The 55776-nt window shown below is 57.7% G+C and carries 54 protein-coding genes and 9 pseudogenes (1 of these 63 running past the window's edge); 23 read left to right on the top strand and 40 right to left on the bottom strand.

Going from position 1 to position 55776, the window contains the following annotated elements:
- From RTCIAT899_RS22035 to pmtA, 5 genes are all read right to left on the bottom strand, one after another.
- A protein-coding gene (locus RTCIAT899_RS22035; protein ID WP_004119790.1) for an NYN domain-containing protein crosses the window boundary here: on the bottom strand, positions 1-163 show its 5' portion. 581 nt of this gene lie to the left of the window's left edge; 163 of the gene's 744 nt are visible here — the first part of the coding sequence; it begins with the start codon at positions 161-163; its stop codon lies off the left edge, out of view.
- A 384-nt stretch (positions 164-547) separates the two neighbouring features.
- A complete protein-coding gene (locus tag RTCIAT899_RS33980) occupies positions 548-742 on the bottom strand; it encodes a hypothetical protein (protein WP_028755183.1) in 195 nt (64 codons plus the stop codon).
- Complete coding sequence (locus RTCIAT899_RS22025) at positions 739-1251, bottom strand: DUF1419 domain-containing protein (protein ID WP_210305302.1); 513 nt, start codon at positions 1249-1251, stop codon at positions 739-741. The genes RTCIAT899_RS33980 and RTCIAT899_RS22025 overlap by 4 nt, the downstream gene beginning before the upstream one ends.
- Before the next feature lie 111 nt (positions 1252-1362).
- Positions 1363-2466, bottom strand: a complete 1104-nt coding sequence (locus RTCIAT899_RS22020; protein ID WP_240535449.1) for a DUF3991 and toprim domain-containing protein — start codon at positions 2464-2466, stop codon at positions 1363-1365.
- A gap of 1188 nt (positions 2467-3654) precedes the next feature.
- A complete protein-coding gene (gene pmtA, locus RTCIAT899_RS22015; protein ID WP_004119780.1) occupies positions 3655-4245 on the bottom strand; it encodes a phospholipid N-methyltransferase PmtA in 591 nt (196 codons plus the stop codon).
- Between the two features lie 634 nt (positions 4246-4879).
- Between pmtA and RTCIAT899_RS22010 the strand changes: the two genes are divergently transcribed.
- From RTCIAT899_RS22010 to RTCIAT899_RS22000, 3 genes are all read left to right on the top strand, one after another.
- Positions 4880-5965 carry an extracellular catalytic domain type 2 short-chain-length polyhydroxyalkanoate depolymerase gene (locus RTCIAT899_RS22010; protein WP_004119777.1) on the top strand — a complete coding sequence of 362 codons (1086 nt, stop codon included), beginning with the start codon at positions 4880-4882 and terminating at the stop codon, positions 5963-5965.
- Positions 5966-6543: 578 nt separating this feature from the next.
- A complete protein-coding gene (locus RTCIAT899_RS22005) occupies positions 6544-7002 on the top strand; it encodes an Hsp20 family protein (RefSeq protein ID WP_004119775.1) in 459 nt (152 codons plus the stop codon).
- Positions 7003-7096: 94 nt separating this feature from the next.
- Positions 7097-7606 (top strand): Hsp20/alpha crystallin family protein, encoded by a 510-nt coding sequence (locus RTCIAT899_RS22000; protein ID WP_004119772.1) that lies wholly within the window; start codon positions 7097-7099, stop codon positions 7604-7606.
- A gap of 130 nt (positions 7607-7736) precedes the next feature.
- Here RTCIAT899_RS22000 and RTCIAT899_RS21995 read toward each other — a convergent pair whose 3' ends face one another.
- Complete coding sequence (locus RTCIAT899_RS21995) at positions 7737-8453, bottom strand: hypothetical protein (protein ID WP_004119769.1); 717 nt, start codon at positions 8451-8453, stop codon at positions 7737-7739.
- A 493-nt stretch (positions 8454-8946) separates the two neighbouring features.
- Here RTCIAT899_RS21995 and glmS point away from each other — a divergent pair, with 493 nt between their 5' ends.
- From glmS to RTCIAT899_RS31725, 9 genes and pseudogenes are all read left to right on the top strand, one after another.
- Positions 8947-10773, top strand: a complete 1827-nt coding sequence (gene glmS, locus RTCIAT899_RS21990; protein ID WP_004119766.1) for a glutamine--fructose-6-phosphate transaminase (isomerizing) — start codon at positions 8947-8949, stop codon at positions 10771-10773.
- Between the two features lie 71 nt (positions 10774-10844).
- Positions 10845-11375, top strand: coding sequence for an FMN reductase (msuE, locus tag RTCIAT899_RS21985; protein ID WP_004119752.1), 531 nt, complete (start codon positions 10845-10847; stop codon positions 11373-11375).
- Between the two features lie 424 nt (positions 11376-11799).
- Positions 11800-12873 (top strand): efflux RND transporter periplasmic adaptor subunit, encoded by a 1074-nt coding sequence (locus tag RTCIAT899_RS21980; protein WP_004119747.1) that lies wholly within the window; start codon positions 11800-11802, stop codon positions 12871-12873.
- Positions 12873-16043 (top strand): efflux RND transporter permease subunit, encoded by a 3171-nt coding sequence (locus RTCIAT899_RS21975; RefSeq protein WP_004119743.1) that lies wholly within the window; start codon positions 12873-12875, stop codon positions 16041-16043. The genes RTCIAT899_RS21980 and RTCIAT899_RS21975 overlap by 1 nt, the downstream gene beginning before the upstream one ends.
- Positions 16044-16209: 166 nt before the next feature.
- A pseudogene (locus tag RTCIAT899_RS21970) lies at positions 16210-16544 on the top strand (type II toxin-antitoxin system RelE/ParE family toxin).
- A gap of 150 nt (positions 16545-16694) precedes the next feature.
- Entirely contained in the window at positions 16695-16904 is a 210-nt protein-coding gene (locus RTCIAT899_RS33280) for a hypothetical protein (RefSeq protein WP_135488292.1), read from the top strand.
- 143 nt (positions 16905-17047) lie between these two features.
- Entirely contained in the window at positions 17048-17644 is a 597-nt protein-coding gene (locus RTCIAT899_RS34250) for an aminotransferase class I/II-fold pyridoxal phosphate-dependent enzyme (protein ID WP_092576572.1), read from the top strand.
- Positions 17547-18155 carry an aminotransferase class I/II-fold pyridoxal phosphate-dependent enzyme gene (locus RTCIAT899_RS34655; protein ID WP_376766902.1) on the top strand — a complete coding sequence of 203 codons (609 nt, stop codon included), beginning with the start codon at positions 17547-17549 and terminating at the stop codon, positions 18153-18155. Before RTCIAT899_RS34250 ends, RTCIAT899_RS34655 begins: the two co-directional genes overlap by 98 nt.
- 78 nt (positions 18156-18233) lie before the next feature.
- Positions 18234-18617, top strand: a pseudogene (locus RTCIAT899_RS31725) (ATP-dependent DNA ligase); the annotation flags it as partial.
- Positions 18618-18694: 77 nt separating this feature from the next.
- On the opposite strand, the gene RTCIAT899_RS21955 reads toward RTCIAT899_RS31725, so the two are convergent.
- From RTCIAT899_RS21955 to RTCIAT899_RS34245, 6 genes and pseudogenes are all read right to left on the bottom strand, one after another.
- Positions 18695-19018 carry a type II toxin-antitoxin system PemK/MazF family toxin gene (locus RTCIAT899_RS21955; protein WP_004119734.1) on the bottom strand — a complete coding sequence of 108 codons (324 nt, stop codon included), beginning with the start codon at positions 19016-19018 and terminating at the stop codon, positions 18695-18697.
- Complete coding sequence (locus RTCIAT899_RS21950; RefSeq protein WP_004119731.1) at positions 19015-19239, bottom strand: antitoxin MazE family protein; 225 nt, start codon at positions 19237-19239, stop codon at positions 19015-19017. Before RTCIAT899_RS21950 ends, RTCIAT899_RS21955 begins: the two co-directional genes overlap by 4 nt.
- Before the next feature lie 396 nt (positions 19240-19635).
- Entirely contained in the window at positions 19636-20460 is an 825-nt protein-coding gene (locus RTCIAT899_RS21945) for an SH3 domain-containing protein (protein ID WP_240535448.1), read from the bottom strand.
- A gap of 329 nt (positions 20461-20789) precedes the next feature.
- Entirely contained in the window at positions 20790-22040 is a 1251-nt protein-coding gene (locus RTCIAT899_RS21940) for an MFS transporter (RefSeq protein ID WP_004119727.1), read from the bottom strand.
- A gap of 954 nt (positions 22041-22994) precedes the next feature.
- A pseudogene (locus tag RTCIAT899_RS33275) lies at positions 22995-23166 on the bottom strand (IS5/IS1182 family transposase); the annotation flags it as partial.
- A 318-nt stretch (positions 23167-23484) separates the two neighbouring features.
- The gene (locus RTCIAT899_RS34245) at positions 23485-23979 is read right to left on the bottom strand and encodes a hypothetical protein (protein WP_240535447.1); all 495 of its coding nucleotides are present in this window, start codon (positions 23977-23979) and stop codon (positions 23485-23487) included.
- 91 nt (positions 23980-24070) lie between these two features.
- On the opposite strand from RTCIAT899_RS34245, the gene RTCIAT899_RS33550 reads away from it, so the two are divergent.
- Positions 24071-24247, top strand: coding sequence for a hypothetical protein (locus tag RTCIAT899_RS33550; protein WP_154660805.1), 177 nt, complete (start codon positions 24071-24073; stop codon positions 24245-24247).
- 16 nt (positions 24248-24263) lie between these two features.
- Here the strand turns inward: RTCIAT899_RS33550 and RTCIAT899_RS33270 are convergent.
- Positions 24264-24461 (bottom strand): annotated as a pseudogene (locus RTCIAT899_RS33270) (IS630 family transposase); the annotation flags it as partial.
- A gap of 93 nt (positions 24462-24554) precedes the next feature.
- Between RTCIAT899_RS33270 and tnpA (RTCIAT899_RS21920) the strand changes: the two are divergent.
- The 3 genes from tnpA (RTCIAT899_RS21920) to tnpC (RTCIAT899_RS21910) all read left to right on the top strand — a co-directional run bounded on the left by tnpA (RTCIAT899_RS21920) (position 24555) and on the right by tnpC (RTCIAT899_RS21910) (position 27003).
- Positions 24555-24932 carry an IS66-like element accessory protein TnpA gene (gene tnpA / locus RTCIAT899_RS21920; RefSeq protein ID WP_004126183.1) on the top strand — a complete coding sequence of 126 codons (378 nt, stop codon included), beginning with the start codon at positions 24555-24557 and terminating at the stop codon, positions 24930-24932.
- Positions 24929-25276, top strand: a complete 348-nt coding sequence (gene tnpB, locus RTCIAT899_RS21915) for an IS66 family insertion sequence element accessory protein TnpB (protein WP_004129022.1) — start codon at positions 24929-24931, stop codon at positions 25274-25276. The genes tnpA (RTCIAT899_RS21920) and tnpB (RTCIAT899_RS21915) overlap by 4 nt, the downstream gene beginning before the upstream one ends.
- A gap of 68 nt (positions 25277-25344) precedes the next feature.
- A complete protein-coding gene (gene tnpC, locus RTCIAT899_RS21910; protein WP_004129019.1) occupies positions 25345-27003 on the top strand; it encodes an IS66 family transposase in 1659 nt (552 codons plus the stop codon).
- Here the strand turns inward: tnpC (RTCIAT899_RS21910) and RTCIAT899_RS21905 are convergent.
- Both RTCIAT899_RS21905 and RTCIAT899_RS21900 read right to left on the bottom strand, forming a co-directional pair.
- On the bottom strand, positions 26984-27217 hold the full coding sequence (locus RTCIAT899_RS21905) for a DUF6429 family protein (protein WP_004129017.1): 234 nt from the start codon (positions 27215-27217) through the stop codon (positions 26984-26986). The two genes, tnpC (RTCIAT899_RS21910) and RTCIAT899_RS21905, sit on opposite strands and share 20 nt — an antisense overlap.
- Positions 27218-27276: 59 nt before the next feature.
- Positions 27277-28206: pseudogene (locus tag RTCIAT899_RS21900) on the bottom strand (IS630 family transposase); the annotation flags it as partial.
- A 404-nt stretch (positions 28207-28610) separates the two neighbouring features.
- Here RTCIAT899_RS21900 and RTCIAT899_RS21890 point away from each other — a divergent pair.
- The gene (locus tag RTCIAT899_RS21890) at positions 28611-28862 is read left to right on the top strand and encodes a hypothetical protein (protein WP_004121984.1); all 252 of its coding nucleotides are present in this window, start codon (positions 28611-28613) and stop codon (positions 28860-28862) included.
- Between the two features lie 79 nt (positions 28863-28941).
- On the opposite strand, the pseudogene tnpC (RTCIAT899_RS21885) reads toward RTCIAT899_RS21890, so the two are convergent.
- Positions 28942-30084 (bottom strand): annotated as a pseudogene (tnpC, locus tag RTCIAT899_RS21885) (IS66 family transposase); the annotation flags it as partial.
- Positions 30085-30219: 135 nt separating this feature from the next.
- Here tnpC (RTCIAT899_RS21885) and RTCIAT899_RS21880 point away from each other — a divergent pair.
- Positions 30220-31251, top strand: a complete 1032-nt coding sequence (locus RTCIAT899_RS21880; RefSeq protein ID WP_015342012.1) for an IS110 family RNA-guided transposase — start codon at positions 30220-30222, stop codon at positions 31249-31251.
- Positions 31252-31588: 337 nt separating this feature from the next.
- On the opposite strand, the pseudogene RTCIAT899_RS21875 reads toward RTCIAT899_RS21880, so the two are convergent.
- The 3 genes and pseudogenes from RTCIAT899_RS21875 to tnpA (RTCIAT899_RS21865) form a co-directional block, all read right to left on the bottom strand.
- Positions 31589-32038 (bottom strand): annotated as a pseudogene (locus RTCIAT899_RS21875) (IS66 family transposase); the annotation flags it as partial.
- Positions 32039-32092: 54 nt separating this feature from the next.
- On the bottom strand, positions 32093-32446 hold the full coding sequence (gene tnpB / locus RTCIAT899_RS21870; protein WP_004121998.1) for an IS66 family insertion sequence element accessory protein TnpB: 354 nt from the start codon (positions 32444-32446) through the stop codon (positions 32093-32095).
- Entirely contained in the window at positions 32427-32882 is a 456-nt protein-coding gene (tnpA, locus tag RTCIAT899_RS21865) for an IS66-like element accessory protein TnpA (RefSeq protein ID WP_004121997.1), read from the bottom strand. The genes tnpB (RTCIAT899_RS21870) and tnpA (RTCIAT899_RS21865) overlap by 20 nt, the downstream gene beginning before the upstream one ends.
- A gap of 165 nt (positions 32883-33047) precedes the next feature.
- Here tnpA (RTCIAT899_RS21865) and RTCIAT899_RS21860 point away from each other — a divergent pair, with 165 nt between their 5' ends.
- Positions 33048-33422, top strand: a complete 375-nt coding sequence (locus tag RTCIAT899_RS21860) for a hypothetical protein (protein WP_004118259.1) — start codon at positions 33048-33050, stop codon at positions 33420-33422.
- Between the two features lie 148 nt (positions 33423-33570).
- Here RTCIAT899_RS21860 and RTCIAT899_RS21855 read toward each other — a convergent pair whose 3' ends face one another.
- The 17 genes and pseudogenes from RTCIAT899_RS21855 to RTCIAT899_RS21785 all read right to left on the bottom strand — a co-directional run bounded on the left by RTCIAT899_RS21855 (position 33571) and on the right by RTCIAT899_RS21785 (position 48979).
- A complete protein-coding gene (locus RTCIAT899_RS21855; RefSeq protein WP_004118260.1) occupies positions 33571-33966 on the bottom strand; it encodes a DUF6941 family protein in 396 nt (131 codons plus the stop codon).
- 396 nt (positions 33967-34362) lie between these two features.
- Positions 34363-34887 carry a hypothetical protein gene (locus tag RTCIAT899_RS33975; protein WP_172831086.1) on the bottom strand — a complete coding sequence of 175 codons (525 nt, stop codon included), beginning with the start codon at positions 34885-34887 and terminating at the stop codon, positions 34363-34365.
- A gap of 383 nt (positions 34888-35270) precedes the next feature.
- Positions 35271-36026, bottom strand: a complete 756-nt coding sequence (gene istB / locus RTCIAT899_RS21850) for an IS21-like element helper ATPase IstB (protein WP_015342034.1) — start codon at positions 36024-36026, stop codon at positions 35271-35273.
- Between the two features lie 14 nt (positions 36027-36040).
- Positions 36041-36931, bottom strand: a complete 891-nt coding sequence (locus RTCIAT899_RS21845) for a transposase (RefSeq protein WP_200863263.1) — start codon at positions 36929-36931, stop codon at positions 36041-36043.
- Positions 36932-37016: 85 nt separating this feature from the next.
- Positions 37017-37766: a tyrosine-type recombinase/integrase gene (locus RTCIAT899_RS21840; protein ID WP_240535426.1), complete on the bottom strand. Its 750-nt coding sequence runs from the start codon at positions 37764-37766 to the stop codon at positions 37017-37019.
- A 2-nt stretch (positions 37767-37768) separates the two neighbouring features.
- Positions 37769-38020 (bottom strand): site-specific integrase, encoded by a 252-nt coding sequence (locus tag RTCIAT899_RS34240; protein WP_240535427.1) that lies wholly within the window; start codon positions 38018-38020, stop codon positions 37769-37771.
- Positions 38017-39006, bottom strand: coding sequence for a tyrosine-type recombinase/integrase (locus tag RTCIAT899_RS21835; protein WP_004118271.1), 990 nt, complete (start codon positions 39004-39006; stop codon positions 38017-38019). Before RTCIAT899_RS21835 ends, RTCIAT899_RS34240 begins: the two co-directional genes overlap by 4 nt.
- Positions 39003-40265: a tyrosine-type recombinase/integrase gene (locus tag RTCIAT899_RS21830; protein WP_004118273.1), complete on the bottom strand. Its 1263-nt coding sequence runs from the start codon at positions 40263-40265 to the stop codon at positions 39003-39005. Before RTCIAT899_RS21830 ends, RTCIAT899_RS21835 begins: the two co-directional genes overlap by 4 nt.
- A gap of 18 nt (positions 40266-40283) precedes the next feature.
- Complete coding sequence (locus tag RTCIAT899_RS21825) at positions 40284-41069, bottom strand: transposase (protein WP_183932622.1); 786 nt, start codon at positions 41067-41069, stop codon at positions 40284-40286.
- A 171-nt stretch (positions 41070-41240) separates the two neighbouring features.
- Positions 41241-42107: an IS3 family transposase gene (locus tag RTCIAT899_RS21820; RefSeq protein ID WP_015342033.1), complete on the bottom strand. Its 867-nt coding sequence runs from the start codon at positions 42105-42107 to the stop codon at positions 41241-41243.
- Positions 42107-42526: a helix-turn-helix domain-containing protein gene (locus tag RTCIAT899_RS21815; RefSeq protein ID WP_041678080.1), complete on the bottom strand. Its 420-nt coding sequence runs from the start codon at positions 42524-42526 to the stop codon at positions 42107-42109. The genes RTCIAT899_RS21820 and RTCIAT899_RS21815 overlap by 1 nt, the downstream gene beginning before the upstream one ends.
- 418 nt (positions 42527-42944) lie before the next feature.
- Complete coding sequence (locus tag RTCIAT899_RS21810; RefSeq protein WP_210305352.1) at positions 42945-43286, bottom strand: hypothetical protein; 342 nt, start codon at positions 43284-43286, stop codon at positions 42945-42947.
- A gap of 404 nt (positions 43287-43690) precedes the next feature.
- Positions 43691-43930, bottom strand: a pseudogene (locus tag RTCIAT899_RS32460) (helix-turn-helix domain-containing protein); the annotation flags it as partial.
- 125 nt (positions 43931-44055) lie between these two features.
- Positions 44056-45693, bottom strand: coding sequence for an MFS transporter (locus RTCIAT899_RS21800; RefSeq protein WP_004118281.1), 1638 nt, complete (start codon positions 45691-45693; stop codon positions 44056-44058).
- A gap of 380 nt (positions 45694-46073) precedes the next feature.
- On the bottom strand, positions 46074-47717 hold the full coding sequence (locus RTCIAT899_RS21795; protein WP_004118282.1) for an MFS transporter: 1644 nt from the start codon (positions 47715-47717) through the stop codon (positions 46074-46076).
- A gap of 195 nt (positions 47718-47912) precedes the next feature.
- Entirely contained in the window at positions 47913-48329 is a 417-nt protein-coding gene (locus RTCIAT899_RS33645; protein ID WP_004118284.1) for a hypothetical protein, read from the bottom strand.
- On the bottom strand, positions 48326-48979 hold the full coding sequence (locus RTCIAT899_RS21785) for a DUF433 domain-containing protein (protein ID WP_004118290.1): 654 nt from the start codon (positions 48977-48979) through the stop codon (positions 48326-48328). The genes RTCIAT899_RS33645 and RTCIAT899_RS21785 overlap by 4 nt, the downstream gene beginning before the upstream one ends.
- Positions 48980-49251: 272 nt before the next feature.
- Between RTCIAT899_RS21785 and RTCIAT899_RS21780 the strand changes: the two genes are divergently transcribed.
- The 3 genes from RTCIAT899_RS21780 to RTCIAT899_RS21770 all read left to right on the top strand — a co-directional run bounded on the left by RTCIAT899_RS21780 (position 49252) and on the right by RTCIAT899_RS21770 (position 51560).
- A complete protein-coding gene (locus RTCIAT899_RS21780) occupies positions 49252-49599 on the top strand; it encodes a helix-turn-helix domain-containing protein (protein ID WP_004118293.1) in 348 nt (115 codons plus the stop codon).
- Positions 49599-50888: a type II toxin-antitoxin system HipA family toxin gene (locus RTCIAT899_RS21775; protein WP_004118296.1), complete on the top strand. Its 1290-nt coding sequence runs from the start codon at positions 49599-49601 to the stop codon at positions 50886-50888. The genes RTCIAT899_RS21780 and RTCIAT899_RS21775 overlap by 1 nt, the downstream gene beginning before the upstream one ends.
- A gap of 81 nt (positions 50889-50969) precedes the next feature.
- Positions 50970-51560 carry a DUF433 domain-containing protein gene (locus tag RTCIAT899_RS21770; protein ID WP_004118299.1) on the top strand — a complete coding sequence of 197 codons (591 nt, stop codon included), beginning with the start codon at positions 50970-50972 and terminating at the stop codon, positions 51558-51560.
- Between the two features lie 392 nt (positions 51561-51952).
- On the opposite strand, the gene RTCIAT899_RS21765 is transcribed toward RTCIAT899_RS21770, so the two are convergent.
- The 4 genes and pseudogenes from RTCIAT899_RS21765 to RTCIAT899_RS21750 form a co-directional block, all read right to left on the bottom strand.
- A complete protein-coding gene (locus RTCIAT899_RS21765) occupies positions 51953-52276 on the bottom strand; it encodes a hypothetical protein (RefSeq protein WP_004118301.1) in 324 nt (107 codons plus the stop codon).
- Positions 52277-52308: 32 nt separating this feature from the next.
- A complete protein-coding gene (locus tag RTCIAT899_RS21760; protein WP_004118303.1) occupies positions 52309-52629 on the bottom strand; it encodes a hypothetical protein in 321 nt (106 codons plus the stop codon).
- A gap of 36 nt (positions 52630-52665) precedes the next feature.
- On the bottom strand, positions 52666-54027 hold the full coding sequence (locus RTCIAT899_RS21755) for a hypothetical protein (RefSeq protein ID WP_240535429.1): 1362 nt from the start codon (positions 54025-54027) through the stop codon (positions 52666-52668).
- Positions 53943-54470 (bottom strand): annotated as a pseudogene (locus RTCIAT899_RS21750) (IS630 family transposase); the annotation flags it as partial. The pseudogene RTCIAT899_RS21750 and the gene RTCIAT899_RS21755, both read right to left, overlap by 85 nt.
- A 114-nt stretch (positions 54471-54584) precedes the next feature.
- Between RTCIAT899_RS21750 and RTCIAT899_RS21745 the strand changes: the two are divergent.
- Positions 54585-55619 carry an IS110 family RNA-guided transposase gene (locus RTCIAT899_RS21745; protein WP_004118306.1) on the top strand — a complete coding sequence of 345 codons (1035 nt, stop codon included), beginning with the start codon at positions 54585-54587 and terminating at the stop codon, positions 55617-55619.
- Positions 55620-55776: the final 157 nt, after the last annotated feature.

Raw genomic sequence — 55776 nt, 5'->3', positions numbered from 1 at the left:
CGATCCAGGCTTTCGAGCGAGCGTTTGCGAAGTCACCGTATATGCGTCGGACGCTCGCCTCGCCGATTTTGGCTATTTCCTCGAATAAGCCGTCAACGATCTTGGCCGACGCATTGTCAGCGTCAATTAGTACAGCAAGTCGCGGTGAACGTGTTTCAGGCATTCGATAGCTCCAATCTGTCCTAATGGACCGAAGACCACAAGATGGACAAGGGGCCCATGCCTCACAAGCCCGAAAGTGTCAGATGCTATCGGACCACGCGCAGTTTGCTGGCAAGGGGAGTCGCGTCAGGATCGTGCGCGGATAAATCGTCGGATGACCTGAACAAAAAAAATGGGCCAGCGAAAACCGCGGCCCATGAAGCGTGAAGGTCAATAAACCTCCAGAGGGGAACAGCTGCTGCGGCGGCACTGGGAGGAAATCCGCCATGTGCATCAGCTGTGTGCACTATGATTAATTTTTGATCGGAAGGAAAACATTTATTGTGCAATGCAGCTATGCGCGTGCTGCACCGCCACGGACGACCCATCGAGACGGGCTTGATCGTCAAGCGGCGTCAGACGTCCCCGCCGTTTCCCCGCGCGCCGCGGTCGCCAGGACCTCATCGACCTCCCGAACCTGTTGGCGCTTGTCGGAAAGGTCGTCCGCGAACGCGAACATGCCGCCGTCGCGCGAGCGATAGGAGACAAGACCGCCGCTCGGCCTCGTGCAAGCGATACCGATAGCGCTCCTGCGCCTCATCGACACCGTCGAGCGCATGCTCGAGCCGTGAAACCGCGCCGAGCGGCGTCATGGTGACGGCAAGATCGAGCTCCTGGGTTGCGCCGGTGCGCTGCAGCAGGGTTGTGTAGTGATAGCCGTCGATTGCGGTAACCGCCATACGTCGCGGCATCGGCGCTGCCGCGCGCAACCAGGTCGCGCACAGATGCGATCGGCGCGGGGAGGTGGCGCAGTTGGACCGGCAGCTTGGCGGCGACTTCGTCGTACACCTTGTCGGAGAGGTCGCAGTAACCGTGGAAGTAACGGATCGCCTCGTCGATGCGCAGCGCGAAGAACACGTATGTCACCGAGCCGGTGAGGAATTCCCGCATCGCGAACAGCGAGCCGCGGATCCAGAGCGGCGGCAGGATCTCGAACATGTAATCGTGCTCGGCCTCGGGGATTTCGAACCATTCGCCTGCATAGAGCGGAGTTGCGTCACGGTCCCGACGATCGGGTCGCTGGACGTGGCGGTCGAACGTGGGAAACATCTGCTGGCGGCTTGCGACGCCCTGAAACACTTGCGGAGGGAAGAGGCCATTTGCGGCTCCTTGCGCGGGCGGACCAAGCGCGGCTCAGTCCTCTCGACCCTGCCATCTTCTTCAGTCCTTCGTGATCCGTTTCCTGCCGCCGGCATCGCGACCTCCCGCATCCAGGGCTGGCTTTAGCCGGGAGAAGCCTCCCTTGACGCGGCCGGCTCGCCTGCGGCACGCCTCTTCCTCTTTCGCTTCTTCCTCCAATTTCTGTTTCTCGCTGCCCCGCTTCGGGCGTAGCTTCTGAACTTCGTTCCAGTCTTCTTGTGACGGGCGAAGTCGCATCCAGTCGCATCCCGCCTCCTCGGCAAGTGCGCGTAGTCGCTCGGCAAACATCTCGCCTTGTGGGTTGGCGTCGGTGGCAGCGACAAGCTGGACGTTGGGGCCCGACGCAAGCCTGCGGAGTGCCGCGGCCGTGGTCGGCGACCAGCCGCCGCCGGTGCTGAGGTAGAGTGTGCCGTCTCGCAGGCCCTCGATTGCCGCAAGGCTCATCGCGTCGATCGCAGCTTCCGTGACGGCCAGTCGCACCGCTGCACGCGACCCCAGACGAAAGAGAACCTTCGTTCCTCCCGAGGCGAACCCGCGGTATTGCGGACCGCGCGCCTCCCAGCCTGTGACACCGCCTGCCTCGTTCGTATGGGCGGCCCACATGGTGCCTTGCGGACCTTCGCGAAGAAGGTTGCGTTTGATCGCCGAGCATAAAAGAACCGTCGGCAGGCAACGCACGTCCTGCAGGTACCGCCATGTTGATGAACCCCGCCAGGGGCGGCGGCGCGCCTGCCAGCGATCGCCAAGCGGAAGGTCGGATTGGCCGTCCGGAATGCCAGGCTGCCACTCAGCCTTGGAAATATGGAAGCCTATGAGGTCCGCGACCTTTGCGACGCATGCCGAAAAGCCAACACGGTCAAGGTGCTCGACCAATCCAAAGATATCGCCTTTCGCATCGCTGAGCGGATCGAACCATCCACGCCCTCCATGCGTCACGATGATGATCTCACTGCCGCGGCGGTACTTGACCGCCCGCCGGGTGCTTTCCTTGACGTCAATGGCAAACCCGTTCTTATCCAGCACGGCGGCGCAGCTTACCTTGTCGCGAAGCGATTCTATTTCTCTTCTCTCCATTTTCCTTCCGATCGCGAAAGCGATCGCCTCCTGCTCGTCAGTTCTATTCATCGGCCACTTCAGCGGCCGCGAAGAGCAAAGGACGCAAGGGCGCGGCTGGCAATTTGGTGAATCGTGCAAGGTCGACCGCGGCGAAGCCTCCCTTGCGGCCTGCCGCTCGCTAGCGGCACGCCGCAGGCCATGCCGCCGGCTCAATGCCAAGGCGTGTATTCATGGACGATCTCAAGATCGTTCATCGGCGTCGATTGCGTCGGACGGCAGGACGCCGTTATCCGCCGTCGACGGAGAAGAGGGTGACCGGGACCATCAGGTTGCGGGAGAGCTGGAAAGCGTGGGACTGGGCGAGTGAGAGATTCGTGCGACATGTGAGTGGTTCCTTCGGAGCGGCCCAATTCCCGCTCGATCACTCCACAAAAGGCCCGCCCGGGGAGGGCGCGATCACCGCTGCGCGACGCGGAAGCGGCCGCAGCATGGCTAGCGGACCGCTCGCGGGTGGAAGATCCGGAACCGGGCCAGGACTCCATCAACAGAGAGCGGGATTGGACTGGTTAGGGAGGTGCCTCACGCAACGACGCTCGACTGCATCGACCAGGTCACGATCTGCGGCCTGCGGTCTCGAAATGCCGGGCGGATTTCATCGGCCGCCTGCCTGCGCGATGCCATCGTATCGACCGGCTTATGGCATATTTGAACTCGGTGATTCCCCTGATGAGAGAGGATTGAGATAGCCAACGATATCAGCATCGGAATGTCTTTGTTCTTAGCTTAGAGGATGGCCGGGAACAGAGGTTGCCGACTTCTATGAGGCCGCTTTTGGTGCCCAACAGATCGACTTTTGCAATCTGGATGGCGCTTTGGCGGGCTTTGCAATGCGCTTTGGCGCAATGCCCGTTGCAGTCGCTGGATCCAATCCCCGGCGCGAGCAACACCCTTCTTACGGCGGCCCTTTTTCCCGAAAGCGCTGGGCAGTCAGCGCCATTTTCACGATCAACGTGATGACATTGAGCAAACCGCCGGCGCGGTGTGACTGCCGGAGCGATTGTCCGCGATGAGATAGAGACGGACATTTCTTGGCCGCCGCGAGGCCTCGATCTTCGATCGTTCGGCCCGCTCTGGGCGCTGGTCGAACGAAGGGCAGCGCGCGTCTGGAAAGCCGCCCAAGCGCTTTCCACATCGGTCGCGTTCGTCATCAGCCCAGCGATCAAAACTTTTCGATCAATGTTTATGAGATGGCCGAGGTCATCTCGTCTTTCGGTAGGTCCAAAGTTGTGCCGGCGGAATGTTGCGCATCATGAAAGCCAGATGACGGACCTCGTATCCGGCGGGAAGCGCGACGACTGGAGAGAGCAATCCATAGGTGATTTGGACGACGGGCCGCCCTGTCGGAATCCGTTCGAGAAGATCGAGGATCAGCGACAATCGCTTTGAAGGCGGCAAATGAAGGAGGGGCACAGCGGAGATGACGCAGTCGAACTTTGCACCTCGCTGAGCGCCCAGAACGAGATCCAGCGCAAAGGCGTCTCCACATCGAACGTCGACCTCGGGAAACTCCTGCTGAAGATGCCGACAGAACTCGGGCGAATACTCGATGGACAAGAGCTCCTTGGGCCCAACGCCGCGCGCCAGGATCTGTTTTGTGATTACGCCGGTTGCCGGACCCAGTTCAAGGACAGGAAGGCTGGAGAAAGGATCGATAACGCTTGCCATCTTCTTTGCCGTCGCAACGGAAGTGGGCGTTATGGCGCCTACCGCTGTGCGGTCGCGCTTCCAGCCCTTCAGGAACGCGATCTCATCCTTGAACTTCAACCCCAGCCGCTGCCGCACGCCCATTTTGCCTCCGCTTTGACACCCGATCAGAATCATGGGAGCGACAAACACCGTCAAAATGCGACAAATGCAAGCCCGGCGGCGGCATTTTCAGCTCAACATCGCCTTTTGCTCATAAAAGAAACCCGCGGCGAGCACCATTCACTACCAAGCCACGCCCTTTGGGCGCCTTGGTTCTCCGGTTCAGACCGGCATACTTCGAAAGAAATGCCAGCTTTACCATATTCTCGGGAGTTCCATCACAGTTAAAGCACACTCACAATGATCGCTGAGGGCTCCCCGATCAGGCTGTCAACGAACCAATCAATTCGTCACGTCTCCAAAAGCGAGCGACATACGATTTTGTCGGAATACGTCGACGCGGCGCACGGGCGAGGAGCCATGCCCCGACATTTTGATGATATGCCGTTTTTGGTGGCATGAAATTTGTACGAAATCAGTCGTGGAGGAATGCACCACGACATTCGATCCGAGGTTGGGCATCTTCTATGTTTAGCAGCGCGGCAACAATTGCAATCGAATCTGTGGCTTTCGGCAGGGGCAGTGAACCGCATGCGGCACGAAAAGCCTCCTCTGACAATCTGGTCGCAAATTTAAGGGCGCGACCAAAGCTATTCCCGCAAAGGGGTATGAGGGTATGAGCGCAAAGATTTTTCCGGATTGGAAGAAAACCAGGTTTTGTAGCCTGGTTAAACGAATTGTCACCGCAAGTTTCAGCCTGCTGCTGCTGACCGGGGTGGCACAAACCCAAGCGCTGCCAAAACTGAAGATCGATCGCAACGCGATCTCGGTGTCGGGCCTATCATCGGGAGCGTTCATGGCCTCGCAGTTGCAGGTCGCGTATTCATCAAGTTTCATGGGAGCCGGCATTGTCGCTGGTGGACCTTATTTTTGCGCTATGGGCAATCTCACCTATACGGGAATCTGCATGGGCCAAGTGCCGCGCGTTCCTCCAAATCCTGCGATGTTGTTCGCTGCGGCGGAAACGTCTTCGCGGATCGGCGCCATCGACCCGCTTTCCAACCTTGGATCAAAGAAGATTTACATTTTCAGCGGTACGGCCGATACGATCGTCAAGCAAAGTGCCGTCGATGCTAGCGTCCAGTTTTTCAAATTGGCCCGAGTTCCCGATTCAAACCTCGCCTATGTCAGCAATTACCCTGCCGGTCACTCGTTTGTTTCGAAGGTCTTCGGGAATTTGTGCCCGACCAACGCAACGCCGTACATCAACGAATGTGTGAACGATCCCCCAAATACTGCCAACGACAACAATTACGACCAGGCTGGCGCGATTTTGCAGTTCATCTATGGCAAGCTTAACCAGCCGGCCGCCAAACCAACTGGGAAGTTGAGGGCGTTCGACCAGAAACTCTACGGGGCCGCCAACCCGGTGTCGAGCATGGCGGATGTGGGGCATGTCTTTATCCCCGACAGCTGCGGCAAGCCTAGGGCCAACTGCAAACTGCATGTTTCCATCCATGGCTGCCGCCAATCGCAGCAATCGATTGGGGACGATTGGTATACCAAGCTCTATCTGAATAACTGGGCGGATACCAACGGTATCATAGTGCTGTATCCGCAAGTCAATAAGTCACTCCGGAGGCCGTATAATCCCCGGGGTTGTTGGGACTGGTGGGGCTTTACAGGCAGCAACTATGCGATCAAGGGTGCTGTCCAAATGGACGCCATTATGAAGATGATCGCTGCTCTGGGCGCCCTCTGACGGCGAAGCGCCAAGACACCTGCAGTTATCGCCGTGGCGACATCCGTTCTCCTTGGGTGGACCGAGTGTTACCACACGCGGGCATCATAACCGCGTTGCGCCTTGGGGCCGAGCTTAACCTTGACCATATTGGCGAGATTCGACGCCCTACGGCATCTTCTCCCGAGCGTTCGAAAGGAATTTCACTTCAGATTACCATCGTTCGAGAGATCGAACGTGACGACCTTCTGCGCATGGACAAAGAGGTTCTTATGAGTTTCTACGCGCGGCATCGGAATGAAAATGACGCGCGAACTGTAATCCATTTGGCATCGCGCCAACCTATCTCGGTTTTGATTTTTGCGGTTTTAACACGATGGTGAGATTCCAAAGCTCTCGAACGTCTAGATTTCTAACCGTATGAACTTATAGTGATTGTTTGAGTCACTCCCGCTCGAAAAGTCTTGCGCGCCCTCTTGACCCTACCTCGCTAGCTACCCATTTCATCTGTCGTCGACGCCAAAAAGAGTCGACTACGTCAGGGGCGCCGAGCTTCTTGGCGTTCCTCGTATCTATGTTGCTCCGTGGAGGATGTAGCTATGAGAACAAACCTCGATCTTACCCCTTTCTATAGGTCCAGCATCGGCTTCGACCGCATATTCGATCTTCTCGAAAATGCCAGCGTTAACGCCGACAAGTGGCCGCCTTTCAACATCCTAAAACTCGGCGAAGACACGTATCGCATCGCGATCGCGGTGGCAGGTTTTGCCGAAAGCGAACTGACGATCACCCACGAGGCAAAAATGCTCGTGGTGAACGGCGCGAAGTCCGAGGACGACGAAGCACTGTATCTGCATCAAGGCCTTCCCGTAAGGTCGTTTGTGCGCAGATTTGAGCTGGCTGATCACGTGATCGTCGAAGGAGCAAAGCTCGAAAACGGGCTACTCCTCATCAATCTCAAGAAGGAAACACCTGTGGAGATGAAGTCGCGTCGGATTGCCATCCAAGCCGAGACTGCCAAAGCCGCTTCAAAGCAGATTGAGGGCGCCAAAGCCTAGCGTGATGCGCACCTGCTTACTCCTCGGCTGTTCCCGAACCGCCAAGGACGTCATCGCACGACAGGAGAAAAAAACCGAAGAAAGGATGATAGTCATGAGTGTACGTGACCTGATCCCATGGAGCCGTGGCAACAGCCAGGTTCCGAACGTCTATCGTGGCGACGACATAGACCCGTTCCTGTCGCTTCACCGCAATGTCAACCGTCTGTTCGACGAAGTCTTCCGCAGTTTCGGTCCGCCATCGTTGTTTGGTGGCACATCGCCGATTGGCGCCGAGTGGCCGCACGTAGAGATCAAGGAGAATGACGACGAAATCCGAGTGATAGCGGAAATTCCGGGCATCGATCCAGAGGATATCGAGTTGCTGCTGAAAGACGGCGTGCTTACGCTTCGTGGTGAAAACAAGTCCGATACCGAGGACAAGGATCGCGGGTTCAGCGAGCGTTATTACGGACGCTTCGAACGGCGACTGGCTTTGGGTCGCCAGCTTGATGAGAGTAAGGTCGCCGCAACGTTCAAGAACGGCCTTCTTACGGTGACGCTGCCGAAGACCGAGAAGGAGCGAGCCAACGTCAAGCGGATCGCCATCGACAACACCGAATAATACCGACAGCTGCAAGCTCGCCGGGTACAAACGCACCCGACGAGCTTCGGCAACGGCGACGCTGTCTTACGGTCGCGATCGAAAATACCATCCCGGGCGCTGCGCTTTTGGTCGCAGCGCCAATGGGCACTTAGTGGGTAAGCAGAGGTGGAGGCGGGAAGTCCAATACATTGCTCGTATAGCTTTCGACCAGCGCACTGAACGGAGTGCCGTCCTGAAGCTTCAGCACTGCATGATGTTCGAGAAGAAAGGGCGGTAGTATAAGAGATCCCGTTGCGGGTGTCGGTAGTTCCTTTTCCACGTCCCATCCTTCTGGAAGAGGGGACCACAGCAAATTGGAAGATAGATTTGTGCGGGTGAATTTAAGAGATTGGACGGCTCTGCCAAAGGCAACGTCGCTCGTATTCAACGCTTTATTCATGTCCATTGTCAGCCTTGCCGGAACATACCAATTGTCAGCCTCAGAAAGGACGCGATTGCCGCAAACGAGGCGGACATGTCGGTAGGCGATGGGCTCGTCGGGGCCGACCGCCAGAAGTTCTCGGATGCGGCTATTGACGGGCTTGTCTCTCCCGCGTACCCGCTGTGCAACGATCTTAGAACCTTGCGGTGCGAGATTGTGTCCGGCACACCACCGGTCGAGCGTCAAAGTGGCACTAGCATTACTCAGGAGAGTTGCATTCAAGGTCTGGAGAATCGCAAGCGCCTCAATCCGTGCCGTTGGCGTGTTTGGCCATTGCACCGTGGTGAACGATTCCTGCGCCGATATGCTATGCGCGGCCAGCATGATCGCAGCAGCAGGTGCAAATGCGATAACCCGTATAAACTTCCAACAGTAAATTGACACGAAAAGTCATCCTTTGTGCGAGTTTGATGAGCGGTCGAGACGATATTTATTGCCAGGGAGGCTTTCCCACAAGAACGCTCGAAGGTGACTTCTAAAAGGCTGTGTGAGCGGACCTACCGTCCCGCTTTCAAGGTTTCCGTAGATACCTGGCACCAATGATGGCTGCTGAGCGCATCATGACGGACGTTACCTCTGCCTTGGGAAACCGGCCGGTTTATGTCCGAGGCGGCACCCGTCGTCCCAGCGTGAAAACCGATGCGGCGATAATCCATGACGTAAATGGGTGCGATCCAAAGAATCGATTTTTCCAATAAGTCGAGTGCCGTTAGAACGCGCTGAATTTGGCTTAGCGCGACAGCACGACGGTTTTGCCACGGAGTTCTGACGGAATGATAGCCGTCATGGCGATCAAGGAGTGAAGCAGCTTCGCTCACTCCAGACTGACGGACTAGGTGAGTGCGTTGTGGCCGATATGCGAAAACGCGGAGAATGTATGTGCGGGATTGTGGGTATTGTCGGCCATCATCCGGTTTCGGACCGGTTGATAGACGCATTGAAACGGCTTGAATATCGTGGCTACGATTCGGCAGGCGTCGCGACGATCGACGGTGGAGCGCTCCATCGCCGGCGCTGTGAGGGCAAGCTCCTCAACCTTGAAGCAAAGCTGAAAGAACTGCCCCTGGCGGGCACAATCGGCATTGGCCATACGCGCTGGGCAACCCATGGCGCGCCGACGGAACGCAATGCCCACCCACATTTTAGCGACGGCATCGCAGTCGTCCACAATGGGATAATCGAGAATTTCGCCGAATTGAAGGATGAGCTGACCGCGGCCGGCACCGAGTTCCAAACCGACACCGACACGGAGGTCATCGCGCATCTCGTGGCAAGACTTCGCCGGGACGGCATGGCCCGGCGCGAAGCTATGCATGCGATGCTGAAGCGCGTCCGAGGCGCTTACTCGCTGGCTCTGCTCTTCGAGGAGGACCCTTCGACCATCATGGCTGCCCGGAATGGCCCGCCGCTCGCGATCGGTCACGGAAGCGGCGAGATGTTTCTCGGATCGGACGCGATTGCGCTGGCGCCCTTCACTAACGAGATCACCTACCTGATCGACGGCGATTGGGCGGTCATCGACAAGACTGGCGTCCGTATCTTCGATATCGACGGAAAGGTCACCACCCGACCGCGGCAGATCTCGGTGGTGACGGCCCATATGATCGACAAGGGCAACTATCGCCATTTCATGGAGAAGGAGATTTACGACCAGCCGGAGGCCATCTCCGATACCCTTGGCCATTACATCAACTTCAGCGACAATCAGGTGGTCGCGGCTTGGCGCGACACCGTCTTCACCAACGTGCAAAGCTTGGCGATCTCCGCCTGCGGCACTGCGTACTTGGCCGGACTAATCGGCAAATACTGGTTCGAGCACTACGCACGTCTGCCGGTCGAAATTGATGTCGCCTCCGAATTTCGGTACCGCGAAATCCCGTTCTCGCCACAGGTGGCAGCTCTCTTCATCTCACAGTCGGGCGAGACGGCCGATACACTTGCTTGCCTACGCTATTGCAAGGAGCACGGCTTGAAGACCGGTGCAGTCGTCAACACGCCCGAATCGACGATAGCACGAGAGTCCGACACTGTGTTCCCGATCCTCGCCGGACCGGAGATCGGCGTTGCGTCTACGAAGGCCTTTACATGCCAACTCGCCGTATTGGCTGCGCTCGCGGTTGCTGCCGGCAGGGCGCGTGGCACCCTTACGGAGAAGGAGGAACAGACACTGGTCGCCCGGCTTGCCGAGATGCCGCGCGTCATTGGGCAGGTGCTCAACAGCATCCAACCCAGGATCGAACTTCTGTCGCGTGAATTGGCAAAGTGCCGCGCCGTGCTCTATCTTGGCCGCGGAACCAGCTTCCCTTTGGCCATGGAAGGCGCCCTGAAACTAAAGGAGATTTCCTATATTCACGCGCAAGGGTATGCTGCCGGCGAACTGAAACACGGTCCAATTGCTCTCATCGATGAGAACATGCCGGTTATCGTGATCGCACCACACGACCGCTTTTTCGATAAGACCGCTTCCAACATGCAGGAGGTTGCGGCCCGCGGCGGACGGATCATCTTGATCACGGATGAGAAGGGCGCTCGCGCCTTGAAGCTCGACACGATGCAAACAATCGTTCTTCCAAATGTGGACGAGATCATTGCGCCGATGATCTTCTCGCTGCCGGTCCAACTACTCGCCTATCATACGGCCGTGTTTGCGGGCACGGACGTCGATCAGCCGCGCAATCTGGCGAAATCAGTCACCGTCGAATAGGTCATCGTTTCCGTAAGGGACGAATGACAGAGTTTAGATGACTTATAACTGCTGAGCATTTGGAGATCGACATGCCGCAAACGAAGATATTTGGCTTCTCGGGGAACATAACACGACCGTCCACGACGCGCACATTCGTCGACCATATCGTCGGGCAATTGGCAATCAAAACGCGAGCGGTGGCGCAGTCCTTCGATGTCGATGACCTTGGACCTTCACTATTGGCGGCCAAACGGCTAGACGACCTCAGCGCTCAAGCACGCGGGGTCGTAGACCAAATGCTGGAGGCAGACGTCCTGGTTGTAGGCTCACCCACCTACAAGGGCAGTTACACCGGCCTATTCAAGCACTATTTCGATTTGCTCGATCCAACATCGCTGAGGGGCAAGCCTATCATCATCGCTGCGACGGGCGGAGGCGAGCGTCATTCGCTTGTCGTCGAGCATCAGTTGCGCCCTCTGTTCGGGTTCTTTGAAGCGCTTGCGATGCCGACCGCAATCTATGCCACCCGTAATGACTTCGCCCACGGGGAGGTGATTTCCGAGGCCATCCGCATGCGTGTAGGCCGGGCTGTCGAGGAAGCAGCATACGCAATAGGATGACCAGACGCAGCAAACGTCGGCGCAACAGGCTCTATTGTCCCACGCGAACCTTAAGAGGCGATTTAGCGGTATTCACCGCCTCGAAGACAACGTTGACTCTGTGTTTCCCTGGTCCAATCGGATGCCAGTGTCCTCAAAACGCTAGCCTCTCCCCGGCCGTAGGTGGTCTTGTTATAGTTGGCGAGTGCGCCCAATCCTGGCTCAATCCAGCAGCTGATTGGCGATCTCTGACGGAGTCGCCGACAAAAAACTGCTGCTTTGGACGGCGGAATAGCCCGACATCACTGGTGTCGCCAAGATGTTTTGAACAGTTGAGTTTTGTCACCTTCGAGACCGTCAGGCATTTCAACTTTGCACCACAACAGCCGACATTTTTGACGCCACGGTTGAGCGCGGACACCCGTGAACTGCGAGGAATTGCCATTTGAGAAAACCGTGTCTTCTACTCGCTGCCGTTCTTGTCTGTGCAGCACTCCAGTTTCCCTGCGCCAATAGCATGGCTGAACAGGCGGCCGCACCCGCTCTGACGGTTTCTCTGACGGCGCCGGCAATACGGGACTGGCCGGAGACCGTTCCCGCGAGCGGCTGGTTGAAGCCCTGGCAGGAAGCAATCATCGCGTCCGAAACGAGTGGCCTGCGCATCACCGACGTCCTGGCGGATGTCGGGTCCGTGGTCACGAAGGGGCAGACGCTGGCCCGGCTTTCGCAGGAGAGCGTGCTGGCGGACCTTCGCAAGCAGGAGGCGGCTGTCGTGACTGCCAAGGCAAATCTGACAAAGGCCAAGGCGAATGCGGATCGTGCACGCCAGCTCAGCACTTCGGGGGCCCTCGCCGACGAGAAAATCACTGGATATCTGGCCGACGAGCAGACGGCGACGGCAAGCCTGACATCCGAGGAAGCCGCGCTCGACAGTGAAAAGATCAAGCTTGCGCAGACGACTATCACCGCCGCCGACGATGGCCTCATAACCTCGCGTTCGGCCGATCTCGGCGCCGTCGTCTCCACCGGCACCGAGCTGTTCCGCATGGTGCGCCAGCAGCGTGTCGAATGGCAGGCCGAAGTATCGGCGCGTTATCTGCCGCGCATTTCGGAAGGCTTGAGCGTTAGGATCAACGGGCCGGAAGGTCACGTCATTGCCGGCAAGGTGCGGCTTGTCGGACCCTCGGTCAGCACCGACACCAGCCGGGCGATCGTCTATGTCGCGCTTCCCGCCGACATTCGTCCGCGGACCGGCCTCTACGTCACGGGCAGCATCGAGTTGCAGACCACACCGGCGCTCACCGTCCCCGAGACCGCAATCGTGTTCCGGGATGGCATCAGCTACGTCTTCACCGCCGGCGAGGACAAGCGGGTGCGACGGGTCCGCGTCGAAACCGGCCGCCGCAACAATGGTGAAGTCGAGATCGTCTTCGGCATCGATCGGTCGTCGAAGGTCGTGACGTCAGGCGGTGCCTTTCTGTCGGACAATGACCTCGTGAAGATTGCGGAGAAGAACTGATGAATTTCTCCGCCTTCTCGATCCGCAATCCCATACCAGCGATATTGCTGTTTGTGATGTTTGGATTTGGTGGGCTTTGGGCATTCAAACAGCTGGCGGTTCAGTACTTTCCGGATATGGACCTGCCGACCATCAGTGTCACCGCCACGCTCGACGGCGCTGCGCCGACGCAGCTCGAGACGGAGGTTGCCCGCACCATCGAGGATAGCCTCACCTCCTTGAGCCATCTCGATCATATTCTCACGACGATCACCGACGGCACCGTCTCGACCAAGGTATCCTTCAAGCTGGAGAAAGACAGCGAAACGGCCCTCAATGAGGTCCGCAATGCCGTCGATAGCGTCAAGGCCGATCTGCCGGCACAGATGGCGACGCCGATCATTACGAAGGCCACCGTCCAAAGCTCCGCACTTGTCACCTATGCCGTCCGCTCGACCGCTCTCAACGAGACCGAACTCTCCTGGTTTGTCGATAACGATCTGACCAAGGCACTGCTATCGGTCCCGGGCGTCGGCCAGGTCAACCGCATCGGCGGGATCGATCGCGAGGTCCATGTCGATCTCGATCCTTCGACGATGGCGTCGTTCGGCGTCACCGCCGCGACCGTATCAGCGCAGTTGAAGGCCGTGCAAGCCGACAAGTCTGGCGGCCTTGGCGAAGTCGGCGGCACGCGTCAGACATTGCGCACGCTCGGCGCCGTAGAGTCGGTCGAGGCCCTGAGGGAGCTCACTATACCGCTCGCTAACGGGCAGCAGGCCCGACTCGACGACATCGCCTCGGTCAAGGACAGCTTCGCGGAGCGCACCTCGATGGCCTATCTCGACGGCAAGCCGGTGATCGCCGTCGAAATCAAGCGTTCGAACGGGTTTTCCGACAGCAGCGTTTCGGCTGACGTTAACACGGCAATGAAAAATTTCGCAGCGTCGCATCCCAATGTGCAGATCCATGCAGTCTACAGCCTGATCGGGTCAATTCTCGGCAATTATGACGGCGCGATGCACATACTGTATGAGGGTGCGATCCTGGCGATCGTGGTTGTCTGGCTCTTCCTTCGGGACTGGCGCGCGACGATCCTGTCGGCTGTGGCACTGCCCTTGTCGGTCATACCGACCTTCCTGGTCATGTACCTGGCGGGCTTCAGTCTGAACGTCGTCACCTTGCTGGCGCTGTCGCTTGTGGTAGGTATTCTCGTCGACGACGCCATCGTCGAGATTGAAAACATTGCCCGCCACCTGCAGATGGGCAAGCGGCCGATCGATGCCGCGATGGAGGCGGCCAACGAGATCGGGCTGGCCGTCATCGCCACCACCTTCACGCTGGTCGCCGTCTTCCTGCCGACGGCATTCATGAGCGGCATACCGGGCCTCCTGTTCCGTCAGTTCGGCATCACCGCCGCTGTTGCCGTCGTTGCCTCGCTTGTCGTTGCGCGTCTGCTTACCCCCATGATGGCAGCCTATTTCATGAAGGCTCATCCGTCGGAGCAGAAGGATGGCCGAATCATGCGCGCCTATATGGCGCTCGCGAAGGCTGCCCTCGATCACCGGAAGACAACAGTGGCCGTGACTGCCGTCGTCGTTGCGGTTTCGCTTTCCGTTATCCCCCTCTTAAGAACGGGATACCTGCCAGCCGCTGACGACTCGCGGACGCAGATCACGCTCACCCTGCAGCCCGGCGCCACTGTCGAGCAAACCGACGCCGCAACCAGGAAGGCCGCAGATATTCTCAGTGAGATTCCCGACGTGACACATGTGTTTGCGGCTATCGGCTCGGGATCCTCGGGCGGTGGTGCGACGGTCGCCAGGAGCAGTGTCGGGTCTGCCGCGATCGTCGCCACGCTGACGCCGATTGATGAGCGCGACCGCAAGCAGTCGGAGATCGAAAACGATATCCGGCAGGCGCTCTCCGTCCTCCCCGGAGTGCGTGTGGCGGTCGGTATCGGCAACGGTACCAAGCTCGAGTTCACTCTGGCCAGCGACGATGCCAGTGCGCTCGATAGCGCAAGCACGGCGCTCGAGGAGCAGTTGCGCACGCTGCATGGCATCGGTGCGGTGACATCAACGGCCGCAAGGCAGGCGCCGGAAATTCAGATCACGCCCGACTTTGCGCGCGCCGCAGCGCTCGGGGTAACGTCGAATGCGATCGCCAGCGCCGTGCGCGTGGCGACAAATGGGGAATATTCCTCCGACCTGCCGAAGCTCAACCTGCCGCAACGCCAGATCCCGATCGTCGTCCGCTTCTCGCCGGAAACGCGCACCAGTCTGGATGATATCAAGACCATGCGGGTGGCCGGCACCAATGGCAATGTCGATCTCGGATCGATTGCCGATGTCCGCATCGGCGGCAGCCCTTCGGAGATCGACCGTATCGACCGCATGCGCAATGTCACCGTTTCCGTCGAACTCAACGGCCGCATTCTGGGCGATGTCAACCGCGAGGCGAAGGCGCTGCCGGCTCTCCAGCATCTGCCGCCAGGCGTTACGCTGGTGGAACAGGGCGAGTTGCAGCGCAGCTCCGAGCTGTTCCAGAGCTTCGCGCTTGCGATGGCGATCGGTGTGTTCTGCATCTATGCGGTGCTCGTCCTGCTGTTCCACGATTTCCTGCAGCCGCTCACGCTTCTGATGGCCCTGCCGCTCTCGCTCGGCGGCGCGCTGGTGCCGCTGGTGGTGACGGGCACCAGTTTCTCGATGCCTGCCGTCATCGGCCTTCTCATGCTGATGGGCGTTGTGACGAAGAACTCCATCCTTCTCATCGAATATGCGATCATGTCACGTCGCCGAGGCATGTCCCGGTTCGATGCGCTCGTCGATGCCTGCCACAAGCGGGCGCGGCCGATCGTCATGACCACCATAGCCATGGCCTCGGGCATGCTGCCGGCCGCGCTCAGCCTGTCGGGTGGGGATTCCAGCTTCCGGCAGCCGATGGCCATTGTGGTGATCGGAGGCGTGATGATATCAACGCTGCTCAGCCTCATCATTATCCCGGTCATCTTCACCTTCGTCGACGACCTGCAAAATTTGCTCAAATCGTTCAATCGCCGAGCGCTTCGACGCCATGCGACCTGCGGGCGAGAGACGGAGTTCAGTAATTTGCCAGGCGATCTCGGCGGCGATACAGGGAAATCCCTAGAGATGACTCCATCTCAGCATAAAGTCATCGAACCCACACCTTGATCGGGACTGGAGGCGTTTTTGGCAAACGCTTCTCGTTGTCGATCAAATCACGCGAATTCCAACCCTCGGCCTGTCATTGATATTGCCTCCTGCGGTCAAGTGCGAAGCTCGGCGCCTTCTTTGTTGCGGCAGTCGCGCGTGTGGATACTATGCGCGGCAGCAGATAATGCATTTTAATTTTAGCCTTTCAGTTGAGGCGGAAGAGGACATCATTGCGATCGCCGAACAAGGTGTAAGCATGTTCGGATCCACACAGGCGAGGCGATATCATGATGACTTGTTCGCTGTGCTTGACCTCATTGCCGCCAACCCGCGAATGGCACGTGAGCTGGAAGAGATTTCGCCACCGTTAGAATTCATCCGTTCGAGGCCCATCCTATTGTCTACAAGATCGAGGAAAACGGAGCAATTTTCGTGATCCGAATACGCCATAGACATGAAGACTGGACCGGCGATCCTGTCTTGGACTCACTGAGTAGACCAACATGCATCATTGTGTGAGAGGCGTTACGGTCGGGCTGTGACGCATGTCAGATCAGCTACATCGCCGTTATCCTGTGCTTTTTCTCCTGATTTTTTGGAGGAGATGGCCTAACCGATTTGCCGGACAGCAGTCTGGAGAGTTCGTTCTAAGATAACGTCGGGGACTGAGTGACGCAGCAGTTCGATTTGTTTGTTTCAAGTGAGACACCTTCCGCGAAGGCAGCTGCTTCATTGCCTGCCAAGCGCCAACGGTCAGCTGCTTTAAGTGAGGACGATATGGTGCAGCAACTCCAGGCGACCGGCCGATATCGCATCCTCAAAAAACTCGAACCGCGTGCCATCGCAACGGAGGCGCGGCCCGGATTCCCGTTGAAGTGAGGTGGCTCCTGATCGAGGCTCGCCCGGGCAAAGGAACCTTCGTTCGCGAGGGGCCCGCAAGTCCCGCCGAGGTTGTCGACCTATCTTGGCAATCTGTCGCGCTTGGAGCTGCGCGGGGAGACGGTGGTTTTTTGGAAACTTCATTGACGCTTCCACCAGCCGACGGCTTGATCTTGAGCATGGGCTACCTGCCGCCTGATCTACAGGCGTCTGGCCTTTTGGCACACGCGCTCCGTCGAGCCGCAGGTCGTGTCGATCTTTGGGATAGACTGCCGATCGAGGGTCTTCAGTCATTGCGGGCGTGGTTCGCGCGCGAGATCGGAAACGGCGCCGTGTTCTCACCCCACGATGTCATCATATGCAACGGCGGACAGGCGGCGATCACTGCGACGCTACGGGCACTTGTGCCGCCTGGACGTCCCATTCTTGTGGAGACGCCGACCTATACTGGCGCTATGTCGGCTGCCCGGGCGGCGGGTCTTGAAGTCATTCCCGTAGCCATTGACGAAAACGGAGTGCGACCGGAACTGCTGGAGGACGCCTTCGAACAGACGGGGGCCCGGGTCTTTTACAGCCAACCAACCTTCTCCAATCCTTCGGGCGTCGTCATGTCGAATGAGCGGCGAGCTGCTGTCCTCGACATTGCTGCAAAGGCAGGCGGGCGCCTTCATCATCGAGGACGACTGGGCGCGCGATCTCGATCTGGCAGGCAACGCACCGGCTCCGCTTGCGACGGCTGATCGCCATGGACACGTTGTTTATATTAGGTCCCTTGCCAAATCGGCTGCACCCGGTTTGAGGGTCGCAGCCGTTATCGCAAGGGGAGCTGCCCTGGCACGGCTGAAGGTGGCTCGCGCGAGTCAAGACTTTTTTGTTTCCGGTCCCTTGCAAGCGGCGGCTTTGGCCGTTGTCTCCGCGCCAAGATGGAAGCCTCATCTCAAGGCCGTCCGCGCTGCCCTAATCGAGCGGCGCGATGTCCTCGTCGGGGTGCTGCGCGAGGAAGTTGGGGATTGCGTGACGTTCCAGGTCCCGACCGGAGGCATGCACCTTTGGCTACGCTTGCCGGATCACGTCTGCGATGTCGCACTCGCTGCAGACCTGGCCCGGAACGACGTTATCGTTGGCGCTGGTCGCCCATGGTTTCCTGCGGACCCAGAAGGCTCTTTCCTGCGGCTAACTTTCGCAGGCCACCCCACCACTCTTGTTGAGGGCGCAAAGCGCCTCAGCCAGGCTATTAAACACAAACTTTAATCTTGGATAACGGAAGGAATAGGGGTTAGTCCGCTGCGCGAGAAGCGGCAGGGCCAGCCACGCTTTCCATTTGACCCAATGCCGGAACGGGTCGAGCCATGCCTTGCACTGCTCGAAGCCGCCGAAGGGTGCCGATTGGGTCTATGAGATCAAATGGGACGGATCCCGCTTGGCCGTCCATATCGAGCCGCAGCGTGTTCGCATCCTTACGCGTGGTGCCATGATTGGACACATCGCTTTCCATCGATTGCCGCGGCAGCAGGTGAGATCGGTGGGAACGCCATCCTCGATCGCGAGGCGGTTGTTCTTGATGAGGTAAGACGGTCAGACTTCCGTGCCCTTCAGCAGGCGCTGGGCGGTCGCGGCGGTAAACGGAGTTCGGGGGAGGCGATTTTCTACGCCTTCGATCTTCTGTACTTCGATGGCCACGATCTCCGCCAGATGGAGCTATCCGAGCGCCGGTAGGCACTTTCCGGCGTGGTACACGGGGACGCGGATGCAGTTATGCCGGGCTACCAGCACCCCGGATGGGTTCATCTTTAAGCAACACCTAAAAAAACGGCGAGCGATCTTGTGACCGCCAGGAGCGCATCATCTTCCAGGCGACCGATCGTTGTGCCAATTCTATCCCGTTTCACGGACATGGCTTTGTCCACCATCACTTGCGAGGCTTTTCGCAATCCGCTTTGCACTGTCGGCTGAATGGTTGGTCGAATGAGCGGCGCGTCGACCAGTGTGCTGGAGATCAGCAGGACAGTGATCGTTCCAGTTGCATCAAACTGATCGGCCTGGATGATTAGTGCTGGACGCGGCTTGCCGAAATCACCGCTGATTGCGACGGTCACAATGTCACCGCGCCTCACGCTTCACCCTCGTCGTCCAGGTCATCGAGAGCGGCGTCAAGGAAGTCTTGCAGACTGGGATCGGCGGCATCGGCAAGGGCTACCTGAACGGACTGACGATGGCATTCGGCGGCAAAACCAGGGCGACGAGTATCGGGAACCCATATTTGCACAGGACGCAGCCCAGCGGCGCGCAACGTCTCACGGCGCTTTTGAACTCGTTCGTTGACCGAGCTTGCCATGATCAAACTCCAATGTGATTGTTACATGTAACATAATGGGCGAGCCCCGCCATGTCAATGAGTCGCAGCAGAGCGTGAAGGTACTCACTCTGGCGGGGACAAGTTGCGGTATATTCAGGCGTCGGTTGGGAGGGGCGGGCTGATCGAGTTCCGGCGCTTGCCTGGGGCCTTTGCCGAAGAACCGACCATTCATCGTCCACAACGACTGGTCGTCAAAATGTGTCGACGAAGTGGATTGGTGACCCGACATTTTCAAAAACAAAAGAGGCAATTACCTCAGAGCGATACGGCACTGTCGCGTACGCTTCAGGATACAGTAAATGCGAACCATCCTGTGCCCATATTTGCGCCGCCCAATGTTTGGCAGATGCGAACGAATGCCAACACAACGCCCGGTCAGTTGGCAACGAGTTTGAGCCAATTCGCGTTGACCCAGCCCTTGTTCTTATAGGGCAGGGGGTGCGTTTTCGTTGAATGGCATCTCACATTGGGGGTCTCGCTCCCGTAGACGACACCGGCCCACTGTCCGCGCTGCTGGAAGGCGATGACCATATCGCCATTGTGAAGTTCGCCAAGCTGGCGGTACTGGCTGCCAGGCCCGGACCTTATTGCGAGAAAGCCGTCCCCGTTGGCTTTTAGTCCGGCAACCATGTTGCTCGAGCAGTTTGCCACCTGACCGTCTCCGCCCTCTTCCAGAATTTGGACGTCCAGGTCACCGCCCGCGGCCGTCGCTTTTTCCGTGGCAGGCTGATCGCTTTTTCCTTGCTCCGGTTTGAAATCCCTGCCGTTCCAGTACAGGGTCGAATAGCAGGTGTCGGACCCGGCGCGGCCGCAGCTACTTCCATGCAGGGCAAGCTTGATCGCCGGTCGCCCTGCGATCTCGACAAAGCCTATGCCCTGCACATAGTCGTCAAAGATGGATTTGTAACTTTTGTTGGGTTTGGCCACGAAAATCTGCGTCTCGCATCCAGCCGAACCGCAAAAGGATGAAGGCATGCCGACACATTTCAAATGAGCGTAATCAAGAATGTAATCCGGAACCTGATCGCCGTTGATGTCCTTGATGCTGACGAAGCCCTTTTCAAGCTTGGCAGGCCCTCCGCAGTCTTTCTTGGACTCGTCGATCGCCGCCTGAACGGGCTGGGGGAGCGACTGCGCCGATGCGGCGCCCGAGCATGCGAGAGCGGCCGCCGCGCTTACCACCAGAATTGCCTTGCGCATTTTTCCCTCCGGAGCAGCCGAATTGCGACGCCTCGCCTGGACATTGGTGTCCGAGACGGCGCGTGTATTGCAAGGAAACATACATGAAAGGGCGAGCGTCTTGTATCGCCTGAACGGGCGATGACCGCGCATATAGCCCAGCACTGCGCCGTCACATTGCGGAATGGACCGCGGACAGTGATCGCAGTGGCCGTAGAGTGACGAACTGCTCGAAGCTCGGCGCCACGCCAAATCCGGCGTCTACAGGCCATAAGGCTAAGCCGCTGCGGGCTGGCTCGCTGCAATTCGTGCAGATTGGCTAATGGGCTCGCGGTCCTTAGCCCTGTCTCTTAAGGTCGATTGCTCCAAGCAATAAAACCTCCGACGAGCATTAGGAATGACGTAAAAAAGAACACTGAATGTATACCGGCATGAGCAGCTAATACGCCGCCAATGGCCGGGCCGAGCACTTGACCCGCGTGCTGCGCCGATGTCGACCAGCCGAGGATCGCGCCGACGGCTTGCTCGGGGACGCTGTGGCGTATCACGCTGCCGATACAAGGTAGCAAGCCCCCTAAAACGAGCCCCATCAATATTCGCAGCCCCACCAACTCCAAAACGTTCGTAACGAAAGCTTGTGACAGAAGGAGTGCCGCAGCGATGCACATTGCGACAACGATAACTTTCCAGTGCCCGACGCGATCTGCTAGTCTTCCAAGGTGCGAGGCGGAAAGAACACTCCCAAACGCTGTACCCGAAATGACCAGACCGGCCCAAAGGGTAACATGACGATTTGGCTCGACGAGTTGCGAAATGTAAATCGCTGTTATTGGTTCAATGGACAGATTGGCGATCATCAGAAGCAAGCCCGTCGCCAGCATTGCCAAGACAGGCCTCCTGCTTGGGATCGTCGACCAACTGTTGGAGTGTTCACGCTCTGTCGTTCGAGCATTGAAATTCTCTCTGATCAAAAATGCGCTGGCAACAAAAGTGAGGAAGACTAATGCCGCAGTCAAAAAGAACGTTTCTCGAATGCCGATTAATGTTGGTAGAAATCCGCCGATCAGCGGGCCGACGAGGTTGCCCCCCATAATCCCCGTGGCCAAGAACCCCAACGCCCAGCCAATACGGTCTTTGGGAACCTGTGTCGCTACCAAAGCATATGATCCAGACGAGTAGCCTCCGAGTAGACCGGCTAAAAATCTCATAGCCAGCAACTGCCATACATCTTGAGCTACACCCATCAAGGCCATCGCTGCGACCACGCCCAAGCTTGCGCGAACCATCATCGCCTTCCGACCGTAGCGGTCGGCAAGTCTTCCCCAGAGCGGGGCAACCAGTGCGGCCGCAAGGAAAGTCACGCCGTACGCCACGCCCGAAAACTGCGCTATGGATGCTTGGTCGCTGACGCCTAATTCCCGGATATATAGGGGTAAGAAGGGAAGTAACATTGTCATGGCAACGGTCGTGGTGAACGAACCGGCAGCACAAACAATAAGGTTCGTCCTCCAATAGGGCGTGCTGCCGTTCAGATACGAGCTCGCATTCCCAAGCTTATTTCCACTGTTGAGCACTGTGAATCGCACTTCTTGCTGGGGCATATGGATTTCGGGCACACATTCGGTGTCAATGCCGACCTCGAACCGACTGCTTCGCTTCCGTGTGCGTCGAGGATTGCTAAAGACGTTATGGATCAGAAGTCCTCCTCAGTCGCGGGATAATCCGCTCTATGGCGGAAGGGATTGACCCTGTGGTCAATGCCTTCTCCGGTAGAATGTACTCTGGTAGATATCTGACATGTTGCTCTTGTAGCCCCCGGTCCGTCCGCTGGATTTAGCCGAGAAAGGAATGTTCGCCGGCAGCTCCCGCCGTTTCGCTACAGGGCTGCAAGGCTCGTGCCAAAAACACCGAAAGACTTCCTGTCAGCTTTTCAGCTATTTAACTTGAGACAAAATGAGTTTGCTCAACAAAACTGTGTCGCAAACCCGGTGCAGACGCGTCAAATGAGATGCTCCCGCCGTCTCAACTATGCATTTCGCGGACATCTTGTAATTTCCGTTGCCAGCAGGTTGTCAACGATGAAATCGATATTGTGTTCTTAGAGCGCGCACGCGAACGCGTCTCTCGTGCCGCTTGTTCTCTGTAGCATTTAGGAGCCGCATAAAAGCGGCAGAGCCGGCTGCTCGGCTGATAACAAGATAGGTTGTCATTCTTGAGTTCAGGAAGTCGGCGACACAGTGAGATCGGTGCGCCATGCTGCGGCACTCGCGAAACCAGCCAAACTTAAATCAGCAGGTTTGGAGCACCTACCGTCGCTCTGCCCCACTTCCCCAAGCATGCAGCACGCCGCGGTGTTGACCCAGATCAACGTAGCCAACCGCATTGCTGGTAATCTTAAGCATTGCTAAATCCGAAGGTTAAATGCGGAGGTGACACAATGCTAGCGGCAGCAAGAAAAGATTATCTCGTCGGCCCGTCGCGGAATGCAATCCCGTGTTTGGGGCGTTGGTGCATGGATTGGGATTTGAGGGGATGGCGATCTTTGAAACGGCTGTCTATGGCGTGGCTGCCCTACGGCGGACGGATTTCGGGCGTGCGCAAGCAAGCATGCGGTTGAGGACGGCGCAGCCGATAGCGACTTCGGTCTGCTGCACGGGAGACGATCTTGCGCGCAAAACGTTTTCCGATGATGGACTTGTATCCCCCAATGGCGGTCTCGATCAGCGAGCAACGGCTCAGCCATTGAATATCGCGAGTTGACCGAAGGCGAAACCGTTGAAGATCGCTGGAACTGCTCTATCCGCGACTGACGACCGTGGGCGCACCGCGGCGAAGAATTTCGCGCGATCCACGATGTCTTTTCCTTTTTTGGATAGCTTCGGCAGCAACCGGCATTCAGTTTGGTTTCATCGTGTGGTAACGGACCGTTGCGCGAGCAAAACGCCCCCCGGAAATTTGCTCGCGCACAATGAACCACACCCGGTTCCTCGGCCCTGCCTCACTGCCTTGAGGTGGGGCCATTTCACTAAAGACCGCTCCAGAACGTCACAGCTTCGCCGCCCCGGTGAAGAAGTCGTCGATCTGCTGGGGCGTGAAGCCCATCGCCTGAAAGCCCTCCTGCATCATCGGCGACGATTTGACGAACGAGCCGGAATATTCATAGGCGATCTGCACCGATCGGTCCTGCGTTTTCACCCATCCATCGACCTGGTCGAGAAGGCCTGCAGCGAGGAGCTGCAGTTTGAATTGGCGCGCTGAAACCATCTCAGGGACAACGATTGGCGCAACATAATCGGCGATCATGCCCCCGCCATTTACCCAATCGACTATGATCTGATTGTCCTCTGCGACGAAGAATTCCCCTTCGTCGGAAACGATACGGATGGATTTCGGATCAGATGCCGTTCGTGTGACGCCGGGAGAAAGCGTCTGGTCAATCGTATCGAGCACCGGCGAGATATCGACCGGTGTGGCCTGCCCGCGAGCGGCGCCGTAGAGCTGGTTTGCTTCAGCGTTGCGAGCATTCGTCAAGTCGGTCATTACCCGCGCCGCACTGTCGGGAGCATCGAAGCCTTCGGATATTCGATGGCGCAACGTCCGTCGTCTTCAACTGCGGCACCGGCGCTCTGGCATGTGCTCGGCCCTCGAAATCGCCCATGTGGCGTTCTCCGCGGTCGCTGCCACCGGCAAGATCAAGCCAGCGACTGTTTCCAAGGAAGGCGCCGCCTACGCGGGCGTCGAGACGATCTGCGCCGATCCATCCCACACCACCACCGTCAATGCCGTTGTGCTCGTCGCACAGGCCTAGTACCCCTCCGCAGAGATTATGACTCTTTGACTGGATAGGCCTTGTGGAGTTTTTCACGGGCTTTTTCGGTGGTGAACATCCATTGGATTTGTGCCCTTTGCGCGTTTCTCTGCTGCTGCCAAGCATTGATCTCTGCAATCATCCTGTGTTTGTCGTCGATCCTGCGGTCGAGGCATTGGCTTTTCAAAACGCCAATCTCGATCTCGACGTATCCCCACGCCGAGGACCGCCTTGCTTTGTCACGGTGATAGCGATGTTTTGCTGAGGTGAGCGGTATCGCCACGTTGCTAACAACGAGGATAACGACGTGTCTATCCATCAGCTTGAGATTTTGGCGGGCAGTATGCGGCGCCGGAAGTTCACACGAACTTCCAAGGAATCGATCGTTTCGGAGACGCTGACTGGCGAGATGACGGTGACGGAGGTTGCGCGACGTCACGACGTTGATCGGTCACTGGTTTATCGGTGGCGTCGTGAGCTTGGTGTTGCAGAGAGAGCGGAAGAGCCGCGCGCCTTCGTTCCGGTGAAGGTACAACAGGCGCCGGACTCGGCAATGGGAATGCCGGCTGCGACGGCGTCTTCTGCGATCGAAATCCATGTTGGCCGGGGCCGGTCGGTGCGGGTCACTCGTGACTTTGATGCCTCGACGTTGTCGCGCGTGCTTGATGTGCTGGAGGGACGATGATCCCGATCAGTTCGAACGTCAGAGTGTGGATTGCCAGCGGTCACTGCGATATGCGCAAGGGTATGCAGGGGTTGGCTCTCATCGTGCAAGAGGGGCTTGGCCGCAATCCGTTCCAGGGCGACGTTTTTGTTTTCCGCGGGAGAAATGGTCGATTGATCAAGGCCCTATGGCATGACGGTGTCGGACTATCGCTTTATGCCAAACGGCTCGACCGAGGCCACTTTATTTGGCCGGCGACAGTGGACGGAGCCATTGCCCTTACAGCCGGGCAGATGTCCTACCTTCTTGAGGGAATAGACTGGCGAAATCCGCAACAGACATGGCGTCCGACGAGCGCCGGATAGGTGCATTTTGCGGCTCGAACCTTGAAGAAAAGCTATGCAAATCAGTGGCTTTGTGGTTTGATCCGGACATGGAAAACGGCCTGGAAAACCACTCCGATTATGCCGCTGCACTTGAAGCAGAGCTGGTCGTGGCGCGTGCGGAGCGCGCCGTTGCCTTAGCCGAACTTGCCGTCGCCAAAGCCAAGGAAGCGGACGATCAAGCCACCATTCTGCGTCAGAAGGTCCATATCGAAAAGCTGCAAAGGCAATTGCGTGGTCAGAAATCGGAGCGGACTGCCAGGCTGATCGCTCAAATGGAGCTGATGCTCGAGGATGCCGAGGCGGCGGCCACCGAGGATGAACTTGCCGCTGAAATGGCCATTGCTGCGGCCGCCCCCATTGCTGTCGCCGGCTTCACACGCAAACGCCCCGTTAAGAAGCCATTCCCCGATCACCTGCCGCGCGAGCGTGTCGTTGTGCCCGGTCCGGTCGCCTGCAGCTGCTGCGGTAGTGACCGGCTGCGCAAGCTGGGCGAAGATGTCACCGAGACGATGGAGAGCATTCCACGCTCCTGGAAAGTCATTCAGACGGTGCGCGAGAAGTTCACCTGCCGCGACTGCGAGAAGATCAGCCAGGCACCGGCCCCATTCCACGTCATTCCCAGAGGCTGGGCAGGTCCAAGCCTTCTGGCGATGATCCTCTACGACAAATTCGGCCAACACATTCCCCTTAATCGTCAGGTGGAACGATTTGCGCTTGAGGGCGTGTCAATCAGCCTGTCGACGGCAGCCGATGCTATCGGTTCTTGTTGCCATGCCCTTGATCCAATCCTGAGGCGGATCGAGGCTCACACCTTTGCAGCCGAGCGGATTCACGGCGACGATACCACGGTTCCGGTTCTCGCAGCCGGCAAGACCGATACTGCTCGGATCTGGACATATGTGCACGATGATGCCCCGTTCGGTGGCACGGCGCCGCCGTCGGCGATGTTCTATTATTCCCGCGACCGCAGCGGTGACCATCCGCAGGCGCATCTGGCCGGCTATTGCGGCATCCTGCAAGCAGATGCCTATGGCGGTTATACCAAGCTCTATCTTCCTGATCGCAGTCCAGGTCCGATCTATGAGGCAGCGTGCTGGGCGCACGCAAGGCGACCATTCTTCATCATGGCCGATCTCGAGGCCAATGCCCGGCGCAAGGCTCAGGGCAAACCCGCTGCCGTCATCTCACCAATCGCCATCGAGATGGTGCGCCGGATCGATGCGCTGTTCGAGATCGAACGTCAGATCAATGGCCAGACGGCCGATGAGCGCAAGGCGACGCGTCAGCAGCATAGCAAGCCACTGATCGCCAACATGGAGCGGTGGGTGCGCGAGCAACGTGCCAAGCTGTCTCGCGACAATGATCTGGCCAAAGCGTTCGACTACATGTTGAACCGCTGGGTATCGTTTACTCGTTTCCTCGACGATGGCCGGATCTGCCTGTCGAACAACGCGGCAGAGCGTTCGCTGCGCGGAATTGCATTGGGAAGAAAGGCTTGGCTATTCGCCGGCTCCGACCGTGGTGGTCAACGAGCTGCCGCCATGTACAGTTTGATCGTCACCGCAAAGATGAACCATGTCGATCCGCAGGCCTGGCTTGCCGATGTGCTTGCCCGTATCGCCGACCACCCGGCAAACAGGATCGACGAGTTGTTGCCGTGGGCTTGGAAGGCCGAAAAGGCGGCACCTATTGCGGCGGCCGCGTAAACAGTTCCCGAAACAGCTCCTCTGACCGTTGCAGGCCTTCATCCGTTAAGATCAACGACTTCGACTTGTTCACCGGATCGGCGATCAGCCCCTTCTTGAACAAACGATCCGTCGTCTCCCAGTCCAAACCCTTCCAGGCTCGATACCCGTCATGCAGCGTCAGCCACAACAGCGCCAGCACCGCATCGTCGATCTTGTCTTCGTCGATATCCATTGCGAGAGCTTATCACGTGCAAATACGAAATTAATGCGGTACTCGCCGAATGCGTACGTCTCGACCATATTCAGCCAACTTGCGTGTTTCGGCGTGTGGTGGAATTCAAGCCGCTTGAGCACACGACGGGCTTCGGCGGCAGGAAACGCGTCGTATAGCGCGCCGGGTGAATGGGTAGAGAGATTGTCCATAACAACACGAATGGTCTTTGCGTCAGCATAGTCAATGTCGACCAGTTCGCGCATGCACTCGGCGAAGTCCTTGTTGGTGCGCCGATCGGTGACCTTCACCCGCCGCCATGGCTGATGCGCGTCCAAGAAAACGAAAAGATTGACGGTGCCATTGCGGCGATATTCACAATCGTAGCGCAAGGGCTGCATCGGCTTTGCAGAAATGGGGTCCCGCGCCTCGCCAATCAGTTGGACCGGGCTTTCGTCAAAGCAGACAACCGGCCTTTGCGGGTCTGGGGCTTCGGCATACAGGTCCAGGACGTCTTCCATTCGGGCGACATATTCCCCGTCGACCTTGGGAATGCACCACATGTCTTTTCGCCATGGCTTGAGATGATTTTCACCAAGCCTTCGGCGCACGGTCTCGCAGGAGATCTGCGCGTGATCGGTCAGCTTGATCATCTCGTCAGCCAGAAGCTCAAGCGTCCAACGTGCCCGGCCGGGCGGCGGAGTTGAGCAAGCCGTCGCCACCAGCAGTGCTTCCTCCTTGGCTGATAGTTTGCGGGCAACGCCGGGCCGTGGCTCCTCACTCAACGCGCCTTCGAGATTGGCCTCTACCAGGCGGCGCTTGGTGCGATAGATGGTCGATCCGCTGACATTCAAAGTCGCAGCGATGACCTCGTCGCTCACACCCTCATTCGCCGCCAACAGGATTTGTGCACGCTTGAGCCTGCGCGCCGAGTGACGGCCACCGCTCAAAAGAGCGTTCAGTTGCTCACGTTCAAGCTGGTTGAGTTCCACATGATATCTTATATTCATTTGAGCCTCCTGATGCGATGAAACACAGGTTAAACTCAAATGAATCAAACGTTTGGCAAAGAGCCTCCTGCCGGAGCGCCACAGTTCACGCAGCTGCAGGGCCAATACCTGGCCTTCATTTATGCCTACACCAGGATCTTCAAACGCTCCCCGGCAGAAGCGGACATGCGTCGCCACTTTGAGGTGACCGCACCGTCTGTACACCAGATGGTGATAACCCTGGAAAAGGCCGGTCTCATTCAACGCCAGCCTGGAGAAGCGCGAAGCATTCAATTGCTCGTACAACCCGAAGCGCTGCCAATCTTGCGATAGCTCAACCCGTCAGAATCTCTGCGGAACGGTACTAGGCGGTCGTCTCCAGCGCTCTCCAGCAGGCCAAGGCCGCTCAGCAAAGGAAAGCCATCATGTTCAATACGAACGCAATTCACAATCTTCCGAATATCCTGATCGCCGTTCTCGCGGCCGTCACGGCATTCCTGATCGCCACCGGCTGCACTCAGTTGACAACGGGGCTTCTCGAATGCTCTCAGTCGTGGATCAGCCCGACCTATACCGCCGCTATCGTCGCTGTCCTTGGGGCGTCCAAGACCCTGATCAACGTCGTTCGGGATGGGTTTGGCGGTCTCATCAAACCCCAGCCACCGGTCGAGAAATGAACAGCGCCGTTCTGCTGACGCTATTCGTAAGCGCTCATTTCCATGCGCGTTGACGCGGCCCGTTTGACCGGGGTCGCCGTCAGACGGCTGCCATTGGATCATGCAGCGGCGGTTTCAGCGTTTCAGCGAAGTTGAAGGGCAGCAGGTCGGTGATGTCGGCTTCGATGACACGCTGCGGTAATTCGGTAAGGACGTGACGCAGATAAGCCAAGGGTTCGATGCCGCAGGCGCGGCATGTCAGCATGAGGCTGTAGATGACGGCACTGGCCTTGGCTCCGTCCACGGTGTCGCTGAACAGCCAACTCTTTCTTCCCGTGGCAAAAATCCTGATGTCGCGCTCAAGCAAGTTGTTGTCGATCGGCATCCTGCCGTCTTCTGTATAGCGCGTCAGGTACTCCCATTGGTTCAGGGTGTAGGACACGGCATCGCCAAGCTTGGTATCGGGCAAGACCTTCGGCGCGATGTCGTCGAGCCATGCCTTGAGAGCGTTCAGGATGGGGACGCTGTGTTGCTGGCGGAAGCGGTGGATGCAGTGATCTCGCGTTTCGTCCTTATCCGGCTTCTCATTGCGCGCCTGGCTTTCAATCCGGTAGAGCTGCGCGAAGAACTTGAGCGCCTGCTCCGGCGGACCGCCGCCTTTCTTCCTTGCCTTGAGCGCGTCGACGAAGCGACGCCTGGAATGGGCCATACACCCAACATGGGTCGCGCCGTTCAATGTGCGCCAGGCGGTGTAGCCATCGCTCATCAAGATGCCGCGGTAGTCGCCGAGGAAGGCCTGCGGATAAATCTGGCCGCGGCCGGGTTGATAATCGAGCAGCACGATTGGCTCGCCGCTGTCTTCCCCGCTCCTGTATGCCCACATGAAGGATGTGCTGGTGGCTTCCTTGTCCTTTTCCTTCAAGACCTGGACCGTGGTCTCGTCACCATGGATGAGCGGCTGCGCCCTGAGCCGCAATTTCAGGGCGTCATAGATTCGGGAGAGATGCCTCTCGCTCGATCCGATCACCCAATGCCCGAGAGCGCCGCGGCTGACGGGAACACCGGCACGCTCGAAGGCCTGGGCCAGGCGGTAGAGCGGCGTGCCATCGACATATTTATGGACGAGCGCGAAGGCCAGTGTCGAGGCCGTGGCGATGCTGCCCGGCAAGGCCTGCGCGGGCATTGGCGCGAGAATGACAGGCGTGTTGATGCCGGTGCGGTCGCAATGGCGGCAGGCATACTTGAACATGGGGTAATCGCGGCGCGCGTCACCCGATGCTAGGCACGAAATGTCTACTGGCGGGGGTGGTTGCCCCCGATAAGATGGAAATACGGGCTCACGATTGGAACCGGGCCCAAACATCAAATGGAGGCAACCGTGGACCAATATATAGGGCTGGACGTTTCATTGAAAGAAACTGCAATCTCGATCCGACAGGAGGGGAAGCGGATCTGGCGGGGAAAGTGCCCATCCGACCCAAAACTTTTGTCGGAGATGATCCGCAGGCACGCCCCTCACGCCAAGCGCGTTGTATTCGAGACGGGTCCGTTATCTACGTGGTTCTATCATGCGCTCACGGCCGAAGGAGTGCCGGCGATCTGCATCGAAGCGCGGCACGCCCAAAGGATTTTGGATGAGACGCTCAACAAGACGGATGCCAATGACGCGGATGGCTTAGCTCATTTGGCCGAAGCCGGATTCTACAAGACGGTTCGGGTAAAGGCATTCGACAGCATGCTGACACGCACGCTGGTGACCGCTCGCAATCAGTTGCTCAGCATCTCGACCCAGCTCAGCAATCAAATTCGCGGTCTGATGAAGACTTTCGGTCTCATTGTCCCGAAAGGGAGGGGGCGAATATTTGACGGGAACGTGAGACAATTCCTGGATGGGAATGACGCCTTGGCTAAGATCATATTGCCTCTGCTCGACGCCTGGTGCGACATACGAAGACGCGCTGCCGGTCTTGATCACCAGTTGCTCGCGGCAGCACGGGGAAGTCAGGAGACCAAGCTTTTGATGACGATCCCAGGGGTCGGCGCCGTCACCGCCATCTCGTATGTCGCCGCAATCGAAGACCCAGACAACTTTAAAAAGTCGCGCTCCGTTGGCGCCTGGCTTGGATTGACAACGCGGCGTTATCAATCAGGAGAGGTCGATTATGACGGCCATATCTCGCGACGAGGCGACAACCGTCTGCGTGGGCTGCTTTACGAAGCGGCGATGGTGCTTCTTACAAGAACCAGTGCTAGGACCGAATGCAGTCTGAAGAATTGGGGGCTCAAGCTGCGTGACCGGCTTGGCTTCAAGCGCGCTGCGGTGGCGGTCGCCCGAAAGCTTGCCGTCATCATGCATAGTATGCTCAAAACAGGAGAAATGTTCAACGCATTGGCTGGCGCTCCCGTATAAAGCGAAAGTACCTGCCTTAAACCTCAACGCGTCAAATCTGATTTGAGGCGTACTCAGCGTCCGTGCCACGGACGTGGGTTGGATCATTCCGTATGTTGCGGCTGCAGCTCGTTGAGACTTGCGTTTTGAACAAAGGAAGGTCCACCCTGCGAAGACCCATTATGCGGCGATCCTATGTCGACCGCGAAGACAACCCTGCCCCTGGCACCGGATGGCTGTAAAGAAAAAAACGACGCTGAGGCCCGATCTATCGAATTGATACGCCGTTTTGCGTGCTGCAATACGGTGCGATACTGAATGGCCAAACCAACTTGACTAATGGATTGCGATTAGACAACCGCACATTCTGCAGGACCTTGGCCTTCACCTCGATATGGAGCTGCTCGGTGACCGCCTCACCCATGCGATGCATCTGGTGACGGCAGCAAGGGCAGGCCTTCTGATCGTGGGCAATGTCATATTCGACGCGCTCGCGCGGCAGGTGTTCCGGCAGGGGCTTGCGGCCACGCTTCTTGCCCTCCGGCCTTTCGGTCGATGGCAAGCCGGTGTCCGGCAGGTGGACGACCTCGCCATCTTCTCCGCTGGCGTCGTCATCGGCAACCTGCTCGGCTTCATCGAAGAGGCGGTCCACGTGCTTTTCGCTCTTCGGCGCAAAACGATGCAGCCGCGCCAGCACCAACTCTTCCTCGAGCTTGACCACGCGTTCCGTGAGCTGACGGTTTTCCGCCTGCAGCGCCGCAATGCGCGCCATCAACTCCTCAACAGTGGGTTCGCCGGGTCGGATCATCAGATTCTTGAATCTGAACCGTTTCGCCCCGTCAACCGCAGACGTTGCGAACTGTCAGCCGGCGATCTGGTATTGCCGAACCGGATGGCGGACCATCGCGTCGATATCAATGCCGTCGAGAATCCAGTGTAATTGCTCGGTCGTCAGCGTTACCACCATCATCTCCCGACGTGGCCACCGGAACCGGTCTTCCGACAATCGCTTCAGCACCATCACAAAACCGGACCGATCGAAGAACAGGAGCTTCATCCGGTCACGGCGGCGATTGCAAAAGGCAAAGACCGCAGGCGCAAACGGGTCCAGCGCCATAGTCTCCTGCACCAGGACCGCAAGGCTGTTGATGCCGGCGCGGAAGTCGATCGGTTCGCGATGCAGGTAGACCTTGAGATCAGCGCCCAGTCTGAACATGACCCAAAGCTCCGATGATTGTCCTCAAAGCATCAGCATCACCGGATTCCAGCGTCAGCTTCACGCCGTTTGGTAGCAACGCGCTTATTTTGGAAGAACCTGACAGATTGGCCTTCCCCAGTGACGCCGGTTGGTCTTCCCTAAACGCGACCGGCATCTCCAACGAGGAGGTCCCGACAGGCAGGCTGCAGTCTGCCGCGACGACCGGGATAAACCGCGAGCTTGCAGATCCCGCCGAGAAGCGAGCCTCCCTGGCATCCTTGACCCATTTGCGCAGTAGGTTGGCATTGATCCCATGCGTAAGCGCAAGGCCGGATATCGACACACCAGGCTCAAGGCAGGCCGCAACAAGCCGCTCCTTTGATCCCGGATCATAGCGGCGTCGCCCATCACGTCCCACCAACCGCACTCGCAGTTTCTGCTCTTCGTCACTCATATTTGGTGTCCACCTATTTTAAGTGGACACTTCATGCGGCAGAGAATTCAACGCGAAAAGGCGCAACGAAATGAGCGCTTACCGCTATTCTTCATCACGGCCGGCACCCTTGCAATCGCCATCGGTGCCGGCCTCCTCTCCATACCGCATTGAAAGACGTGAAAGATGGTGGCTGACGAAACCGGAGATGAAGAGATGCAGATGCCGGAACGCGCGAAGAGGATGGGGGCGAATATCAATACCCTCGTTGGAATTCTCTCGATCGCCTCTTCGGTCGGCATGGGTGTCTGGGTCACGGCGAACAAAAGCCGCGATATCGAGGACCTGCAGGGTTGGCGGAAGGACTTTATCGTTCAGACCGAAGCGAATTCAGCCCGCGTCGATCAGCGCCTGCAGGCGATCGAAACGCGACAGTCGACCGCCGAAGGCGATATCAAGACGCTCGGCTTTCGGATGTCAGCAAGCGAACAATCGGTCGGGTCCGTACTCGCCTCGATCAAGGATCTGACGTCATCCGTCAATGAGCTGAATGGGATGTGAAGGTCGTTCGCGAGATTCTGCAGCGGCAGGATCGGCAGAGCGGCAATCAGCGCTGAGGAGGCAAAAAAATCCGCCGAGCGGGTCTCTGGATGCCTTCGGATTGTCGAGGTCGCTTCCGCGAAGGGAGTTGTAGGAAATATGGGAGGAGTCATGAATTCTCTGAAATCGATACTCTTAAGCGATCGGCGATGAATGTTGGTTGATCGTCGATAGAGATGTTGACAACGATGTCACCTGGCCGATCAAAATTAACCAGCAGACCAGTTGGAAACGCGTGGGCTGGTAGTGCTGCGTCAGAAATCTGAAACTGCACATCTATCTTTCCCAAAATGACAGAGTTTTTGCCGTCTTCATAGGTGACTGTTACGCTTGTTTTATGATCGCCAGCAGGCAGACCGAAAATTTGAATCCATGTGGCCATGGGTTGAATGAAAGGGGCTTGAAGCCTGATTTCGCCAGAATAGACCCCAATCAGGATGAGTTTGCCGTTGAACTCTTGACGTATGTCGTCGCAAAATACGACGCGAGCCCTTATTTCTGCCAATGTACGCCCCCTAGACCAGCGGCCGTCTTGGCGACATTTTGGGTTGGGGCCCTAGAATTCCATTCTGCTTTGCCAAATGAACCGGAGCTTTCCGTGACGCATGTGGAATGCCTCCGATTGGATAGTGCTTCTCTCTGGGGCCAGTGCCGTTCAGCTCGCAGGAAGCTACCATCGATAGCAAAAAGTAGTTCTGCTATCGTGTCTATCGTCCAGTTCCCGGGCGTATTCAGAAGACGAGATACTTGAGCAGGATCTTTACCGAGCCGGCGGGCAATGTTTGCGCGTGTTATACCGGCTTCGACACAAGCGTTCGCAACCATGTCAAAAACATCGTCTCGCGCGGTTTGAGTGACATAACCAAGTGTGCGATCGCTGATACGATCGTCGCTAGATGGCTCAGCCAATAATGATGTTTCGTGAGATGTATTCAGCATGTGTGGCCCCAATCAAAGGCGAATTTTGAGGAAACAGGAGATCCCATTGGGCTCGGCATCGTTTTACTGCTGCGCCAAAACGAAGATTGTCCCTAGCTTCCCATGTAAGCAGGATGAGACTATCGACTTGGGCGAATGCGCCGAAGATACGGATTTGCGGGCGCGGTTGTCGTATTCGCATATCCACGATTCCCTTACTTGTAGGAGCATTTCTCGCCACAAGAGTTGCGGGGTCTTTTCGCATCGGGTCCATGGCAAATCGAATTGCCCTTCCGGTGGTGAAAGCATCTATTTGAGCTCTCGCTTCACCCGCAACTCTATCAAATCGAGCATGAACAGACGCTCCACCATTTAGAAACTCACCGACTTCCGTTGATACAAAAATGTTTCTTTCCACTCCACGCCCAGGAAGCATCGGTCTTACGAACGACAGTCGGCCTGTTGAAACGTGGTTTTGCAATTCCTCCAATATTGACATATAAGTCAACAAACCTCTATCAGCAATCGGCTATTGAATGAATTTTTGGTAATTGGCGGTTCTTCATTGCCACCCCGGCCTTGTTCCAACAGCAAGAGAGCCGATTCGTAAATTTCTTCATGTTAAGCGTCGGTTATTTGGAATTTGGCCCTTAGGTGGCTGATCAAGGCCATAGATATCCCACCCGTTGCTGTCAACGATATCAAAAAAAGGCGAATGTCGATGCCGACAATTCGCTCAAAGGTGTGTATTCCAATGAAACCGGACAGGAATTCCGATCTTTAACCGGACGCTTATTCCAGCGTTTTACCGGACGCGATTCCGAGGCGAAGCCGGACGATGTACAGCGTCTCTGGGTCTGAGTTGATCATTGTCGGCGAATATCGGGCAGGTCAAGCCTGAGTTGCATTCTCGGCTGACAGGTTTCGATGTTTGCGCAGGCTCTCACCGGAAAGTTCGATGCGGTAGGCGTTGTGGACAAGGCGATCCAGCACGGCGTCGGCGATCGTGGGATTTCCAATCATATCGTACCAGTGGTCCACGGGGATTTGGCTGGTAACAATGGTCGAGCGCTTCTCGTATCGATCCTCGACAATCTCCAGGAGATCGCGTCGTTGCTCGTCGGTGAGCTTCTCCGGCCCCCAATCGTCCAGGATGAGGAGATCGGCTTTGCCCAGGCTCTTGAGCATCTTTGCGTAGCGACCGTCGCCTCGTGCCAGGGCGAGCGCGGCAAAGAGCCGTGGCACGCGGTGATAGGCGACGGCAAGATCCTCCCGGCACGCCTTTTGACCGAGAGCGCAGGCCAGCCAACTTTTGCCGACGCCGGCAGGACCGATCAATAGCAGGGAGTGCCGCTGTCTGATCCAGTCGCAGGTGGAAAGCTTGAGGAAGAGGTTGCGATCGAGACCACGCGCTGCTCGGAAATCGGTATTCTCGATTTGGGCGTCATGGCGCAGCCTGGCGGCACGGGCTCTGGCTTCGAAGCGCTTCTGGCGACGCGAGGTCTGTTCCCGTTCGAGCAGGATCGCGAGCCATTCGCCGTGCTGGAGGCTTCTCGCTTCCGGTTGCATTTCCAGTTCCTGGAAGGCGGAAGCCATGCCGGAAAGGCCGAGTTGGCGCAGCGTATCTACAGTGGGATTGGTCAGCATTCTTGATTGTCTCGTTAATGAAAGTAGGCTTTGCCGCGAAGATTGGCATGCTCGCCGACGGCGGCAGGTTCGGCGGAATGTCGTGGTGCCTTGTAGGTGCTGATGAGCGCGGTGATGCTTTTGCAGGTCAGTCCGCCGATCTCGACGGCACGGGCGGACACCGCCTCGGCCTGCATCGTAGGAATTGCCCGATAGAGCTTCAGCACGCCGAGGCAGGTTCGAAAGCCTTGTTCCGGATGAGGACGGCTGGCCAGGATAGCGATGATCAGCCCCTCGGTCTGAGGCCCAATGGAAGCGCCCCAGCGCTGGAACCTTGCAGGCGACCATTCGGCATAGCGCCGGTGCGAGCTGGGCATATGGTCAGGATCGGTTCCGTAGCGTGATCCGCCGTAACGACGCTGGTGGACTGCGATCCTCTTGCCCTTGAAGAAGACCTCGATCGTGCGGCCCGTGGCCCTGATATCCACCTGCTGTCGGATCAGGGTATGGGGCACGGAGTAGAAATAGTGCTCGAACTCGACATGGTAGTCGGTCGAGACCCGCGCCAGCTTCCACTCGGCGTATTCGTAGTCCTCTGCCGGAAGAGCCGCGAGTGCCGGGCGTTCCATGGTCTTGAACATCTCCTGGCGGGTTTGGCCCAACCGCTTCATGACGTGCGTGTTGATCCGCTCGACGGCATCCCGGATGGCGGCGTTAGCTTCCTCCAGTGAAAAGAAGGTCTGATTGCGTAGCCGGCCGAGGATGCAGCTCTGGGCGAAACGTACGCCGGCCTCGACTTTTGGCTTGTCTTTCGGCCGCTTCGGTCGCGCCGGAAGCACGCCGACGCCGTAATGGGCAGCCATCCTGCCGAAGCTGTGGTTGATCTCCGGATCGTAGAAGCTCGCCTTGTTGACGCCGGACTTCAAATTATCCGGATTTTGTGTCCCGAACGGTTATGTGCCCCGCAGCCTGGTGATCCAAGCGCTCTCGCCGACACGGGGCACATAACGATCAGAGGTCGGCGAGCCATTCGAGAAGCTTTGGCTCGCTCTGCCAGACTGGCTTTCGGGGAGGTCCCACCGAAGAACTAGCAAGTCCCTGGCAAGCCTCAAGCGCCTCCTGCTTCATCCTGATGCTAATCTCGGCATATCGGTTGGTTGTATCGAGGCTGACGTGGCCAAGCCAGCCTCTTATGACGTTCACGTCGACGCCGGACTCGAGGAGATGAACGGCCGTCGTGTGTCTCCAAACATGTGGAGATATGGACCTCTGTCCATTGCCAATGCGAATATTCGAACCATGACGCCGGACAAGCTTATATAGGCCGAACCGCGTCAGCGGCTTCCCGACGTTGCTGAGGAATACCGGACTTTCTGTAGCGGCTGGGTGGCGTCGGTTACGCAGCATCTCGCCAAGCAGGCGGGCAGTCTCGGGCCATAGTGGACAGGTCCGCCACTTGTCGCCCTTGCCGTGCAGGTTCACCCGCGGTGAGGAGGTCAAAACCAACTGATCGACGATCAGTCCGGTGACTTCCGTTGCGCGGGCGCCCGTATTGTACAGGAACATGAGCAGCGCCTTGTCGCGGATGGCCAGCTTTCCGCTGCGCGGCAGTTTGTCGAAGAGCCGTTCGACCTCGTCGCGCTCGAGATAATAGGTGGCTGCTGGCTGCGCACGCTTCCTTGGGATGGCGGCGACGCGTTCGGCCTCCGGCAGCACTATAGGTTCCTGGCCCCCGGCATTGGCGAAGAAGGTGTGCAGCATTGCTAGCCGGTGGTTCCGTGCTCGGATGCCGTTGCCGCGCTCGGATTCAAGATGGGCGAGAAATGCCCGCACATTGTCGGCGCTGAGGTTCTCAGCCTGAGCTTGCTGATCGGGGTTCGGTTCTCCCGGGCCAAGAATAGGAGAAACAACCGGATCCCGTCGCGGTAGCTCCGGATCGAGGTGGACGCCAGACCCTTCTCGGCTTTGAGATGGTGTTCGAAGAACTGATAGACGAGGCTGCCGACGGTTCTCATGGCCGTCCTCCATACGAAAGCGGTGCTGCAAAGCGTTCGAAGCGCTGGCCGGCGGCTTCAAGGAGATCGGCTGTAACGGTGAGATAGACGGCGGTGGAAGCGGGGTCCACGTGGCCCATGAAGGTCGACAGCTTAACGAGCTTGTCGGTGGGATTATGTCCGTCGCGATACCACCGCAGAAGTCGCCCGACCGCAAAGCTGTGTCGCAGATCATGCACGTGAGCCGGCGTTCCTCCCGCTGGGATTGGTATGTCCAATTGATCGGCCAGCGAACGGAAAATGATACTGATCGTGCCGGGGTTCACCGCTCGACCCCGCAGGAAAGAAAACAGCGGCGTGTCGGGGGTAACCGAAACTACGTGCTGTGATCGCAGCGTCATGAACGCATAAAGGCGCTGTGCCAGCTGCGGCCCCATGGGAATGAGCCTTGACTTGGAAAACTTCGTCTCGCGAATGGTGAGCACGTCACGATCCCGATCGACATCCCGCCAGCGCAGGCGCGCAACCTCGCCGACGCGCAGACCAAGCCCGAACAACAGGCTGAAGATGATGGCATAGGCAGGCCCGCGAAGCGGGGCGTTGTTCTGATCCGGGAGCTCGGCGGCGCGATCGATGAGCTGTTGAGCGGTCCGCAGATCCAGGATGCAGGGCGGTCTCGGATTACCTCGGCGGCGCGGCTTCATCGTGACAGGAGAACGATCAATAAAGTCATGCTCGACCATCCACTCGAACAGCCGGCCGACGACGCCGATCAGATGGTTGAAGCTTCGAGGCCGCGAGCGCGGACGGCTCAGGAAGAATGCATCGAGGAGCGCCGGGGTGATCTCGGTCAGGTTCGTCACCGCTTGAGCGTTGAGGTAGCCGTCGAACATCCGCAGCACCTTGTCTTCGACGTCATAGCGCCGGTTGAGCGCGCGCTTGTGGCGAAGGAAAGCGACGATGTAGGGTGCGATCGGGCTTGAAGGCTCGGGAAGACGCGGGCTCATTGCAGATCCTCCCCATCACCCAGAGCTACTTCCCGCAAGCCATCGACCTGGACCTTCGCGTAAATCATGGTCGAGGAGGCAGCGCGATGCCCGACATAATCGCCGATGGTCTTGAGCGAAAACCCCGTGTCTACCAGGCGCTGGACGCAGGCATGACGGAGAGTGTGTGATCCTGGACGGCTAACCGGAATCCCCGCGCGATGAAGATACTTGCTGGCAGTGGCCGACACCGCAGAGTGTGTAAGTGGCGATTGTGGGGCCAAATGCCGCCAGAAAAGCAATCGGCTTTGAACGTCAGGCCGCCCGTTCCTGAGGTAATCCACGATCGCCTCACCAACGACGGGGGCCAGCGGATAGGTGGTGCTGTGCTCGGCCTTGCGCCCGTGCACATGCAGCCGATCGCGCTTCCAGTCGACATCGTCGAGCGTCAGCAGCGCTACTTCACGGGAGCGCAGCCCATAAACGGCCATCAGCAGCAGCATGGCGTAGTCGCGCCGGCCAACCACGGTGCGCCGGTCCACCTGATCGAGCATATCCTGGACCGAACTCCAACTAATCGATCGAGGGATATCGGCCAGCCGATAACGTTGAGGTATCTCGACCAGCTTGCTGATGTCGCGCTGAAGGACGTGTTCCCGATGCAGGTATCGCAGGAAGACCCGCAGGATGCTGGCAAGACTGATCATCACGGTGCGGCCGAAATGCGAGGCCTGTGTCGTGATGAAGGTCGTCACCACCGGTAATGTAAGCGACTTCGGATCGCATCCTATATCGCCGAGATGTCGCTCGAAGACGCGAAGGTAATGCCGGTAATGCGCGATGGAGCTTTGCCGCAACCCTCGCTCATCTCGGAGATAATCGAAGAACCCTGGAATCTGGATTGCAAATGGATCGGGCAGCGAAGGTCTGGTGCGGTCATCGCCTGCCTTCCATACGACCAGGCTGAAGAAATGCCGCATGATGCCAGTGACAAAGTTGCGGTCGCGTCGACGTGCATCAGCCGATCGACCGGAATGACGATTTGACAACCAATCAGCGATGAACGGCTCGAAGAGCCCTTCCGCTTGTTCTATACGTTCGACATTCTGGCCGGCAGTGAATGCCGCAAACTTCACCAGCACGGGAACGCGGCGATAGATGCTTCGAGGCGTATAGGCACGTTCGCACAAAGCCTTCACATACTGCTCGATCTGCGGCCCTAGCCAGCAATCCATAATCCGATCGATAGTTTGTGGTTTGACGAAAAAGTGTTCCAACATGACAACCTCCATTCTGAATTAAGGGGAATAGGAGGGTGCGCTCGTTGTTCGCCAGAGATGTGCCGCCACAGACAATCTGGTCGTTTGATCACAGAAACTTACGCCCGCCGGGGCGCATAACCGTTCGGGACACAAAACCCCGATTACGTGCCCGGGCACGTAATCGTAGACGATAAGGCGCGGCACGCCGCCGAAATAGGCGAACATGCGCACGTGCGAGCCGATCCAGTCCGGCAGGGTCTGAGTCCAGGTGGCTTCTGCAAAGGCATAACTCGATGCACCGAGCACGCCGACAAAGATCTCCGCCTCGCGGATCTCGCCGGTCTTGCGATCGACGATCGGCAGCTTCTTGCCGGAATAATCGACGAACACCTTGTCGCCAGCAATGTGGACCTGCCGCATCGTTGGCGTCAGACGCCGCTCAAAGCCGCGGAACAGGTCGCAGAACCGACTGAAGCCGTAGCCATCAGGATAGACGGCTCGATATTCCTCCCACAGGATCGTCAGGGTCACGCCGGGCTTCTTCAGCTCGACCGCAATGACACTCCAATCCGGCTCTGGTAGTCGCCGTACCCCTTGTTTGGTGCCTTGCCGGGCGAAAAGTTTACATTCCAGGACGTCGTCCGTCAGATCGGCAGGCAAAGGCCAGGATAGCCCTGCCGTCGCAGCTCGCCCGATCCCGTCCTGCACCGTGCTGCGGGCAATCCCGAGCAGATCGGCAATATCGCGAACGCTCACGCCATCTGATCGCAGTCGAAGTAAATGTCGTAGTTGTCTCATGGTCAGCCTTCGTCTCTTCGACATGCCATCTCCTCAAGTTCAAAAGGAAATGCATGCCAAGGTTGCTGACCCAGGGGCACTGCTTACGTTGAAAAACGTCCGGTATCAAATCGGAATCGCGTCCGGTTAATTCTCGGAATCGTGGAGTGAACCCCCAGACTGAGACAAGGAAAATCGCGGACACCCCACGTTAAGCTATGCAGCCTTTTCCATCTGTCGTCCACCTGAATGCTTCTGTTCGTACTCCTCCGGCGTGAGATAATCGAGCGCCGAATGCAGGCGCTGCGTGTTGTAAACGGTATCGATGAAAGCGCCAATGCGCCTGCGGGCATCATTTGCATCCTTATAGGCGAGACCTTGCACCTCTTCCTGCTTCAGGGTTTTCATGAAGCTCTCCGCCTTCGCATTGTCATAAGGATTTCCGACACGGCTCATGCTCGCTTGGATCCCCCGACGATGCAGTAATTCGGTGTAGGCCCCGCAGGCGTATTGAACTCCGCGGTCGGAATGATGGATGAGGCTCCCGGGTACGGGCTGGCGATCAGCGATGGCCATCTCGAGAGCCTCGATGGCAAGGCTTGCTCTAAGATGCGTATCCAGCGCCCATCCGACTACCCTGCGGCTAAACGCGTCAAGGACAACGGCAAGGAAGGCAAACTCCTCGGCCAGATGCAGGAAGGTGATATCGGCAACCCATAGCTGGTTTACGCCATTGAGGATCATTCCCCTCGCGAGGTTCGGCACGACGTGCCAACCATGCCTGGAGTTGGTCGTCACAGGAATAAAGGGTCTAGCGCGCAGGCACAACAGATTGTCTTCACGCATGATCCGTAGAACGCATTTGTGATTGACTTGCCACCCCTCCCGTCGCAGCAGGGCTCCAATCCGGCGGTAGCCGTAGTGTGTGTTGCCGAGAGCCAGCTTCTGAATGAGATCGCGCAAACCCGTCTCGGCCCGACGAGGGGCCGAATCCAGCCAGTGACGGTAATAGCTCGCGCGGCTGACACCAGCGAGCCAGCACATTCTGTCGACGTTGAATTCGCCTTGCGACAGGCCGCTCATCATCTTTTCGATGACGTTGAAGATGCCGTTTCGCCAGGAGCGCTGCTCCGACGCTGATCTTCCTCGAAGTGCCGCAAGGCTTCGCGAAAAAAATCGAGATCGAGCTGCTGCTGCCCGACCTTCTGCTCCAGTTCCCTGATCCGGCGCCTGGCCTTGGTCAGTGCCTTTTCCTGAGGTGCCGGCACATCGACTGCACTCTGCAGCTGTGCGGTCCCGTCAACTCCTGCCGTCCTGGCCGGCCGGCCGCGCCGACGTGACTTCAGATTACCATGAAGCCTGAGATGATCACGCCACTCGTAAAGTCGTTGGCGACTGATACCAACCTCATCTGCCAACTTGCTGACGGTTTCGCCCGCCTCCATGCGCCGGAGAAGCTCCAGCTTTTGGTCATCATCAATAATTCTTTGCCGTCCGGCCATGCCCAGTTTCCTCTCCTTGCGGGGAAACTGTCCGCGATTTTCCTTGTCTCAGTCTGGGGGTTCACTCCAATCGTGTCCGGTTTTTGATCGGAACGCCGTCCGGTAAATCATCGGAATCTACACTCAAAGGTTTTGCCCGGGCGCCCGCCTCGGCACCCGTCCCACCATCTTTCAAAACAATAACGGCGCTGCAAGTAGCAACGCCGCTCATAAAATGCTGATTCCCGAACAGGCCGCGCCCGCAGGCCGAAGGGCGTATATGATCCACGCCATTATCACGTTCTAATTCAGCGGTCGGAAGTGTGCCTCCGACGATTGAAACAGAGCACTTCATGGAAACTGTGCCCCTATCCCTAATCGGATAGGGGCTTTTTGCTTTTGGGTGCCCGCTTGGGCGTTGCTGTGCGAAACACCGTTGTCATGAAGTCCGAAGAAACAACGCATTACCAGGTCTGTCGATTGTACCGCGCGAACGAGCTTCACGCCCGGTGAACGGCTCAAACTCATCATCGCCGTCGAGATATTCCAGCTCGTGGTCAATATGGTCGATCGCCCAGCACAGCGCCTCGATCTCGCTTCTCAGGTGCTCCGCCAAGTCCTCGGTAATGATGGCGATATCGGCAGCAGGCAGGGAGGCCTTGCTGTTGATGATCTTGATCGCATCAGCCTCAAGGCCGGCAAGATGATGCTTCGCCCGCTCGATCTGGAACAGTAGCGTGCTGCGCTGATCCATCAGGTATTCTCTGGTTTCGTCCATCATTTCGGCACCCGGCACGGCTCAGCACAAAGGAAAGCCCTGAGGGGGAATCCGCAGGGCCAGAGAAGTGAGAGATATCGGATGGAAAGGAGCTCCGATAACTTTGGTCTAAAGGACGTCATGTCCTGACCACGATGGCAGAAGTTTGCCAGAATTCCGCCTCGCCGTAAAGTTCAGACTAATGGTTGGTCACCAAGCGGACGCTGAAAGCTTCGTGCGTCAATGAAGAAGCTGCGCCACCATCAGCACCAACGTGCTTAGGCCCGCGCACACTGTCAAAGCAGTCAAAATCGAAGTCGACATCATATCGCTCCTCAAATCAGATTTTGCGAGCTGACTACTGCAGCGGTGGGGGCGGTGTTCTCATGGGAGGGAAAAGATGAGAGCGACCCGACCTGTGGTCGCCGATGACGTCGCAGCTTTCTCAAGCGTCGCCGGCGTTTCTTGGCGATATCGTCGGCAACCGTCGAGACGTAGCCACTATATTCGGGAAGTTTGCGGTCATGGAGCGTATTGCGCCTGATCTCACGATTGATGGTCGATCGGTGACGGCCGAGCTTACGTGCTATCTCGTTGATCGGCACCTTGCGCTCGACTAAATGATGCAGGCGCCGCCGATCGGCGAGGGTCAATTGCGAATAGTGCATAACGACAAGCTGTGGCGTAATCAGGAATATGAAACTGGAGAGCGGTTTTCCGGTGACGCTCGAAGCTTTCCAAAGAAAAATAGCCACCAATATAGACCCCGTTGGGAAGATGTCTGCTGACATCCCTACTTCTGCGAAACGTATGGCACGGGCGCGGACTTGCGCGCAGCCGTCGGGCGCTCCACCAGAATGGTTGTTCGCGGGAGGTCGTACGCCACGCTCAACGCCTTGAGCTCGTCGTCCAGGCGCTTGTCCGCTTCGTTGAGGCGGTGATGAAGGCGATGGTAATCCGTCCAGGTCGGCGTCCGGAAGGTCTCGAGCCATCGCGAAGGCTGCTGAACGTCGCGCGTGAGTGTCCACTGGCGTGCACCGACGCGGCTTTGAACCAGCCGACGCCTGCGCATGATTTCAAGAAAAAGGTCAGCATTCTCGTCCGCCACAGCGTATTCTGTCGTGACCAGGATCGGGCCACTTCGCGGCTTCAGATCAAGTGCCGGCACAGGCGCATCGAAAGCGCCGGAGGCTTCGAGCTCCGACTCTAGGCGGTTGCTGATCGGGAGCTTGACCCCAAGTGCCGCAACAACCAAGGAGGACGCAGCAGAACATGCCAGGGACAGGGAGAGGGAATGATTTTCCGCGATAATTCCCCAGAGCCAACTGCCCCCGGCAATCCCCCCATAGGTGAAGGCGCTGTAGATGGAAATCGTGCGACCCACGACCCAACGTGGGCTTGCCAACTGCACATTGACGCCGAACCCCGACCATCCCGTCACCCAGCCTGCGCCCCCGAAGGCAAGGCAGACTGTTGCGATGATAAGGGAGGACGTCAGAGCAAGTGAGATGGCACATGCCGCACACGCGACGCATGCCAGAACGATCAGCAGCTCCTGCGTGACCGCGCGCCTGAGTGGCGGGTTCACGAGCCCCGCGACCAGCGCGCCGGCGCCAAAGCCCCCCATGAGAATACCGTAGTCGATCGGGCCGCCCTTCAAAAGGTCTCTCGCGACGAGCGGCAGGAGCGCCAGCATTGAGGTTCCGGTCAGCCCAAAGAGCGTCCCGCGGACAATGGTCGCCTTGATTTCGGAGGATATCGCGGTGAAGCGCAGGCCATCATAGATGGCCGTCATGAGCGCTTCCCGGGGGAGGGGCGACGCTTTCACGGTCCACTTGTTTCGCCACAGGGCGGTGAGGGGCGCGACGAAGCCGAAGGTGGTGAGCGCGAATGTGACGAGCGGCCCGAATACAGCAACGATGATGCCGCCGAGGGCGGGACCGACGCTACGGACCGTGTTGAAGCCGACATTAAGAAGTGTCACGGCCGACGGCAGATGGCGGCGCTCCAGCATATCGCCAAGCGAAGCGCGCCAAGCAGGATCGCTCAATGCGATACCGCAGCCGTCAAGGAAACTGAACGCCAGGATCATCCATGGATCGGTGATGCCGAAGGCCATGAGGATCGTCAGCATCGCCGAGGCCGCCATCATCAGGCTTCGACCGACGATCATGACCATGCGCCGACTGTAGTTGTCGGCAATCGCGCCAACGAAGATCGCAAGAAAAAAGGCTGGCAGCGTGGATGAGGCCTGAACGAGGGCAACCATGACATCGGACGTCGAAACCGTGGCCATGAGCCAGCTGAGCGCTACCGTCTGCATCAGCCAGCCCAGGCTGGAAAGCTGCGACGCGAAGAAAATCGAACGGAACGTCGAATTCTTCAGTGGCGCCAATAGCCCTATGGATGCTGTCTCTTCTTTTGAAGGCATGTCATTCAGTCTCTTTCGGGCGGGTCACTTCGGCCGTGCTTGACGGGCGTATTCGGCGATGAGGGAAAGGAGTCGTACTTCGGTCTGCCATCATTTGTCGCTTGCCCAGTCGACGCTTTGTCCAAGAGTTCGCGGGCCAGGCATCGGCGCGTGGCGGCAAGGCCGGAATCGAAAACCGAGGGAAAAGCGGCTGTCGTCGAGCAGGGATCGACGACAGCCGAGCGAACCAGGATGGCAGGGGTTGATGCCACTCCCAGGCCAGGAGCTGTGTTCGGCTTGCGGCTAGTCTCCACAGTCTGAACCGTGAGGTTTTGTTTCTGGCCGACGCCATTATGGGACCGTTGCCGCTGCTCGATAAATGGCCTCATCGCAAGATCACCTCATGGACGCGAAACGCGCGCGACCGGTTGGCTCCGGGTCCGTCGCGTGTCTGTTGTGCGCTCAATCACAAGATCAGTTTCCGGAGGCTTGTCACTCATATGCAAAGCGGCGAGAAGCTGTACGACTTCCTGATCCCACGGGGAGAGACGATGATGCAAACGCAGGAAATCCATCCAGGTCGGCGTGCGGAATGTTTCTGTCCAACGGGAAGGCTTTCGAAGATTTCGCTGGAGCGTCCAGTCACGTGCGCCTGCCCGGGCCAGGGCGTATCTTCGAGTGCGCATGTGATCGAGGAAGATGTCCAGGTCGCTGTCGTCTATGGCATATTCCGTCCTCGCTGCAATCGGGCCGCTTCGGGGCTTCAGATCAAGCGCCACCGTTGGCGCCGGATAAACCGAGCCCTGCTGGTCTGCCTCGGCCGCCAGATGCACCGGCAGGACGAACCCTGATGCGGCGACGAGTAACAGGGCCGCTGCGGCAAGTTCGAGAGAAGATGCAAGCGAATAGGTCTGGGCGACGGTGCCCCAGATCCAACTGCCGGCTGCCATGCCGCCGGAGAGGAATGCGTAATAGATGGAGAGCGTACGGCCGACGACCCAGCGCGGACTTGCCAATTGCACCCAGACGTCGAACCCGGTCCAGGTGATGACCCAGCCGGCGCCTCCGATGACAAGCGCAAGTGTCGCCAAAGGTACTGAGGAGGTGAGGGCAAGTGAGATGCAACAAAACGCGCAAGCGATGGAAGCGATCGCCATCAGCCATTCCTGAGGAATCAATCTCCTTAAGAGCCGGTTGTTCAGTCCGGCGATGCAAGCGCCTGTTCCGAAACCGGCAAACAGTATGCCGTAGATGATTGGTCCGCCGGCCAAACGATCGAGGGCGACAAGCGGCAGAAGAGCAAGTATGGCAATGGCGGCAAGGCCGAAAAGGGTGGCACGTATGATCGCCGCCCGGATGTCGGAAGAAAGCGCCGTGAACCGCATTCCGTCATGGATTGCTGTTGAAATTCGCTCTGCAGGCAGCGGAGACTTGCGGACGTGCCACTTGTTGCGCAACACCGCGCCGAGAGGCGCTAAGTTGCTGCAGGCGGCAAAGAGAAAGGCCGCCAACGGACCGAGGAACGCGAGAATGGCTCCGCCCAAAGCCGGTCCAACGCTGCGCGTCATGTTGTATCCGACCGACATAAGCGTCACCGCAGCCGGAATATCTCGCTTGTCGAGGATATCGCCCACCGAGGCATGCCAAGCGGGGTCATTCAGCGCAAAGCCGCAGCCTGCGACAAATCCCAGACCTAGAATCAGCCAGGGACTAACGAAGCCGAAGGCGGCAGCAATCGCCAGTACGATGGAAGCGAGCGCAATCAATGAGAGCCCGGTGATCATGACCGATCGACGGCTATAGGTGTCGGCGATTGCTCCGGCGGGAATGGAGAGTATGAATGCCGGAAGCGTCGTTGAAGCCTGCACAAGCGCGACCATCAGATCCGAAGCGGAGATCGTCGCCATGAGCCAACTGATCGTGACGGTTTGCACCAGCCATCCCAGGTTGGCGACTTGCGTGGAACTCCAGATCGAACGGAATGCTATACTGCGTAGCGGATCAAGGGTGGTTGGCCCGCGCGCGGTGACGTCTTCGATCTGCATTCTTGATGGCTCTGAGCTTCGCATTGACACCGTGACGCCACAGATTATCCGCAACTCGGATACGAATTTCGGCGTTATTGGAGTTCTTGGCGCAGGAACCCTGCGTTGAGCGGGAGTGTATCAGGCAGTCCGACCAGTTCTAGCACGTTGCTGGCTTATTATTGAGCTTGTATGCCGTTTTTCCTTCCTGAACGATTATCCCTTCGGAAGTGCGTACCGGAGCACGCGCAATTCGTCCTCATCGCCGAGGGAAATTTCCAACACACGATTGGCGAGATCGTCATCGTCGTCGAGTTCGGCCATAGCCTGTTCGAACAGCTCGATCTGCATATCGAGGTCCATACCGGGCGGGCGGTTTAGGTAGACAGCCCGGCATGGATGGCAACGTCTGCATATTGCCCCTTCGTCCCGGGCTTGTCTTTCGGCCCGCGGAAGTCGACCGAGTTCTTCGTGACGAACGTCCAGTCGCCCTAAAGAATGATCGGTGTGAGCTCCCAGTCTTTCAGGCCACCCAGTTTTCATCCAGACGACATGGCTCGTTTCGCCATAACCTTTTTCCAGCGCCATCTTAGCCAGTTGAGGACTGAGGCACTCATCAATCAGAAACTTCATCCCGCCTTCGTGCGACGGGGGACGCGACGATCTGTGAGGATGACCGAACCTTCGGGAAGCTCGCCCAGCACGCGGGGCCGCCCGCGCAAGGGATTAGCTTCCGCATAGATTGTCGCGAGCCTGATCTTCTCTCTGTCCAGGCCAGGCCAGGTTTCGAGAATGCGCTCCGTGGAATTGCCCGCGGATACGGACGCGGCAACATCATGGACAGGAACGCGGGTGCCTCGAATGACAGGCGTCCCACCAAGGATGTCGGCCGACGATGTGACGACCTCCCGTGCTGCGGCAAGGTCGTCCAGCCGCTCGCTCGCGCCCCTCATAAAGGGCATGAGATCGATCGTCAGAAACTCGTGGTGCACGGTCCAATCTTCAAGCAACAGGGCGGACCACGGGAGGGTGCGGGCTCTCGCAAGCCGGGCCTCCGCCGTCCGGATAGTAGACAGGCGTTCTTCCGAGGTAAGGCGGCGGGCGCTTTCGAAGTAAAACGTGATAAGCGAGCAGGCTCCGGCGAGGACATGACGACCGTTGTCGAGCGATATGAACGCTTCCGGCAAGATGTGCTCGTCGATAACGCGATTGACGTCGCGCAGGCTCACGCGCGAGACAACGGCAGCCTCGCTCGCCTTCAGCATCTCGGCAACTGCTGGCATGGTTGAGCCATCGGTATTAATTCTTCCGATGGGTCGGAATATATAACTTGTTGGGGGCGATATCAAGGCCTGGGACGGATCGGCGGTCGCCGGTTGGACTTGAGGCATTGGGTTGATGAGGACGAGCCAAGATCGAAATCGCCGCTGGGCAATCGTTATATTGGTGCGCTATTTCGCTCCTTATGACGTCCTCTAGCGGAATTCCGCATTTTGCTTTATCTTAGAGTCATACGAAATTCCGGACACCGGCCAGCAGGCGAGCGATATTCCGCATGAGCACTACGATTTTCAATACTCTTGGCGAGCAACTGCTGGCCGCCCGCAAACGACGCGGTCTCAGCCAGCCTGCACTTGCGACAAGGCTCGGCCGGGACCGGGCACGAATATCGGAACTCGAAAGGGACCTTGCAACCGATCGACGGGGTAGGGATCGACTGACGCTGTTTGCCGAAATCTGCGATGCCCTCGACCTTGTGCCGGTCCTGCTGCCGAAGTCCCGGATGGGGGAAGTGAGGCAGTTGATTGGCGATGCTAGAGAACACCAGAATAAAGGTACGGCGGCCAGCGCATTTGAGGAACTTTTCGTCGATCTCGATGAAGACGACAATGGGGAACCGTGATGGCGAAATCTTCGGCGATCCTTGGCGTCCATCTTCTGGATCAGAACATCGGGAAGGTGAGGGTAGGGACCCTGACGCGCGATAGTGACGGCGCGGTCGCGTTTGTCGTTGCGGAAACGTTCCTGCGGGATCCAAGGCGGCCAATTTTGAGCCTGGGCTGGTTCGATCCTGACGATGACGAGGGCACACGCAATCGTCTGGCGCGGCGTGGGGACAAAATTGGGCTTCACGGCACATTGCCACCATGGTTTTCAGGATTGCTTCCAGAGGGCGCCCTCAGGGACCTCGTGTTGAACGAGATGGGGCCGGGCGATCACGATGAGTTCGACGTCCTGACCCGCCTCGGCGGCGATCTCCCCGGCGCAATCCTCGTCGTCCCCGAAACAGCGGTTCCAGCGTCAGCCGGCCCGATCACCATTGAAAAGAAAGATGGTGTGGATGTCCCGCTGCCCGATGGCACGGTCAAATTCTCGCTCGCCGGTGTGCAGCTCAAGTTCACGGCCAACGTCGAGGGCGACAGATTGACGGTTCCCGGTCGCGGTAACACCGGCCGCTGCATCATCAAGGTGGCAAGCGAGCGATACCCAGGGCTGCCGGAAGCTGAACATGCGGCCATGCAGATGGCAAGGACGATCGGCGTGCGGACAGCAAACTGCCGGCTTGTCTCCAGCACCGCGATCAGCGGCATCCCTGCGGAACTGTTGGCTCATGGTGAGCGCGTTCTCGTCGTCGATCGCTTCGACCGTGCCGACGATGATCGTCGCATTCACATCGAAGACGCAGCCCAAATTCTAGGAGCGATCGGCGATCGAAAATATACGATGGCGACGACCGAGACCATCATCAACATGGTGCGCCGCTTCAGCACCGACCATCGCGATGACATATTGGAAGCCATCCGCAGGGTAGTTGCAGACGTGCTTTTAGGCAATGGCGACAACCATCTCAAGAACTGGTCTTTCCGTTTCCCGGCACCTGGCGAAATCCGGCTGTCGCCGGCCTACGATATTGTCCCGACCGTTCTTTACATGCCGTCCGACACTATGGCGCTGAGGTTCGTCAAAACCCACAGCTTCGAAAGCGTGAACCTGCATCGCTTTGAGAGGGTCGCAAGTTTTCTTCGCCTGGACGCGAAGCTGATCACACGCGAGGTCGTTGCGACAGTCAGGCGTGCGCTGGAGCATTGGCCGACATCGGCGCCTAAACTACTGGGGGAAAAGAAAGCAAAGCAGCTTCTTGATCGCCTTGGCACGCTGAGCCTGGTGGACGAAGTGCGGCGTCAATCGTAGTCTTTGGCTCACGTCGGTCCGGGCCTTGCACTCTCTCTAATTCACCCCTATGTTTGGGGGTGGATTAGAAAGGGCAATAGGATGGAACATCTGACAACGGCACAAGCGGCTTTTGTGGTTGATGCGCCTCTAGACACTTTCAAAAAGGTTGTCGAGCGCGCGCCGATCAAGCCGCAACTCGTGAAGCGAGGCGGTCGGAATATTAGGCAGTTCGGTCAAGCCGAGCTGGTATTTCTCCATGCCTATGACGAACTCAAACAGGCGCTGACACCCAAGAGCCAGTCCGAATTCTACGAGGCGTTGCGAAGCTCTCTCAAACGCGGTCACGCGAAAGAGGTCGTGTTCGGTAAACAGCGCTACGACATTGGTCAGCACCTGGTCTTCGTCGAGCGTAAGCTGAAGGAACTCGACAAGCTCACTGCTCAAATCGACCTATCCGGCAAGGAACCGCTAATCCGGGGAACGCAAATCGAGGCGCATCGGATTGCCGCTCTCCTCGACGCCGGCGCGACTGTCAAAGATGTCCTTCGCGACTATCCCTCCTTGAAGGAGCAACAGGTCGTTTCCGCGGGAGTCTATGCGGAGGCGCATCCGAAGGCGGGGCGGCCGTATCCGAAGCAAACGGCAAAAGCCGCCATGCGCGCAGCCGATCTTAGCGCGTTGGATGACTGAGCTTGAAATATCTGCTCCATACAAATGTCTTAAAGGAAATCGGTCGACCCGAGCCGCACGAAAATGTGGCGGCCTCGATACGGTTGACGATACTGATCTCGCGATCAGCGTGATCTCGGTTCGAGAGGTTCCGAAAAGCATCGAGAGAAAGCGGAACACCGACGAGGCTGTCGCCCGCCGGTGGGGGCAAATGCCGGGACAATCGGACAAGATTCCGACGTTATCGGTTTGGCCGCGACGGCGCAGGTAAATGACCTTGTCGTCGTCACCCGAAACACCGCTGATTTTCAAGGGCGGGCGTCACAATCCTGGACCCGTTTAAGAAGACTGCCAAACCTGCCTGGCCAGGCTCGTCTGCCGATTAATCATGTTCGAAAATGCATTTAGTTCGTTTAGTGCGGAAAAGCCAAAATGATTATTGCAAAAGAGACGGTGCCCGGTTGAGCGACCGAAATGTGCTTGTGGTCGAGCCCGCATTCTTCATGCAACAAGGTGTCGATATGGTGTGCTGGGATGCCGCTCTCGGCTCTAAAAGCTTCCGCGAGCTCGATGTCGAACATCGCTCTCGTCATTCGGGCGCGAGCGCGCAAAATTTCCTTCTTCGCCTTGGTTAATGTTTCGCCATCGATTTTGTCGAGCCACGCGTTGTAGCGATCGCGCGCTGATGCGCTGCGTTCTTCTGCAGGCTTATTGAAACGCTGACGACCAGGCAGCATTCTGGTTAAGTGTAGATCGCGCCAGAAGATTGCTACCGGTCAGAGTGAACTGGCCGAGTCTCGCTGATCTCAACTTTGGGCAAGCTGCTGGCTTCAAAAAGAGGAGCACTAAGCCGCTTCTCTTCGTCCATCAAGTGGCCAAGCTGCCGTGCCGATAGCGCCGCGACTTTATGCACTAAAACGGAAACTATTAGGCTGCTGACGGCCATTGCGTAGGGAATCCAATTGGGCTGAACCCTTTCAATCGACAGAGAAATAAAGGTTGAGAAGCCACCGACTGCCAAGATCGAGATCGCTACACCGTTAAAATACGCGATTTGAGCCCGTAGTTGCTCTTTCTTCGCCTCAGACATCGACGGCCCTCCATTGATCCCGGCACGCAGTCATTTTCAACCCGGTAATATTAAAATGCGTGGCTTTATCAGCTCCGGAACATTATACCCTTGCACGGTGATCGTAAGCTCACGGTTGGCATCATCCTTGTGCCCGAACAAGTAGGTCCAACTGCTCTCAGAACGTTTCTGGACCAGCTTCTTGAATTTGGGGTGCGCTGGAGTAACCTCTCCGATCTTCGCAAGGACGGCGCTGAAATCCTTATTCCGATTAAAGATAAGGACCGCTGCTTTTGTATCTCGCCAGCTAAGATAAGAAAGCACCTGATCAAGGGTTTCCAGATAGCCCTTTTCGCCGGTCCAGAATTTGCATTCGCCAATAAAGATATTTTTCCTATCGACTTTGATCAGAATGTCGGACTTTCCTTCATAGTTGAAAGTTTCGGCCGTCGCATCGCCGGCAAAATGCCCATTGAGCTGGACTAGAAAATGGGTCCGCAAGCTCTCTCCATCGATTTCCCGGAACGCCCCGGGGCTTTGCTCCATGACGCCGACCATATTCTCCATCACCAATAGAACATGCTCATAGTCTTCTGGGGTGAGAATAGGCTCTGGCTTGTACGGATCGCGAGAAGCAACGGGCCTTGGGACAGAAGGATGAATGGTACGACGGACGGAAGGAACTGCGAACGTTTGGCTCGCGCCGGGGCGCTCCTTCATTTTAAAACCCAACCCAGCAAGAAGCGATTTGCCTCGGAGAAGTTTTTCCTTGCGATGGTCAATTGTTCTCATCGCTAAGTCCCCTAGGCTCGCGTTGTAGGCCTGCGCGTCATTTGTCAACCAGCTCAAATGCAGATTGATCGATGCAACCATTCCATCGATCTGCTGCCTCACGCGCTCTGCCGTAAGATCGGTTCCCGCGATGGAAAACGAGATAACGCCATCGTCCACATGCGCCCGGGGATTGTTGAAATTGCTGGTCGTGGGCTGGATATCAAATCCGACTTTATCGCCGGTGAAAGGCAGCTCGACGTCAACTGCCGTTCCAGTAATGTAATGCGGGCGCGAACGGTCATCTATCCACCTGTTTTGATCCTGACTGATATCGATTTGAGCTTCCCGTTGGTCGACCACCAAATCATCTGGGTAAATCGTGGGAACCTCGAACGCGAATTCGCTCACAAGGTAACGAGCCAGATCGGTGGTAGACGTATTGAGAAGCTCGTCGCCATTCTTGGCCTCGACAGTAGCAATCAGCTTTTGCCTCCACGCCTCTTGCGTTGCGAACCAGTCACCTTTGTTGAAAAGGTAGTCATTATACCAATCGGCATTGGTCAGAACCGATGTGCCCAGTCGCGCATTCCGATTGACATGATCTTCCAGGGCTGGTCGACCAGCTTGTTCCAAGCGGCGCAGCAATGATTGACGATGTCGTCGTAGGATGTGAAGACGCGGTTCGACAGCCAGTTGTCGCGCAGGAATTGCCAGACATTTTCAACAGGATTCAGTTCTGGGGATCGCGGCGGCAGGAAGAGCAGGGTGATGTTTTCCGGCACGATCAGCTTGGCCGATGAATGCCAACCCGCCTGATCGAGGATCAGAACCGCGTGCGCACCGTTATCGACCTCGCGGCTGATTTCCTGAAGGTGCGCGTTCATTGCCTCTGTGTCGCACCAGGGCATGACAATGCCTGCACCCTTACCCTTCTTCGGGCAGATCGCCCCGAATATGTAGGTCCATAGCGTTCGCTGATCGTGGGGGGCCGATGGACGCGTTCCCCGTTGCGCCCATCGCCGCGTCATCTTGTTCTTTTGCCCGATGCGGGCTTCATCTTGCCACCACAGCTCTATTTCTGTGCCTGGAGCGAGGGTCTTGCTGATCGCGCTGATCTCTTCCGGGAAACTTATGGAATGGCCCGCCCTTTCACCCAGCATCGAGTAGGATGCTGATATCGGGAAAGAGAAAGGAACGAGCGAATGTCTATTGCTATCCTCGGTGTTGATCTGGGCAAGAACTCTTGCAGCATAGTTGGCGTCGATGCGGCCGGTGCCGTGGTCGTTCGTCGTACAATGCGCCGGCAGACGCTGATCGACTATGTGACGAAGCTTCCGGCCTGTGTGGTCGCAATGGAAGCATGTTGCGGCGCGCATCATCTGGGACGCCTGTTTATGGCGCAAGGCCACCAGATCCGGTTGATGTCGCCCGAATACGTTCGCCCATATATCAAAGCGCAGAAGAACGATGACCGCGATGCGGAGGGGATCGCGGAGGCCGCTTCACGGCCGACAATGCGTTTCGTTGAACTCAAGAGCCAGGAGCAGTTAGATATCCAGACGTTGCATCGGGTGCGTTCGCGCCTCGTAGCCGAACGAACGAACCTTCTCAACCAATTGCGAGCGATCTTGCTGGAACGCGGGGTGATCTTTCCTGCTGGCAGGCGAAAGTTCGAGCTTGATTTGGATCGCATGCGTTCCGAGGGCAATGAGACCTTGTCGCCCCGCATGCGTCAGCTGATTGACGGGCTGCGTGCCGAATGGAAAGAGCTCGACGCGAAGATTGGGGCGCTGAACGATGAGTTTGTCCAACTGGCGCGCAACGATGCCGCCACACGCAGGTTGACCTCGATCCCTGGCATTGGGGTGCTCAACGCGACGGCTTTGGTCGCGGCCGTGGGTAATGCAAGCAGCTTTGCCAAGGCCCGAGACCTTGGCTCCTGGCTTGGGTTGGTTCCGAGACAATACAGCACGGGCGGCAAGGCACGGCTGCTTGGGATATCCAAGCGTGGCAACACCTATCTGCGCACTTTGCTCATCCATGGCGCGCGTGCGGCATTGCCATCGCTTTCAAAAAGCGACACTCCTTTGGGGCGATGGCTGACAGCAATGATCGAGAGAGGCGTGCATCGGAACGCAGTGGTGGTGGCGTTGGCCAACAAGCTGGCGCGTATCGCTTGGGCCGCTTTACGCAAAGAGACACGCTTCGAACGCGGTTACCTGGTAGCGACGGCATAATTGGGTCGGAACATGCTATCGCACGTAGCCCAATGAGGTTTGCAGGAAGGATCGTGAAGATGGCCTGACAGTCGATCGGCGTTTGGAAAGCCCGGTTTAAAAAATGGCACATGATGCCGAGAAACTTATGGGGCTCTAGACGCGCGGATGTCCATCT

This window comes from Rhizobium tropici CIAT 899 (assembly GCF_000330885.1).
GTDB lineage: Bacteria > Pseudomonadota > Alphaproteobacteria > Rhizobiales > Rhizobiaceae > Rhizobium > Rhizobium tropici.
Note: the sequence above shows the minus strand (reverse complement) of the source record. Positions and strands in the feature narration are given on the sequence as shown.

Bases quoted from the DNA above. Each gene is read 5' to 3' on its own strand.
- tnpB (WP_004121998.1), bottom strand. From the start codon at position 32,446: ATGTTCAGACTGGGCGCTGATCTCAAGGTCTACCTGCATCGCGAACCG.
- RTCIAT899_RS21780 (WP_004118293.1), top strand. From the start codon at position 49,252: ATGAGCACTACGATTTTCAATACTCTTGGCGAGCAACTGCTGGCCGCC.
- pmtA (WP_004119780.1), bottom strand. From the start codon at position 4,245: ATGGGCGTGCGGCAGCGGCTGGGGTTGAAGTTCAAGGATGAGATCGCG.
- RTCIAT899_RS34240 (WP_240535427.1), bottom strand. From the start codon at position 38,020: ATGAGAACCGTCGGCAGCCTCGTCTATCAGTTCTTCGAACACCATCTC.
- RTCIAT899_RS22005 (WP_004119775.1), top strand. From the start codon at position 6,544: ATGAGAACAAACCTCGATCTTACCCCTTTCTATAGGTCCAGCATCGGC.
- RTCIAT899_RS33645 (WP_004118284.1), bottom strand. From the start codon at position 48,329: ATGAAGTTTCTGATTGATGAGTGCCTCAGTCCTCAACTGGCTAAGATG.
- tnpC (WP_004129019.1), top strand. From the start codon at position 25,345: ATGGAAAACGGCCTGGAAAACCACTCCGATTATGCCGCTGCACTTGAA.
- RTCIAT899_RS21795 (WP_004118282.1), bottom strand. From the start codon at position 47,717: ATGCAGATCGAAGACGTCACCGCGCGCGGGCCAACCACCCTTGATCCG.
- RTCIAT899_RS21815 (WP_041678080.1), bottom strand. From the start codon at position 42,526: ATGGCCGGACGGCAAAGAATTATTGATGATGACCAAAAGCTGGAGCTT.
- RTCIAT899_RS21840 (WP_240535426.1), bottom strand. From the start codon at position 37,766: ATGCTGCACACCTTCTTCGCCAATGCCGGGGGCCAGGAACCTATAGTG.
- RTCIAT899_RS22020 (WP_240535449.1), bottom strand. From the start codon at position 2,466: ATGAATAGAACTGACGAGCAGGAGGCGATCGCTTTCGCGATCGGAAGG.
- RTCIAT899_RS21760 (WP_004118303.1), bottom strand. From the start codon at position 52,629: ATGTCTGAGGCGAAGAAAGAGCAACTACGGGCTCAAATCGCGTATTTT.
- RTCIAT899_RS21905 (WP_004129017.1), bottom strand. From the start codon at position 27,217: ATGGATATCGACGAAGACAAGATCGACGATGCGGTGCTGGCGCTGTTG.
- RTCIAT899_RS21945 (WP_240535448.1), bottom strand. From the start codon at position 20,460: ATGCGCAAGGCAATTCTGGTGGTAAGCGCGGCGGCCGCTCTCGCATGC.
- RTCIAT899_RS21860 (WP_004118259.1), top strand. From the start codon at position 33,048: ATGGTGGCTGACGAAACCGGAGATGAAGAGATGCAGATGCCGGAACGC.
- RTCIAT899_RS21765 (WP_004118301.1), bottom strand. From the start codon at position 52,276: ATGCTGCCTGGTCGTCAGCGTTTCAATAAGCCTGCAGAAGAACGCAGC.
- glmS (WP_004119766.1), top strand. From the start codon at position 8,947: ATGTGCGGGATTGTGGGTATTGTCGGCCATCATCCGGTTTCGGACCGG.
- istB (WP_015342034.1), bottom strand. From the start codon at position 36,026: ATGCTGACCAATCCCACTGTAGATACGCTGCGCCAACTCGGCCTTTCC.
- RTCIAT899_RS22025 (WP_210305302.1), bottom strand. From the start codon at position 1,251: ATGTTTCCCACGTTCGACCGCCACGTCCAGCGACCCGATCGTCGGGAC.
- RTCIAT899_RS21770 (WP_004118299.1), top strand. From the start codon at position 50,970: ATGGAACATCTGACAACGGCACAAGCGGCTTTTGTGGTTGATGCGCCT.
- tnpB (WP_004129022.1), top strand. From the start codon at position 24,929: ATGATCCCGATCAGTTCGAACGTCAGAGTGTGGATTGCCAGCGGTCAC.
- RTCIAT899_RS21975 (WP_004119743.1), top strand. From the start codon at position 12,873: ATGAATTTCTCCGCCTTCTCGATCCGCAATCCCATACCAGCGATATTG.
- msuE (WP_004119752.1), top strand. From the start codon at position 10,845: ATGCCGCAAACGAAGATATTTGGCTTCTCGGGGAACATAACACGACCG.
- RTCIAT899_RS21745 (WP_004118306.1), top strand. From the start codon at position 54,585: ATGTCTATTGCTATCCTCGGTGTTGATCTGGGCAAGAACTCTTGCAGC.
- RTCIAT899_RS21835 (WP_004118271.1), bottom strand. From the start codon at position 39,006: ATGAGCCCGCGTCTTCCCGAGCCTTCAAGCCCGATCGCACCCTACATC.
- RTCIAT899_RS33980 (WP_028755183.1), bottom strand. From the start codon at position 742: ATGAGGCGCAGGAGCGCTATCGGTATCGCTTGCACGAGGCCGAGCGGC.
- RTCIAT899_RS21785 (WP_004118290.1), bottom strand. From the start codon at position 48,979: ATGCCAGCAGTTGCCGAGATGCTGAAGGCGAGCGAGGCTGCCGTTGTC.
- RTCIAT899_RS22010 (WP_004119777.1), top strand. From the start codon at position 4,880: ATGAGCGCAAAGATTTTTCCGGATTGGAAGAAAACCAGGTTTTGTAGC.
- RTCIAT899_RS34245 (WP_240535447.1), bottom strand. From the start codon at position 23,979: ATGACCGACTTGACGAATGCTCGCAACGCTGAAGCAAACCAGCTCTAC.
- RTCIAT899_RS21890 (WP_004121984.1), top strand. From the start codon at position 28,611: ATGTTCAATACGAACGCAATTCACAATCTTCCGAATATCCTGATCGCC.
- RTCIAT899_RS33550 (WP_154660805.1), top strand. From the start codon at position 24,071: ATGTGCTCGGCCCTCGAAATCGCCCATGTGGCGTTCTCCGCGGTCGCT.
- RTCIAT899_RS21830 (WP_004118273.1), bottom strand. From the start codon at position 40,265: ATGTTGGAACACTTTTTCGTCAAACCACAAACTATCGATCGGATTATG.
- RTCIAT899_RS22000 (WP_004119772.1), top strand. From the start codon at position 7,097: ATGAGTGTACGTGACCTGATCCCATGGAGCCGTGGCAACAGCCAGGTT.
- RTCIAT899_RS21820 (WP_015342033.1), bottom strand. From the start codon at position 42,107: ATGAGCGGCCTGTCGCAAGGCGAATTCAACGTCGACAGAATGTGCTGG.
- RTCIAT899_RS21825 (WP_183932622.1), bottom strand. From the start codon at position 41,069: ATGTCGAAGAGACGAAGGCTGACCATGAGACAACTACGACATTTACTT.
- RTCIAT899_RS21800 (WP_004118281.1), bottom strand. From the start codon at position 45,693: ATGCCTTCAAAAGAAGAGACAGCATCCATAGGGCTATTGGCGCCACTG.
- RTCIAT899_RS21940 (WP_004119727.1), bottom strand. From the start codon at position 22,040: ATGCCCCAGCAAGAAGTGCGATTCACAGTGCTCAACAGTGGAAATAAG.
- RTCIAT899_RS21810 (WP_210305352.1), bottom strand. From the start codon at position 43,286: ATGATGGACGAAACCAGAGAATACCTGATGGATCAGCGCAGCACGCTA.
- RTCIAT899_RS21775 (WP_004118296.1), top strand. From the start codon at position 49,599: ATGGCGAAATCTTCGGCGATCCTTGGCGTCCATCTTCTGGATCAGAAC.
- tnpA (WP_004121997.1), bottom strand. From the start codon at position 32,882: ATGAGTGACGAAGAGCAGAAACTGCGAGTGCGGTTGGTGGGACGTGAT.
- RTCIAT899_RS21950 (WP_004119731.1), bottom strand. From the start codon at position 19,239: ATGGCAAGCTCGGTCAACGAACGAGTTCAAAAGCGCCGTGAGACGTTG.